The 57,671-nt window shown below is 69.4% G+C and carries 45 protein-coding genes, 3 tRNA genes and 1 riboswitch (2 of these 49 cut by a window edge); of the genes, 28 read left to right on the top strand and 20 right to left on the bottom strand.

The genetic code is table 11. The features are described from left to right. The 4 genes in view from LF262_RS09070 to LF262_RS09085 are tightly spaced (at most 1 nt apart) and all read left to right on the top strand, a layout consistent with a single transcriptional unit that may run on beyond the window. Nucleotides 1–186, top strand: the 3' portion of a protein-coding gene (locus LF262_RS09070) for a gluconate 2-dehydrogenase subunit 3 family protein (protein ID WP_235779983.1). 465 nt of this gene lie to the left of the window's left edge; 186 of the gene's 651 nt are visible here — the last part of the coding sequence; its start codon lies beyond the left edge, outside the window; its stop codon occupies nt 184–186. Continuing rightward, entirely contained in the window at nt 183–1,841 is a 1,659-nt protein-coding gene (locus LF262_RS09075; protein ID WP_235779984.1) for a GMC family oxidoreductase, read from the top strand. The genes LF262_RS09070 and LF262_RS09075 overlap by 4 nt, the downstream gene beginning before the upstream one ends. Nucleotide 1,842: 1 nt before the next feature. Next, nucleotides 1,843–3,630 (top strand): thiamine pyrophosphate-requiring protein, encoded by a 1,788-nt coding sequence (locus tag LF262_RS09080; protein ID WP_235779985.1) that lies wholly within the window; start codon nt 1,843–1,845, stop codon nt 3,628–3,630. Continuing rightward, complete coding sequence (locus tag LF262_RS09085; protein WP_235779986.1) at nt 3,627–4,730, top strand: enolase C-terminal domain-like protein; 1,104 nt, start codon at nt 3,627–3,629, stop codon at nt 4,728–4,730. The genes LF262_RS09080 and LF262_RS09085 overlap by 4 nt, the downstream gene beginning before the upstream one ends. 114 nt (nt 4,731–4,844) lie before the next feature. On the opposite strand, the gene LF262_RS09090 is transcribed toward LF262_RS09085, so the two are convergent. The 4 genes from LF262_RS09090 to LF262_RS09105 all read right to left on the bottom strand — a co-directional run bounded on the left by LF262_RS09090 (nt 4,845) and on the right by LF262_RS09105 (nt 8,001). After that, the gene (locus LF262_RS09090; protein WP_235779987.1) at nt 4,845–5,699 is read right to left on the bottom strand and encodes an aldo/keto reductase; all 855 of its coding nucleotides are present in this window, start codon (nt 5,697–5,699) and stop codon (nt 4,845–4,847) included. A 102-nt stretch (nt 5,700–5,801) separates the two neighbouring features. Next, entirely contained in the window at nt 5,802–6,242 is a 441-nt protein-coding gene (locus LF262_RS09095) for a hypothetical protein (protein ID WP_235779988.1), read from the bottom strand. Nucleotides 6,243–6,249: 7 nt separating this feature from the next. Next, nucleotides 6,250–6,939 (bottom strand): proteasome activator, encoded by a 690-nt coding sequence (locus LF262_RS09100; protein ID WP_235779989.1) that lies wholly within the window; start codon nt 6,937–6,939, stop codon nt 6,250–6,252. 78 nt (nt 6,940–7,017) lie between these two features. Continuing rightward, nucleotides 7,018–8,001, bottom strand: coding sequence for an NAD(P)H-quinone oxidoreductase (locus tag LF262_RS09105; protein WP_235779990.1), 984 nt, complete (start codon nt 7,999–8,001; stop codon nt 7,018–7,020). 74 nt (nt 8,002–8,075) lie between these two features. Between LF262_RS09105 and LF262_RS09110 the strand changes: the two genes are divergently transcribed. Together LF262_RS09110 and LF262_RS09115 are read left to right on the top strand one after the other, a co-directional pair. Further along, nucleotides 8,076–8,163, top strand: a tRNA-Ser gene (locus tag LF262_RS09110). 150 nt (nt 8,164–8,313) lie between these two features. Continuing rightward, a complete protein-coding gene (locus tag LF262_RS09115) occupies nt 8,314–9,114 on the top strand; it encodes a VOC family protein (RefSeq protein WP_235779991.1) in 801 nt (266 codons plus the stop codon). A 167-nt stretch (nt 9,115–9,281) separates the two neighbouring features. Here the strand turns inward: LF262_RS09115 and LF262_RS09120 are convergent, their stop codons facing one another. Continuing rightward, nucleotides 9,282–11,276 carry an FAD/NAD(P)-binding protein gene (locus LF262_RS09120; protein WP_235779992.1) on the bottom strand — a complete coding sequence of 665 codons (1,995 nt, stop codon included), beginning with the start codon at nt 11,274–11,276 and terminating at the stop codon, nt 9,282–9,284. Nucleotides 11,277–11,314: 38 nt separating this feature from the next. On the opposite strand from LF262_RS09120, the gene LF262_RS09125 reads away from it, so the two are divergent. From LF262_RS09125 to LF262_RS09135, 3 genes are all read left to right on the top strand, one after another. Next, on the top strand, nt 11,315–13,483 hold the full coding sequence (locus LF262_RS09125) for a prolyl oligopeptidase family serine peptidase (RefSeq protein WP_235779993.1): 2,169 nt from the start codon (nt 11,315–11,317) through the stop codon (nt 13,481–13,483). A 127-nt stretch (nt 13,484–13,610) separates the two neighbouring features. Next, nucleotides 13,611–15,167 carry an HNH endonuclease signature motif containing protein gene (locus LF262_RS09130; RefSeq protein ID WP_235779994.1) on the top strand — a complete coding sequence of 519 codons (1,557 nt, stop codon included), beginning with the start codon at nt 13,611–13,613 and terminating at the stop codon, nt 15,165–15,167. A gap of 132 nt (nt 15,168–15,299) precedes the next feature. Then, nucleotides 15,300–15,388 (top strand) — tRNA-Ser (locus LF262_RS09135). Nucleotides 15,389–15,459: 71 nt separating this feature from the next. Here LF262_RS09135 and LF262_RS09140 read toward each other — a convergent pair. Next, nucleotides 15,460–16,053, bottom strand: a complete 594-nt coding sequence (locus LF262_RS09140; protein WP_235779995.1) for a hypothetical protein — start codon at nt 16,051–16,053, stop codon at nt 15,460–15,462. A 487-nt stretch (nt 16,054–16,540) separates the two neighbouring features. Next, nucleotides 16,541–18,769 (bottom strand): RecQ family ATP-dependent DNA helicase, encoded by a 2,229-nt coding sequence (locus tag LF262_RS09145; protein WP_235779996.1) that lies wholly within the window; start codon nt 18,767–18,769, stop codon nt 16,541–16,543. A gap of 100 nt (nt 18,770–18,869) precedes the next feature. Here LF262_RS09145 and LF262_RS09150 point away from each other — a divergent pair, with 100 nt between their 5' ends. Continuing rightward, the gene (locus LF262_RS09150; RefSeq protein WP_235779997.1) at nt 18,870–20,576 is read left to right on the top strand and encodes a thiamine pyrophosphate-dependent enzyme; all 1,707 of its coding nucleotides are present in this window, start codon (nt 18,870–18,872) and stop codon (nt 20,574–20,576) included. Between the two features lie 83 nt (nt 20,577–20,659). Here LF262_RS09150 and LF262_RS09155 read toward each other — a convergent pair whose 3' ends face one another. Then, nucleotides 20,660–21,088: a VOC family protein gene (locus tag LF262_RS09155; protein ID WP_235779998.1), complete on the bottom strand. Its 429-nt coding sequence runs from the start codon at nt 21,086–21,088 to the stop codon at nt 20,660–20,662. Between the two features lie 81 nt (nt 21,089–21,169). Here LF262_RS09155 and LF262_RS09160 point away from each other — a divergent pair, with 81 nt between their 5' ends. From LF262_RS09160 to LF262_RS09175, 4 genes are all read left to right on the top strand, one after another. Beyond that, nucleotides 21,170–22,621: a phosphomannomutase/phosphoglucomutase gene (locus LF262_RS09160; protein ID WP_235779999.1), complete on the top strand. Its 1,452-nt coding sequence runs from the start codon at nt 21,170–21,172 to the stop codon at nt 22,619–22,621. Next, nucleotides 22,618–23,106: a hypothetical protein gene (locus LF262_RS09165; protein WP_235780000.1), complete on the top strand. Its 489-nt coding sequence runs from the start codon at nt 22,618–22,620 to the stop codon at nt 23,104–23,106. The genes LF262_RS09160 and LF262_RS09165 overlap by 4 nt, the downstream gene beginning before the upstream one ends. Before the next feature lie 10 nt (nt 23,107–23,116). Beyond that, nucleotides 23,117–23,569, top strand: coding sequence for an RrF2 family transcriptional regulator (locus tag LF262_RS09170; RefSeq protein WP_235780001.1), 453 nt, complete (start codon nt 23,117–23,119; stop codon nt 23,567–23,569). Between the two features lie 168 nt (nt 23,570–23,737). Then, nucleotides 23,738–24,958 carry a globin domain-containing protein gene (locus LF262_RS09175; protein ID WP_235780002.1) on the top strand — a complete coding sequence of 407 codons (1,221 nt, stop codon included), beginning with the start codon at nt 23,738–23,740 and terminating at the stop codon, nt 24,956–24,958. 92 nt (nt 24,959–25,050) lie between these two features. On the opposite strand, the gene LF262_RS09180 is transcribed toward LF262_RS09175, so the two are convergent. Continuing rightward, nucleotides 25,051–25,659 carry an NAD(P)-dependent oxidoreductase gene (locus tag LF262_RS09180; RefSeq protein ID WP_235780003.1) on the bottom strand — a complete coding sequence of 203 codons (609 nt, stop codon included), beginning with the start codon at nt 25,657–25,659 and terminating at the stop codon, nt 25,051–25,053. A 71-nt stretch (nt 25,660–25,730) separates the two neighbouring features. After that, nucleotides 25,731–27,455, bottom strand: a complete 1,725-nt coding sequence (gene poxB / locus LF262_RS09185) for a ubiquinone-dependent pyruvate dehydrogenase (RefSeq protein WP_235780004.1) — start codon at nt 27,453–27,455, stop codon at nt 25,731–25,733. 109 nt (nt 27,456–27,564) lie between these two features. Between poxB and LF262_RS09190 the strand changes: the two genes are divergently transcribed. Beyond that, a complete protein-coding gene (locus tag LF262_RS09190) occupies nt 27,565–30,282 on the top strand; it encodes an ATP-dependent Clp protease ATP-binding subunit (RefSeq protein WP_235780005.1) in 2,718 nt (905 codons plus the stop codon). Between the two features lie 193 nt (nt 30,283–30,475). Here the strand turns inward: LF262_RS09190 and LF262_RS09195 are convergent, their stop codons facing one another. Beyond that, nucleotides 30,476–32,926 carry a PEP/pyruvate-binding domain-containing protein gene (locus LF262_RS09195; RefSeq protein ID WP_235780006.1) on the bottom strand — a complete coding sequence of 817 codons (2,451 nt, stop codon included), beginning with the start codon at nt 32,924–32,926 and terminating at the stop codon, nt 30,476–30,478. A gap of 135 nt (nt 32,927–33,061) precedes the next feature. Continuing rightward, a complete protein-coding gene (locus LF262_RS09200; protein WP_235780007.1) occupies nt 33,062–34,885 on the bottom strand; it encodes a phosphoenolpyruvate carboxykinase (GTP) in 1,824 nt (607 codons plus the stop codon). 319 nt (nt 34,886–35,204) lie between these two features. Here LF262_RS09200 and LF262_RS09205 point away from each other — a divergent pair. The 3 genes from LF262_RS09205 to LF262_RS09215 all read left to right on the top strand — a co-directional run bounded on the left by LF262_RS09205 (nt 35,205) and on the right by LF262_RS09215 (nt 37,077). Continuing rightward, nucleotides 35,205–35,278: transfer RNA gene (locus LF262_RS09205), tRNA-Arg, on the top strand. A 119-nt stretch (nt 35,279–35,397) separates the two neighbouring features. Further along, nucleotides 35,398–36,810: a dihydrolipoyl dehydrogenase family protein gene (locus LF262_RS09210; protein WP_235780008.1), complete on the top strand. Its 1,413-nt coding sequence runs from the start codon at nt 35,398–35,400 to the stop codon at nt 36,808–36,810. An 81-nt stretch (nt 36,811–36,891) separates the two neighbouring features. Continuing rightward, on the top strand, nt 36,892–37,077 hold the full coding sequence (locus LF262_RS09215) for a hypothetical protein (protein WP_235780009.1): 186 nt from the start codon (nt 36,892–36,894) through the stop codon (nt 37,075–37,077). Nucleotides 37,078–37,420: 343 nt separating this feature from the next. On the opposite strand, the gene LF262_RS09220 is transcribed toward LF262_RS09215, so the two are convergent. Together LF262_RS09220 and LF262_RS09225 are read right to left on the bottom strand one after the other, a co-directional pair. Continuing rightward, nucleotides 37,421–37,957, bottom strand: a complete 537-nt coding sequence (locus LF262_RS09220; RefSeq protein ID WP_235780010.1) for a SixA phosphatase family protein — start codon at nt 37,955–37,957, stop codon at nt 37,421–37,423. A 73-nt stretch (nt 37,958–38,030) separates the two neighbouring features. Further along, on the bottom strand, nt 38,031–38,852 hold the full coding sequence (locus LF262_RS09225; protein ID WP_235780011.1) for a winged helix-turn-helix domain-containing protein: 822 nt from the start codon (nt 38,850–38,852) through the stop codon (nt 38,031–38,033). Between the two features lie 678 nt (nt 38,853–39,530). Beyond that, nucleotides 39,531–39,659: riboswitch (cyclic di-AMP (ydaO/yuaA leader) on the top strand. Nucleotides 39,660–39,749: 90 nt separating this feature from the next. Here LF262_RS09225 and LF262_RS09230 point away from each other — a divergent pair. Further along, entirely contained in the window at nt 39,750–40,400 is a 651-nt protein-coding gene (locus tag LF262_RS09230) for an aggregation-promoting factor C-terminal-like domain-containing protein (protein WP_235780012.1), read from the top strand. A 62-nt stretch (nt 40,401–40,462) separates the two neighbouring features. Here LF262_RS09230 and LF262_RS09235 read toward each other — a convergent pair whose 3' ends face one another. Beyond that, nucleotides 40,463–40,987, bottom strand: coding sequence for a hypothetical protein (locus LF262_RS09235; protein ID WP_235780013.1), 525 nt, complete (start codon nt 40,985–40,987; stop codon nt 40,463–40,465). A 517-nt stretch (nt 40,988–41,504) separates the two neighbouring features. On the opposite strand from LF262_RS09235, the gene LF262_RS09240 reads away from it, so the two are divergent. Together LF262_RS09240 and LF262_RS09245 are read left to right on the top strand one after the other, a co-directional pair. Then, nucleotides 41,505–42,245 (top strand): response regulator transcription factor, encoded by a 741-nt coding sequence (locus LF262_RS09240; RefSeq protein ID WP_235780014.1) that lies wholly within the window; start codon nt 41,505–41,507, stop codon nt 42,243–42,245. 26 nt (nt 42,246–42,271) lie between these two features. After that, nucleotides 42,272–43,804, top strand: a complete 1,533-nt coding sequence (locus LF262_RS09245; protein ID WP_235780015.1) for a sensor histidine kinase — start codon at nt 42,272–42,274, stop codon at nt 43,802–43,804. A gap of 76 nt (nt 43,805–43,880) precedes the next feature. Here the strand turns inward: LF262_RS09245 and LF262_RS09250 are convergent, their stop codons facing one another. Next, nucleotides 43,881–44,786: a DMT family transporter gene (locus tag LF262_RS09250; RefSeq protein WP_235780016.1), complete on the bottom strand. Its 906-nt coding sequence runs from the start codon at nt 44,784–44,786 to the stop codon at nt 43,881–43,883. Between the two features lie 212 nt (nt 44,787–44,998). Here LF262_RS09250 and LF262_RS09255 point away from each other — a divergent pair, with 212 nt between their 5' ends. From LF262_RS09255 to LF262_RS17100, 4 genes are read left to right on the top strand one after another with little or no spacing between them, the layout of a single operon-like run. Then, nucleotides 44,999–46,348: a bifunctional glycosyltransferase family 2/GtrA family protein gene (locus LF262_RS09255; RefSeq protein WP_235780017.1), complete on the top strand. Its 1,350-nt coding sequence runs from the start codon at nt 44,999–45,001 to the stop codon at nt 46,346–46,348. Between the two features lie 57 nt (nt 46,349–46,405). Next, a complete protein-coding gene (locus LF262_RS09260; protein WP_235780018.1) occupies nt 46,406–48,571 on the top strand; it encodes a glycosyltransferase family 39 protein in 2,166 nt (721 codons plus the stop codon). Further along, nucleotides 48,568–50,628: a mannosyltransferase YkcB-related protein gene (locus LF262_RS09265; RefSeq protein ID WP_235780019.1), complete on the top strand. Its 2,061-nt coding sequence runs from the start codon at nt 48,568–48,570 to the stop codon at nt 50,626–50,628. The genes LF262_RS09260 and LF262_RS09265 overlap by 4 nt, the downstream gene beginning before the upstream one ends. Nucleotides 50,629–50,673: 45 nt before the next feature. Beyond that, nucleotides 50,674–52,857, top strand: coding sequence for an ATP-dependent DNA ligase (locus LF262_RS17100; RefSeq protein ID WP_308190514.1), 2,184 nt, complete (start codon nt 50,674–50,676; stop codon nt 52,855–52,857). 4 nt (nt 52,858–52,861) lie between these two features. Here the strand turns inward: LF262_RS17100 and LF262_RS09280 are convergent, their stop codons facing one another. From LF262_RS09280 to LF262_RS09290, 3 genes are all read right to left on the bottom strand, one after another. Beyond that, complete coding sequence (locus LF262_RS09280) at nt 52,862–53,236, bottom strand: VOC family protein (protein ID WP_235780020.1); 375 nt, start codon at nt 53,234–53,236, stop codon at nt 52,862–52,864. Between the two features lie 62 nt (nt 53,237–53,298). After that, entirely contained in the window at nt 53,299–53,934 is a 636-nt protein-coding gene (gene upp / locus LF262_RS09285; protein ID WP_235780021.1) for a uracil phosphoribosyltransferase, read from the bottom strand. Between the two features lie 42 nt (nt 53,935–53,976). Next, nucleotides 53,977–54,771 (bottom strand): phosphatase PAP2 family protein, encoded by a 795-nt coding sequence (locus tag LF262_RS09290; RefSeq protein ID WP_235780022.1) that lies wholly within the window; start codon nt 54,769–54,771, stop codon nt 53,977–53,979. A 44-nt stretch (nt 54,772–54,815) separates the two neighbouring features. On the opposite strand from LF262_RS09290, the gene LF262_RS09295 reads away from it, so the two are divergent. After that, a complete protein-coding gene (locus tag LF262_RS09295; RefSeq protein ID WP_235780023.1) occupies nt 54,816–55,325 on the top strand; it encodes a nucleoside deaminase in 510 nt (169 codons plus the stop codon). Between the two features lie 9 nt (nt 55,326–55,334). On the opposite strand, the gene LF262_RS09300 is transcribed toward LF262_RS09295, so the two are convergent. After that, nucleotides 55,335–56,375: an NAD(P)-dependent alcohol dehydrogenase gene (locus LF262_RS09300; RefSeq protein WP_235780024.1), complete on the bottom strand. Its 1,041-nt coding sequence runs from the start codon at nt 56,373–56,375 to the stop codon at nt 55,335–55,337. A 188-nt stretch (nt 56,376–56,563) separates the two neighbouring features. On the opposite strand from LF262_RS09300, the gene LF262_RS09305 reads away from it, so the two are divergent. Continuing rightward, nucleotides 56,564–57,070: an RNA polymerase sigma factor gene (locus LF262_RS09305; RefSeq protein WP_235780025.1), complete on the top strand. Its 507-nt coding sequence runs from the start codon at nt 56,564–56,566 to the stop codon at nt 57,068–57,070. Next, nucleotides 57,057–57,671, top strand: the 5' portion of a protein-coding gene (locus tag LF262_RS09310) for a methylated-DNA--[protein]-cysteine S-methyltransferase (RefSeq protein WP_235780026.1). Its footprint extends 24 nt past the window's final position; the window shows 615 of its 639 coding nt (coding positions 1–615); its start codon is at nt 57,057–57,059; its stop codon lies off the right edge, out of view. The genes LF262_RS09305 and LF262_RS09310 overlap by 14 nt, the downstream gene beginning before the upstream one ends.

Below are 57,671 nucleotides of genomic sequence, written 5' to 3' on the forward strand. Positions count from 1 at the left end.
CTTCCTACGCGGCGGCTCTGGGACCTGTGGCTGCGGTATGCGTGCACGGCGTTCTACTCCCACCCCTCGCTGTGGGACGAGATCGGCTTCCCCGGCCCGGCCTATCCGCGCGGGTACGGGAATCTGGGGCTCGACCGCCGCGAACGATTTGAGGTGCCGGACGCCCGTCCGGGTGAGCAGGCGTGAGCTCCCTGAGTTCGGTTCGCGCCCGCAACGCCTCGGCGTGGCTCCTGTCCCCGGCGAGCCCCGACCTGACGGAAGGCATGCGGCGGTTCGCGGACGAGGACGTCGTGGACCTCGTGATCGTGGGCAGCGGCGCGGGCGGGTCCACCCTCGCACAGCGCCTCGCACGCGCGGGCTGGAGCGTCGTGGTGCTCGAAGCGGGCCCGTTCTGGAACCCCGACCGTGACTGGGTGAGCGACGAGGCCGGGTCCCACCGGCTCTATTGGACCGAGCCACGAGTGATCGACGGCGAGGACCCGGTACCGCTCGGCTCCAACAACTCCGGCCGTGGTGTGGGCGGATCCATGGTGCACTTCGCCGGCTACACACCACGGTTCCACCCAAGCGACTTCCAGACGCAGACCCTCGACCGCGTCGGGGCCGACTGGCCGGTGGCCTACGAGGACCTGCGCCCGTACTACGCGGACATCGAGGAGGAGCTCCCGGTGGCCGGGCAGGACTGGCCGTGGGGCGATCCACACCGCTACCCGCACTCGCCGCACCCGGTGGGCGGCAATGGAGAGGTGCTCCTGCGGGGGGCGCAAGCCTGCGGAATCGAGGCCCGTGTCGGCCCTGTGGCAATCTCCAACGGCCGTTTCGGCCACCGCCGGCACTGCATCTACCGTGGCTTCTGCCTCCAGGGCTGCAAAGTCGATGCGAAGGCCTCGCCCCTCGTGACCCACGTCCCGGATGCGATCGCGCACGGCGCGGAGATCCGGGCCGATTCGACGGTGACCCGGATCGAGGTCGACCCGCGCATCGGGCTGGCGACGGGAGCGCATTACGTGCACGGCGGCGTCGACCGCTTCCAGAAGGCCCGCAATGTGGCCATTGCGGCGTACTCGATCGAGACGCCGCGCCTCCTGCTGAACTCGGCGTCGACGCGCTTCCCCGACGGGCTGTGCAACGACCATGACCTCGTGGGCCGTTACCTCATGGTCCAGGGTGCACCGCAGACGGGCGGCCGCTTCGAAAAGGAGGTGCGCATGTACAAGGCGCCACCTCCCGAGGTGAGCACGGAGGAGTACTACGAGACGGACCCGTCCAAGCCCTACAAACGCGGCTACTCGATTCAGACCGTCTCCCCCCTTCCCATCACCTGGGCCGAGCACATCGCGGCACAGGGCCACTGGGGAAAGGAGCTGCGGCGGAGGATGACGGACTACCTGCACTGGGCCTGTCTGGGCGCGCTGTGCGAATTCCTCCCGCTGCCCGATAACCGGGTCACGCTCGACTCCGAGACTGACCGCCGTGGCATGCCCGTTGCCCGGTTCACCTACAGCCGCTGCGGCAATGACCGCCGACTCATGACCGCTGCACGAGAGACGATGGAGCAGATCCTCAAGGCAGCGGGCGCGAGTGATGTGGTCACGATCGAACGGTACGCGCACCTCGTCGGAGGAGCCCGCATGGCGCGGGATGAGCAGCACGGCGTGGTCGACGCCGACTCCCGCACTTTCGCCGTACCGAACCTTCTCATCACGGACGGCAGCATCCTTCCCACCCAGGGAAGCGCCAACCCCGCCCTGACCATCATGGCCCTCGCGGCGCGGACGGCCGCCCGGCTCGTTGCCGGCGCCCGGGTTGGCACGCGTCAACCAGTAAAGGAGAGCAGCTGACATGGCTCAGAATGTCGCGGAGTACCTCCTCGAGCGGCTCAAGGCGTGGGATGTCTCCACGGTCTTCGGCTACCCGGGCGACGGCATCAACGGAATCGTCACCGCCCTCGGCAAGGGGGACGGGCCCCGGTTCGTCCAGGCAAGGCACGAGGAGATGGCCGCCTTCGAAGCCGTGGGCTACGCCAAATTCACAGGACGGGTCGGCATCTGCATGGCCACGTCCGGCCCCGGCGCCATCCACCTCCTCAATGGCCTCTACGACGCCAAGCTCGACCATGTGCCCGTGGTGGCCATTGTGGGGCAGGCGGCCCGGAGCTCGATCGGCGGCTCCTACCAGCAGGAAGTGGACCTGCCCACGCTGTTCAAAGACGTCGCCTCGGACTACGTCCAGCTCGTCACCGTCCCCGAGCAGCTGCCGAACGTCATTGACCGCGCCATCAAAGTGGCCGCCGCGCGCCAGGCCCCTACGGCGGTGATCATCCCCTCCGACGTCCAGGACCTCGAGTACTCGGCACCAACGCACGAGATGAAGATGGTTCCCTCGAGCCTGGGCATCGAGTGGCCGGATATCCGGCCGGACATGGCGGCGGTCCGGCGTGCGGCCGAGGTGCTCAACAAGGGCGAGAAGGTCGCGATCCTCATCGGCCACGGAGCGCGCAATGCCGCCGCGGAAGTGCAGGAGGTCGCCGATCTTCTGGGCGCCGGCGTAGCCAAGGCACTGCTCGGTAAGGACTCCCTGCCGGACACCCTGCCCTTCGTCACCGGCTCGATCGGCCTGCTCGGCACGAGGCCGAGCTTCGAGATGATGCGCGACTGCGACACGGTCCTGACGGTCGGCTCGAACTTCCCCTATGTGCAGTTCATGCCCGAGCCGGGCCAGGCACGTGGGGTGCAGATCGATATCGATCCCACCATGATCGGCCTGCGCTTCCCGTATGAGGTCAATCTGGTGGCCGATGCGGGTGAGGCCCTGCGGGCGCTCATCCCCCTGCTCGTGCGCAAGGAAGACCGCAGTTGGCGCGAGCACATCGAGGACAAGGTCTCCCGGTGGTGGGAGACGATGCGCAGCGAGGCGATGGTCGAGGCGGACCCGGTCAATCCGCTCAGGGTCTTCTCCGAATGCTCGGACCGGCTGCCCGCGAGCGCCATGGTCACCTCCGATTCCGGGACCGCCGCGAACTGGTATGCGCGCCAGCTGAGATTCGCGGCCGGCGTTCGCGGGAGCCTCTCCGGGAACCTCGCGACCATGGGCGCCGCGGTCCCGTACGCCATCGGCGCCAAGTTCGGGCACCCGGACCGTCCCGCCATCGCCTTCGAGGGCGACGGTGCCATGCAGATGAACGGGCTCGCGGAGCTCATCACCGTTTCCCGGTACTGGCAGCAGTGGGAGGACCCCCGGCTCGTCGTCGTGGTGCTCCACAACAACGACCTCAACCAGGTCACATGGGAGCTGCGCGCCTTCAGCGGCTCCCCAACCGTGCCCATGACCCAGGAGTTGCCGGACGTCAGCTACGCGGATTTCGCCGCGAGCTTGGGCCTCGGTGCGATCTCCGTGGACAACCCAGAGGATCTCGGCTCGGCATGGGATGCCGCGCTCACGGCCACACGGCCCACGGTGCTCGACGTCCGGACCGATCCAAATGTGCCGCCCATCCCACCGCACGCAACGCTCAAGGAGGCCATGAACATGGCCAAGAGCGTGGTCCGCGGCGACGACAACGCCTGGGGCTTCATCAAGGAGGGCATCAAGACGAAAGTCCAGGAGATCCTGCCGGGGCACCATCAATGACCGGGACGCCCATCGCCTCGGTGGCGGCCGATGCGTACCGGATCCCCACCGACGCTCCGGAGGCCGATGGGACCTTCGCCTGGGATTCGACGACGATCGTGGTCGTCCAGGTCACCACCGGCGAGGCCACGGGCGTCGGCTATACGTACGGCCCCGCGGCGCTCGTGGGATTCATCACTGAACTGCTCGAGCCCGCGGTGCGCGGCATGGACGCCCTCGCCGTGCCCGCCTGTGCCGAAGCCATGGCGCGTGCCCTGCGGAACGCCGGGCAGTCCGGGGCCGGTGCATACGCGGCGTCGGCCGTGGACTGCGCCCTGTGGGACCTCGCCGCCCGACTGAACGGCATGCCCCTGCACACACTCCTCGGCGCCGCCCGCGCTGAGGTTCCCGTCTACGGAAGCGGTGGCTTCACGAGCTACTCGGACGAGCAGCTCACGGACCAGCTGACGGGCTGGACCCGTGAGGAGCGGATTCCTCGGGTGAAGATCAAGATTGGCGAGGACCGTGGGCAGGAGGAGGCCCGCGACATCGAACGCATGCTGCTCGCCCGGGATGCGATCGGCACCGACGCCGAGCTTTTCGTCGACGCGAACGGCGCCTATACCCCTAAGCAGGCGATGAGGGTGGCCCGCGCCGCGGGCGAGGCGGGCATCTCCTGGTTCGAGGAGCCGGTCTCGAGCGAGGACCTTTCCGGACTCAGGCAGGTGCGCGAGTCCGTCGGCGTGGACGTCGCCGCAGGCGAGTACCTCACCCGGCTCGCGGACGCGGAGCGGATGTGCGCCTCCCGTGCAGTCAACTGCCTGCAGGCGGACGTGACGCGCTGCGGCGGGATCACCATCTGGCTGCGCATCGCCGCCGTCGCGCAAGCGCACGGGCTGGGCTTCTCAGGCCACTGCGCGCCCGCCATCTCCGCAGCGCCTGCTGCGGCCGCCCCGGGCCTGCGGCATCTTGAGTGGTTCCACGACCACGTGCGGGTCGAGGAGATGCTCTTCGATGGAACCCTTGATCCCACCGGCGGCATGATCGCTCCGGACCCAGACATTCCGGGGAACGGGCTGGTCTTCCGCTCCGCCGACGCCGAGCAGTACCGGGTGGTATGACCAACGAGGGCGGCTTGGGACCGTCGTTCGTGAGACTGTCCCGGCCAGACCCACGACGCCGGTGGCCCGCCCACGGCGGGCGAGTCACCGGCGTCGTGCGCACCACGGTGCGGATCAGGCGAAGTCTGAGACCGCCGGGTCCGGTCCGATGCGGCCCGCCCCACCCTTGTCCAGGGCGCTGATGGCCGCGATCTCCTCCGCGTCCAGCTCGAGGGCGAGCGCCGTCCAGTTCTGCGCGAGGCGTTCCGGGTTGACGGACTTGGGGATCACGACGTTGCCGATGGCCAAGTGCCAGCCGAGCACCACGTTCGGGATGCTCACACCGTGGGCGTTCGCGATGCGGCCGAGCACCGGGTCCGCCAGGAGGTCCTTGCCTTGGCCGAGCGGCGACCACGCCTCATGCAGGATGCCCTTGGACTCCTCATACGCCCGCAGCTCGTCCTGCTGGAAGTACGGGTGTGTCTCGACCTGGTTGATCACCGGCAGGACGCCGGTCTCGCGCTCGACCTCGCCCAGCGCCTCGATCGTGAAGTTGGAGACCCCGATCGAGCGGACGCGACCGGACTCCTTGAGCTTGGCCAGCTCCTCCCACGTTTGGAGGTACAGGCCGCGCTTCGGCTGGAGCCAGTGGATAAGGTACAGGTCCACGTAGTCAAGGCCGAGGTTCTCCAGGGACGCCTCGAACGCGTCAGCCGTCGTCTCGCGGCCCTGATCCGCGTTCCAGAGCTTGGTGGTGATGAAGAGGTCCTCGCGCTCCAGATCGGAGGAGGCGATTGCGCGCCCCACGCCCTTCTCGTTGCGGTACGCGGCCGCCGTGTCGATGTGGCGGTAGCCCACACGGAACGCCTCGCCGACAACGTGCTCGGCGACCGCGTCCTCCACCTGCCACACCCCGTAGCCGAGCTGCGGGATGGTGTGGCCGTCGTGGAAGGTGAGCACAGGGGAAGTCAGTGTCTGCCCAGAAGTCATGCGGTCCATCCTGCCACCGGAAGCGGCGCAGACCACGGGTTCTGCACGAATTCCCAGCAGACTTCGCCCAGCGCGAACTCTGGAATATCTACGGGCCCGGCGTCAGCGGTGCATGAGCTCCTCGGCCTCTTGGACATGCTCGGACACGGTCGCGGCCCGGCGCTGCACCGACAACGCGCCCACGGGGACCGGGCCGACGGCTAGGCGCGCCATCGCGGCGGCCTCGGCCGTGGTGGCCAGGGCGTTGCCGGCACGGGACAGCGCGCGGTGCACCGCGGCGAACTCGCCCGGGATGTCGAGCCCCTCGCTGGGCGCGCGCTTCTGCGCCTCCATGCAGACCGCCCGCACACGCGGCAGGAGCTTGGCCAGGCCGTTGCCGATCACGAGCAGCTCACTGTAGAGCACGTCGTCGTCGATGCCCTCGAGGATCTGGTGGTACCGGTCGAGTCCGCGGCGGAAGCGGTCGTGCGCGCGTCGCCACAGGCCCTTGCCGAGTTCGGCGTCATCGCGCCGGTTCGCGAGTGCGGACTTGATGAACCCCATCGGGCGTTTAGAGGTACTGGCCCGGGCCGTGCTCCGGGCGATTCGGGTCGCCGGGGCGTTGGCCGGCGCCCTGAGCTGCCCGCTGCGGCTCGCCGTTCTCGCCGATGACCACGCCGGGGGCGATCATCGTCCCGGGCGGGAGCTGGCGAAGCTGCACCTGGGCGGCCGCGAGCTGGTGGGCGGCCTGCTGCGCCGCGATGGCCGTCTGGATGCCGTGGAACAGGCCCTCGAGCCAGCCGACGAGCTGTGCTTGGGCCACGCGGAGCTCGGGCTCCGAGGGGACCGACTCGTCGGAGAACGGCAGGGAGATGCGGTGCAGCTCGTCAACAAGCTCGGGTGCGAGACCGTCCTCGAGCTCGGCGATGGAGCGCTCGTGGATCTCGGCGAGGCGCTCGCGTGCTGCCTCGTCCAGCGGGGCGCCCTTCACCTCCTCGAGAAGCTGGCGGATCATCGTTCCGATCCGCATCACCTTGGCGGGCTGGTCCACGAGCTCCTGAAGGTTGGCCCGCTTGGCGGGCTGCTGGGCGGACGACGCCGCGTGGTCGGCGTCCGCACTCGGGGCGCCGTCGCGCGGGGCCTGGCCGGCGAACCCGTGGCCAGGAGCATGGTGCGCGGCGCCGTCAATGGGGGTTCCCTCAACCGGTTCCTCGGCGCGGTTGCCCGCTCCTGGCATGTGCTCGCTCCCCGCTGCAGTCATGTCGCCATACTCTCACGGGCGCCGGACAACCTCGACTGGGACGGGGCGCAAGGCCGGCCGCGCGCCGTCGTGCGCCGGTCAGATGGTGAGAAGGATCTTGCCCACGTGCTCGCCCGAGTCGAAGTACTCGTGTGCGGCCACGACGTTGGCGAGGGGGAAGGTCTTGTCGACGAGCGGCTTGATGCGACCGTCTGCGACGAGGGGCCAGACGTGCTCCTTGACGGCCGCCATGATCGCCCCCTTCTCCTCCACGGGGCGGGGACGGAGCGACGTCGCAATGACGGCGGCGCGCTTGTTCATGAGCATGCCGAGGTTGAGCTCGGCCTTCGCCCCGCCCTGGAGGCCGATGATGACGAGCCGGCCGTAGGTCGCGAGCGCCTCGACATTCCGCTCGAGGTACTTCGCACCCACCACATCGAGGATCACGTCCGCGCCGTGGCCGTCAGTCGCCTCGCGGAGTGCCTCGACGAAGTCCTGCTCCTTGTAGTTGATGGCAATGTCCACGCCCAGGAACGCGCGCGCCGCCGAGACTTTCTCCTCCGTGCCGGCCGTCGCCGCGACCCGAACCCCGTAGGCCCTGGCCATCTGGACCGCCATGGTCCCGATGCCGCCCGTGGCGCCGTGGACGAGAAGGAGTTCACCCGGCTGCAGCTGGGCCGTCATGAAGAGGTTGGAGTACACGGTGGCGGCCGTCTCGGCGAGGGCGGCTGCGGTCACCACGTCCACGCCCTGGGGGATGCGCACCACCTGTTCGGCCCGCACGGCGACCTTTTCGGCGTAACCGCCTCCTGCCAGGAGTGCCATGACCTTGTCCCCAACGGAGAAAGGCCGGGTCACGTCGGGCCCGAAGGCAGCGATGCGCCCTGAGACCTCGAGTCCGGGGATCTCGGACGCTCCGGGCGGCGGCGGGTAGAAGCCGCGGCGCTGCTGGACATCGGCCCGGTTGATGCCCGCGGCCACAACGTCGATGAGCACCTCCCCCGGACCGGGCACGGGAGCGTCGACCTCGCGGACCTGCAGGACCTCCGGCCCCCCTGGCTCAGTGATGAAAACGGCCTTCATACTTGTGCTGCTCCTCCCCCGCTGGGGCGTCGGTTTCACGAGGTCACTGCACTGTGAAACACTACTAGGCACAAGGAAGGTTGTCCGAGCGGCCGATGGAGCTGGTCTTGAAAACCAGTGTGCGGTAACCCCGTACCAAGGGTTCAAATCCCTTACCTTCCGCTGGAACAGGAACGGCGCCCCGCATCTGGGGCGCCGTTCCTGCGTAACGGGACCCTCGGCGTCGAGACCCCCTTGAAAAGTGTCGGAACCCCCACATAGCGTCGATCACGTTCGGCTAGACACCCTGACAGACCGACACGAGGAGCTTCCATGCCCACTCCCGATCTCACCCCTGGCGCACCCTGCTGGGTTGATCTGTTGACAACCGACCTCGAGAAGGCGAAGGAGTTCTACTCCGAGCTCTTCGGCTGGACCTACGAGACCGGCGACCAGGAGATGTACGGCGGCTACACGACGGCGTTCCGCGACGGGAGGATGGTGGCCGGCCTCATGGGCAAGATGGAGGAGCAGGCCGCCGCTCCGGATGCGTGGACCGTCTATTTCAAGACTGACGACATCAACGCGACGGCCAGCGCGGTCTCCGCCGCGGGCGGTCAGGTCTACATGCCTCCCATGGAGGTCCCCGAGCAGGGCCACATGGCCGTCTTCGGCGACTCTGACGGGGCGGCCTTCGGCTCGTGGCAGGCTGCTGAGCACACCGGATTCCTCGCTGTCGCCGAACCCGGCACCCCGGCATGGTTCGAGTTGCACGCGCGGGACTATGACAGCGCGGTCGCCTTCTACGCGAAGGCACTCGGCTGGGACCTCGCGGTCATGGGCGACACCACTGACTTCCGCTACTCGACGTACGGTGAGGGGCCGGAGTCCAAGGCCGGGATCTTCGACGCCGCCAATGACCTCCCCGACGGGGTGCCCCCGCACTGGCTGGTGTACTGGGCGGTCGAGGACGCGGACCAGACGGTCGAGAAGGCAACAGCGCTCGGTGCGGAGGTGGTCCTGCCCGCAGTCGACACGCCGTTCGGACGCATGGCGCAGCTCGCGGACCCGTGGGGAGCGCCATTCCGCATCACGCAGGACCTCGGCCAGGGCGGGGAGCAGGCCGGACAGTAGCCGCACACTCGGAGCGGGCCGTGGCGTCCCTGGCCAAGGACTGCGCGACGGTCTGCGGCAAGCGATCCCATCACTGACCGGGCAAGCGTGCAGTGACAGCCGGCGGCTTTCGTGAGGAGGTCGCCGGCCGTCGTCGTCCTCCCGCAAGGTCCGCCCCCCGCTGGGAGTCACCTTCCGGAGGGCATCGCCAGAATGTGCTGGGCGATGGCGTCCGCGTCACGGAGGGTGCGCTGAGCGCTCGGGTACGGGGCGCCCTCGCGCGCCTCGCCGGGCGCGGCGAAGGGGTGTGCCTCGGCGGCGATCGCCGTGCCCCACTGCACGGCGGACAGCTGCAGCCCTAGGACGTAGAGGCCCTCGACAGGTTGGCCGTTGACGTCGAGCGCGCGGTACGGCGGCAGCGTGACGTCCAGCCCCGACGCGGCCTGGGGGACTCCGTCGGCACCGGCGAGGAATCGGGGCCGCACGAGGCCGTCGGCGAGAAGCCCCTCGAGGAGCTGGGACTCCGCGCGTCCCACGATGTTCGCGGGCGCGAGCGCCTCCACGAACCATCGTGCACGCACCTCGGGGCCGCCCACCCAGGGCGAGGCCGCGGTGAACGCCGGGCCTCCCAGACCTAAACGGTCGATCGAGAAGCGCGGCTCGGGCCCCACGGTACTCACGACGCCGGCCCGCACGAGCGCTGCCAGCTGGCGGATCCGCTGGGCGGGCGGACCACTCGCGAGGCCCTCGATGAGGCCCTCGAACCAGCCGCGCAACCCCGAGACCCAGGAGGCCTCGGTGATCCCGCCGTCGGCGACGGCCTCCTTGAGAACCGCCCGGCCGCGGTGAAGGGCGGCGATGGCCATCTTGAGCGGGTTATCCTCGCCTGCCGCGGACCCGGCCGCGTCAGCGTCGAGGTGCTCGAGGACGCGTGCGTCCAGATCAGCACGGTCGTGGGCATGCCAGCCGGCCAGCGGCACGCCGAGCGCGCGGAGGTCCAACCGCCGCGCCGGGACCACGCCGTCGTGCACCACTTGGGACGCGCGGGTCTCCCAGCCAGGCCCCTCCACCTCGAGGGCGTCGTCAAGCCGGGCGAGGAACCCTTCGGACACCGTTCCCGGGTCAACGCGGGCGAGCGTCGTGTAGTACGCCCAGAGGGTGTCGCGGTGCAGGAGGGGCCAGAGGTCCTGGTCGAAGGAGGGCTGGATGCCGGCGCGCCTCGGCGCGAGCGCGGCCTCCCGCGTGAACCAGCGCAGCTGGACCGAGGGCGCATAGTAGGCGCCCAGCTCCGCTTTCCCCCGGTACGGGACCCCACGCCGGGAGGCCGCGACGATGTGGGGCTCACGGCCGGACGGCGTGTACGCGAGGCGGCCACCCGCGCCTTCCGAGAACCGCCCGCCGCGGCCCTCGGTCAGCGCAGCCATCACATCGAAGAAGTTCAGGCCCATCCCGCGGACCAGGATGGTCTGGCCGGCGGGGAGTGCGTCCCACTCGACGTCCGCCGGCGCCGCGGGCGGGAAGTAGTGCAGGCCGAGCCGTGCGGCGGCGTCAGCGAGCGCCTGCTGGTCGCCGCCGAGCCTGGCCGGCACATGGCCCAGCGCGAGCACGACGGCGTCCGCCTCCTGTGCACGAGCGTTGACGCACGTGACGGCGAACCCATGCGGGGTGCGGCCCACGCGCGCGACCTCGGCGGCGACATGCCGCACGCTGACGCCCTGCGGAGCCGCGGCGACGAGGGCCGCCCACGTCTCCTCGAGGTATCGGCCGTACAGAGCGCGCGGCGGGAAGTCGTTGGACTCAAGGCCCTTGAGCTCCGCCTGCTCCTCGGGGCCGAGGGCGCACGTCCCCGCCTCGATGGCCTCGCGCTGGCACGCACGCCACTCGTCGAAGGTGCTGCCGGCGAGCGGGGCCGCGAGTCCGGGCTCGCTCGGGATGAGCGTCGGGTAGAACGATGGCGTGTTCATGAGGAAGAGTCGCGGCTGATCCGTGCGCCACACCCTGCCCGGTCCTGGGCGGAACGGATCGTAGACCGTGACGTCGAGGCGCACGACCTGGTGGGCACGCGGCGAAAGCGCGGCGCTGCGCGTCTGCTGGGCATACACGGCAAAGAGCCGCTCGACTGCGGAAGCGCCGCGCGGGCCGCCGCCCACCACCGCCACGCGCAGAATCCCGCCCCGAACCATAGGGTTGAGCTTAACGCGCAGCGTGGAAGGATGGCTTCATGACTGCTCCGGCGCCAGACCCCACTGCAGACACCGCCACGCTTGCCCATGTCCCTGGCGAGCCGGTGGACGAGAACCTGTGGCTCGAGGACATCCACGGCGCGGACCAGCTCGCGTGGGTACGCGAGCAGAACGCCCGCACCGAGGAACTCCTCGAGACCGGCGACTACCCTGAGCTCGAGGCACGAATCCTCGAGGTCATGGACTCGACCGATCGCATCCCCATGGTCAGCAAGCGTGGGGACTGGTACTACAACTTCTGGCGCGACGCCGAGCACCCCAAGGGCCTGTGGCGCCGAACCCGCTGGGACTCCTATACAACGGAGACACCCGAGTGGGAGGCCGTGCTCGACCTCGATGCCCTCGCCGCGGAGGAGGGCGTCGAGTGGGTGTGGGGCGGCGCGAGCTTCCTCCGGCCAGCCGACGGGGTATCGTGGCGCCACTGCATGGTCCGCCTCTCCCCCGATGGCGGCGACGCGGCCGCCGTGCGGGAGTACGACGTCGAGCAGCGCGCCTTCGTGGCGACGGCGGACGGCGGCTTCTCCCTTCCGCCCGCGAAGGGCGGCGTGGACTGGCTCGATGCGGACACGCTCATTGTCTCCTCAACCCTGGGGAAGGACGCGGTGACCACGTCGTCCTACCCGCGGATCGTGCGGAAGCTCCCGCGCGGCGTCGACCTGGCCGACGCCGAGGTGATCTTCGAGGTCCCGGCTGGGCACATGATGGCCGCTGCTGGGTTCGACGACACCCCCGGGTTCGAGCGCCTCATCGCGAGTGACCGCATCAGCTTCTTCGACGTGACGCATTCGATCTGGTGGGAGGGCGCGTGGGCTCCGATCTCCGTGCCCACCGACGTGGACGTGGACCTGCACCGCGAGTGGATCCTGTTCAGGCCCCAGCGGGACTGGCACCTCGACGGCGACGCGGAAACCGATGGGCAGGTGTTCCCGGGCGGATCACTGCTCGTGGCTGATTTCGAGAAGTTCATGGCCGGCTCGCGGGACGTGACCGTGCTGTTCTCCCCGGACGGCCACACCTCGCTTCAGTCGTGGTCCTGGACCAAGAGCCACCTCATGCTCAACCTCCTGCGCGACGTCTCCTCGGAGATCCGCGTCCTGACCCCGCCGGAGGGGTCGAGTGCCGTCGAAACCCCCTCGCACGACGGCGCGTGGTCGCCCACCGTGCTCGACGCGTGCCCGCCGCTACACCTCGTCGAGAGCTACGCCGTGGACGACGAGGACCCCGGGGCCGGGGATGACTACTGGCTGGTCGCCACCGGTTTCCTGACCCCGACCACCTTGCTGCGCGGCACCCTCGGCGGGCGTCATGCGGAAGTGAAGCGGGCGCCGTCGTTCTTCGACGAGTCCCGGTTCACGGTGGAGCAGCACTTCGTGGTCTCTGCGGACGGGACGAAGGTGCCGTACTTCCAGATCGGGCCCAAGGACCTCGAACTGGACGGTACCGCACCCACACAGCTGTCCGGTTACGGCGGGTTCGAGATCGCGCGAACACCGTCCTACTCAGGCGCCGTGGGACGGGCCTGGCTTGAAAAGGGTGGCGTGTACGTCGTGGCGAACATCCGCGGGGGCGGTGAGTACGGCCCCTCCTGGCACCAAGCGGCGCTCAAGGCCAACCGCCACCGCGCCTACGAGGACTTCGCGGCCGTGGCCCGAGACCTCGTGCGCCGGGATGTGACCTCGCCGGAGAATCTGGGCTGCACGGGCGGGTCCAACGGCGGACTGCTCGTGGGGAACATGCTCGTGAGCTACCCGCAGCTGTTCGGTGCGGTCTCCTGCGGGGTGCCGCTGCTGGACATGCGCCGGTACGCCAAGCTCTCCGCTGGCTATTCGTGGATCGCCGAGTACGGAGATCCGGACAAGCCAGAGGAATGGGAGTACATCCGGACCTTCTCGCCGTACCATCTCCTGCGCGATGGCGTGGACTACCCTGACACGTTCATCTGGACCGCCACCTCCGACGACCGGGTGGGGCCCGTCCAAGCGCGCAAGATGGCCGCTCGCATGGAGGCCATGGGCATCCCCAACGTGTGGTTCCACGAGGCTCTGGAGGGCGGGCATGCCGGGGCGAGCGACAACCGGCAGGCCGCCGCCCTGCAAGCGAGGAGCCAGAGCTTCCTATGGCGGGCGCTCACGGGCACGCTCCGCTGACACCGACTCACGGTTCCCCTCCGAGTCGAAGATGGGCTTCCCTCGCCTGTGTGTCCTAGCCTTCCACGACGCACTCCTGTAGTATCGAATATATATTCGATATCTTAAGCGGGCGGGAGGGGTTGCTGTGAACATTTCCGCGCAGGCCATCGACCTGCCCATGTCTGCGCCGATCGCCTTCACCTCGCGGGATCCGGCTGCACTCCATGGTGCGTTGTGGGTTGATCCGGCCATCCTTGTCACGCCGGGCGGGGCAGCGCGGGCCCTGAGGGCGATCACGGATTTCGAGGCCTACGCGGCCGGAGCCAAGGCGTTCCTCGTGAACCTGATAGGGCAGCAGATTGCCGAGGAGCCGATCCAGGGCCGGGACGGGCAGCCAACCCGGCTCGGCGGGGAACTGGCCCACGCGGCGACCGTATCCGAGATCGCGCTGCTGACCAACACGTCCGAGGCCGCCGCCGCACGGACCGTGAGCTTTTCGAATGGGCTTGTGGACCGGCACCCCGCCGCGCACGAGGCTCTCCTGTCCGGGGACACGACCGAGGCCCACGTCAAGGTGATCCTGGACCAGGCCTCGACCCTGCCGGACGAGGCAGCTGAGGCCTTTGGAGTCGAGGCGCTGTCCCGGCTGTACACGCGCAAGGGCCATCCGCGCACGCCTGGCGAATTGCGCACAGTGATCAAGGCGCTGCGGGAACGGATGCATCCCGAGTCCATCACCCCGCGCAAGGCAAGGGCCTTAGCCGACCGTGACGTGTGGCTCCAGCCTGAGGACGACGGGATGTGCACGCTCACTGCGCTGCTGCCCGCCGAGGTCGGGCACGCGGCATATCGGCGGATCGACGCCATAGCCCAGACTGCCCACCGGGCGGACGGCGAGTACCGGACCAAGCCCCAGCTTCGCGCGGACGCCCTGGCCCAGGCCCTCCTCGGCGGCGAGGCTGCCCTGAACGGCGAGGCTCTCCTGACTGGCGGGAGCGCGGCCGTGGGCGACTCGAAGGGTCCTGAGCCGTCCGAGCCCAAGGCCGCGGAGCCGGTTCCTGTCCCCATTCCCGAGAACCTCACGGACCTGATTCGGGCCGAGATCGTGGTCCACCTTCCCGCTGCCGTGCTGGTGGGTTCCTCGGACGATGTTGCGGAACTCGAAGGGTACGGCGTCATCGACGCCCACACCGCACGGGAACTCGCAGCGGCCGAACCCACATGGCAGCGGATCTGGGACGACGAGGACTCCGTTCCTGTCAAACTCGGCCGCACCGCCTACCGGCCGCCCGAACCGCTCCGAAGGTTCATTCGCTACCGAGACGGCGTCTGCCTCGTGCCCGGCTGTACGTGCGCCGCCCGGCGAGCAGAGGTGGACCACACCATCGAGTGGCAGGACGGCGGCACCACGGACGCCGACAACCTCGCGCTCCTGTGTCCCAAGCACCATGCGCTCAAATCGCTTGCCCTCTGCACGCTCCACCGCGCGGCCGGACCGGACGCCGGCTCCCTGAACGGCGAGCTTGTCTGGACAACGCTCCTGGGCTTCGAACATCCCGCCGAACCCCTCGCCCGCGACCACATCCTCGCACCACGCACCGTCGACCCGCCTCCCTTCCCTTCAAGCCGCGACCCGGCCCCACGCGCCTCCGACCTACCCGCGGCATTCACGCAGCAGGCCAACTGGCCGCCTCCGTTCTAGACGGCTGCCGTGGTGGGCGTTAGCGCGATTCCTCTCGAGCCACACGGCTGCAGATCTCTGATCCTCGGACCACGCAGCCCTTTTGCGTCTCTGCCCTGGGTTTGGGTACGCTTGTCAGGCTGGCGACAGCGAGGAGACGTGCCAGAGCGGCCGAATGGACTTCACTGCTAATGAAGGGTCCGGGGAAACTTGGACCGGGGGTTCAAATCCCCCCGTCTCCGCCGCGTAGACCCCCGGAGCATCCGGGGGTCTTCTCGTTGTAGCTCCGCCCCACGCGTGCTTTTGCGAATGGTCAGTGGCGGGTTTTGAACCAGAACAGGATTCCGCCGGCCACGGCGACACCAATCATGATTCCCCAGGCGAGCGGACCCGGACCTCCCACCGAGGCCTGAACAACCCGGTCATCCCGGCGCGTCACCACGTCGTCGTGCTGCGGCGTCACGGTCTGCGCGGCATGAGCGGTACCCGCAGCCGTCGATCCTGGCTGCTCCGAGGACTTGCCTGCAGGAGCAGGAGCAGCGTGGCTCGGAGATTCCGCGTCCAATGGCTGCAACGACGGCGCCAGCGCCGCAGGCTCCGGCACCGTGGGGCAGGGGTCCGCCGTGAAGGTGTGCGTCCACTGGGACGGTTGGCTCAAGCTGTAGCCGGGCTGCGCGACCGCCTCGACCGTCACGGTGCCAATGGCGGCATTGGGGCCCGGTGCGAGCGTCGATCCGCCCACGAGGTAGTCCACCCCTATGATCCGCGGGACAATGACGGCGTCGCGCTCGGTGCCGCAGAGGTCATTGAACGCCGGCAGATCAGCGGCAACAGAGACGGGGCAGGGGTTCCGCAGGCCCACTGCGGCGGTGCTCGCAAGCGGCAGGCTGCTGGAAGTTTCACTCACGCTCGCCGTGTAGTCATGCCCCGAGGACAGCGAGAGCACGCGATCGGTCGACCCGTTGAAGGTACCGGAAGCCGCGACATTGCCGGACTCGTCGGCGACCCGGTACGAGAGTGTCGCGCTGGAGGCCGTTCGAGCAGACAGGCGCACTCCATCGCAAGCCTCGGGAACTAAGCTCACCTGCACACTGGGGGGCGCCGGGTTCGGAGACGGGGTTTTCGGAGAAGGTCTCGGACCCGGGGCGGGCGAGACAGCGTCCGATGCCTTGGCCGGGGCACCAGTCTGGACAAGTGCAAGGGCGAGCATGACCGAGAAGGCACCGAGGAGGACGGCGAGAGTCGCCAGACGCCGGATGGTGGGCGGGGCCAAACGGGTCACGGGGGCCGTTTCCTTCAGATCACAGTGCAACAGAACCACCCCCACCCTACCGAAACGTGATCATTTCGTAATCATCGCGTGACGTGTGGCGTGTCACAGTTCGCGCTCATGCCTAGCCTGCCCGCGCGAGGACGAGAGGCAGCACTGCCGCGGCTCCCTGCCTTTTGAGCAGCCGGCCGGCGACCGTGAGCGTCCACCGGCTGTCGACGAGGTCGTCGACCAGCAGCACCGGCCGCCCCGTGGCTCCTGCGAGAGCGTCGCTCAGGTCGGGGCCGACGTCGAACGCCTCCCAGACCCCGGCCAGCCGGAACGCGCTGTTGCCACCGCCCTGGCCGGACCTCGCTGCCTCCGTGCGCTCTAGCGCACCCAAGTATGGCAGCCGGCCCACCTGCGCAATCCCGCGTGCCAGCGACTCGACGAGACGAGGTCGCGTCGCCGAGGGAATGCTCACCACGGCGGCTGGCCGCCCGATGCCGCTCCACGCACCACCCGGCGAATCGTCCCGCGCCCACGCCGCCAGCAGCTCGACACAGGCCGTCGCGAGTGCAGCAGGGACCTCGGTGTCCGGCGCTCCGGCGGCGAAGAGCTCGCGCAGCGGCCCGCCATAGCCGAGATCGGTGAGGCGGGCCAAGGCCCTGCCCTCGGCGAGCTGCTCCTCCGCCGGGATCCGGCCCTTGACGGATATCCCAAGCTTGTCCATACCGGAGGGCCATTGGGCGCGGGGTTCGACCGGAATCCCCGCGTGGCGGAGCCGCGCCCCCGCGCTGTCGAGGAGGCTTGGGTCCACGTCATCCGGGAACCAGCGGCCCGCGCAGTTATCGCACCGGCCGCAGGGGGCAGCAGTCTCATCGTCGAGCACGCTTGTGATGTACTCCATGCGGCATCCGGCGGTCTCCTCGTAGACGAGCATCGAATCCTGCTCGGCGATCCGGGCCTCGGAGATGCGCGCGTACCGATCCGCGTCGTACTCCCATGGGAGCCCGGTGGCCTGCCATCCTCCGGCCACGCGCTCCACCACACCGTCCACGGCGAGGACCTTCAGCAGCAGGTCAAGCTGTGTGCGGCGCAGCTCGACGAGGGGCTCGAGGGCCACCGTGGACAACGGCCGCCCGGCCTCGACGAGCACGGCGATCACGGCCTGGGCCTTGGCCTCGTCCGGCATCGAGGCGGTCGCGAAGTAGCGCCAGATGTCCCTGTCCTCAGGCCCGGGCAGCAGGAGGACGTCCGCGTTCGCGGAGCCGCGGCCTGCTCGGCCCACCTGCTGGTAGTAGGCGACAGGGCTTGAGGGTGCGCCCAGATGGATGACGAACCCGAGGTCCGGCTTGTCGAAGCCCATTCCGAGGGCGCTCGTGGCCACGAGCGCCTTGACCGCGTTGTCCTTGAGGAGCTGCTCTGCCCGTTCGCGGTCCTCGGTGTCCGTCTTGCCGGTGTACGCGAGGACGCTGTGGCCGGCGTCGGAGAGGATGCGCGCTGTATCCTCGGCCGCCGAGACGGTCAGCGTGTAGATGATGCCGCTTCCCGGGAGCCCCTCAAGGTGCGCGAGGAGCCAGGCGAGCCGGTGCCCAGCATCCGGCAGCCGCAAGACGCCGAGGCGCAGCGACTCGCGGCCGAGTGGACCCCTTAGTGTCAGAACTCCGGCGCCGAGCTGCTCCTCGATATCGTGGACCACCCGCGCGTTCGCCGTCGCGGTGGTGGCGAGCACGGGCACCGTCGCAGGGAGCTCGTCGAGGAGCGCGGCGATCCGCCGGTAGTCGGGCCGGAAGTCGTGGCCCCAATCGGAGATGCAATGCGCCTCGTCCACCACGAGCAGGCCCGTGCGCGCTAGAAGCTCTGGCAGATGCTGCTCCCGGAAGCCCGGATTGGTCAGACGCTCAGGCGAGATGAGCACGACGTCGGCGGAGTCTGCCTCGAGCGCCGCATGCACCTCGTCCCACTCGAGTCGGTTCGCCGAGTTGATGGCGACAGCACGGACGCCGGCCCGGGCCGCCGCCGCCACCTGGTCGCGCATGAGGGCCAGGAGCGGGGAAACGATGAGCGTGGGACCAGCCCCTCGCGCCCGCAGGAGCAAGGACGCGACGAAGTACACCGCCGACTTCCCCCAGCCGGTGCGCTGGACCACGAGGGTGCGCCGACGGTGCTCCACGAGCGCGTCGATCGCCTCGAACTGGCCGGGGTGGAAGGCCGCGTCCTCCCGCCCCACGAGGGCGCGCAGGATGGCCAAGGCGTCAGCCCGGAGCCCTCCCGCACCCGAGGGCGGAAGGGCGGCTGCGCCGTCGTGCGCCACGTCACGTTCTGTCACATATTCCGCTGAATGGACGTTTCCACTGATGTTCCCAGCCATGGTTCAAGTATGGCGGTGACCTCTGACACTCTTCGCTCACCCAAGCGGTCGAACACCGATACCGTTGTGTTATCTCAGTGCCAAGAGAAGGAAACCTGACATGACGGCGACGGTGCCGCCCCTTTCTGATGCCCTCCACCCCGATTCGCCTGGCCAGCAGGCCGAGCAGACGCCGCCCCGGAAGAGCGCGGGCCACGTGATCGTGGACTCGCTCGCAGCCCACGGCGTGAAGCGGACCTACGTGGTCCCGGGCGAGTCGTTCCTGGACGTGCTCGACGGACTCCACGGCGCGGACATTGAGACGATCGTGTGCCGCCACGAGGGCGGCGCCGCCTATATGGCCGAGGCCGACGGCAAGATGAACCAGCTCCCCGGTGTGGCCATGGTCACGCGGGGCCCGGGCGCCGCGAATGCCCACGTGGGGCTCCACACTGCATGGCAGGACTCCACCCCATTGGTGTTGTTCGTGGGCCTCATCCCGTTCGCGCACCGCGGACGTGAGGCGTTCCAGGAGTTCGACATCAAGTCCTGGTTCGACACGGGCGCCAAACGCGTCATGGTCCTGGACGCCGCCGAGCGCGCCTCCGAGGTCGTGGCCGAGGCCATGTTCTCCGCCATGAGCGGCCGTCCCGGCCCCGTCGTGGTGGGCCTGCCCGAGGACATCATCCAGCGCCAGATCGATGCGACGATCCACCCAGTCATCCCGGTGGCCGAGGGCGGCATGACCGTCACCGACTGGAAGGCGCTCAAGTCCGCCCTGTCCGAGGCCGAGAAGCCGCTCTTCGTGGTCGGCGGCAACGACTGGAGCGAAGAGGGCGCCACCGCGCTGACCAACTGGCTCGAGGATCACCACATCCCCGCCGCGGCGGAGTGGCGCTGCGAGGGCACCATCCCGTTCGACTCCCCCTCCTACGTCGGTCCGATCGGCTATGGCCGGCCCAAGCCCACCTATAACCTCCTGGAGGAGACCGACCTCCTCGTGTTCGTGGGCACCGTCCCCGGGGATGTCATCACCGACGGCTTCCTCGTGCGCCAGGACTGGTCCAAGAAGAACTTCATCGTCACGATCGACCCGTCCCTGCGCGGCCGTTCCGGGCCCGTCTCGCACCAGATCGTGGCGAAGCCGGATTCGTTCGTGCGCGACCTCGCCCTGATGAACCTGCCCGTGCGCGAGGAGTGGAAGGCCTGGACCGAGCGGATGCGGGGCGAGCAGGAGAAGTTCGCCGCCCTGCCCCCGGCCACCCCGTCCGAGGGCCAGGCCCGTATGGACACCCTCATGGCCAACCTCGTCGCCGGCCTGCCGGAGGATGCGATGATCACCCTCGGCGCGGGCGAGCACACCAACTGGGCCCACCGCTACTTCCCCACCCAGCGCTACGCGTCGATGCTCTCCGCCCGCAACGGCTCCATGGGCTATTCCGTGCCGTCCGCCATCGCGGCCTCGCTCGCGAACCCGGGCCGTCGCGTCGTGACCATCGCCGGCGACGGCGAGTTCCTCATGAACGGGCAGGAGCTCGCGACCGCCGCCCAGTACGGTGCAACCCCGCTGGTAGTCGTCATGGACAACCAGGAGTACGGCACGATCCGTTCCCATCAGGAGCGCCAGTACCCCCACCGCATCTCCGGCACCCAGCTGAAGAACCCCGACTTCGCCCTCATGGCCCAGGCCTTCGGCGGCTTCGGCGTGCGGGTCGAGAAGGATGCCGACGTCCCCGCAGCCCTCGAGGCAGCACTCAAGGCGATCGACGAGGACGGGACGTTCGCGCTCATCCACCTCATCGTTCAGCAGCGGGTCAGAGCCTATTGAGCCTCACTTAGGCAAGCAGACGCACGACGGCGCGTCCCCACCTCAGGCGGGACGCGCCGTCGTGCGTGTAGGCAGGAACGGGGCTACGCGCCGAAGCTGCCGCGATGCTCGACCGGGATGAGCGGCTTGTCGGCACGGGCCCGGATCTGCTGCACGGCCCACGAGTTGCCGTCGGGATCGGCGAAGCCAAAAAACGTGCCGCCGTCGTCGGGTGAGAAGACCATGAGCTCGGAGCACTCGACCCCGCGGCCGGTGAGCTCGGCCCGGGCGGCCTCCGCGTCGGCGACCACGAGCTGAAGGCCCTTGAGCGAGCCGGGCTCCATCTCGCGCTGCGGCGGCAGGTCGCCGAACACGATCGAGCAGCCCGAGCCCTCGGGCGTGAGCTGCACCACGTGCATGTGCTCGTTCACCGTGTTGTGGTCGAGGTGGAAGCCCACCTTGTCCCGGTAGAACTCGATGGCGCGGTCAATGTCGGAAACGGGCAGGATGACTACTTCGAGGGTCCAGTCCATGGGCTCAACCTAGACGGGGTTGCGCGCGCGCTCAATCAACGGGACCGAAGGATTGTCGGACCCCATCGTAGAATCGAGCCCGTGACCAGCAACGTTAACGCCGCACCCGATTCCTCCGCCCAGGCCAGCAGCGCCTTTCCCGACCTCTCGGGCTCGTTCAAGGCGTATGACGTCCGCGGGATTGTCGGCGAGACCATCGATGCGACGGTCGTCGAAGCGGCCGGCGCTGCATTCGTCGATGTGCTTGGCCTGACTGGGAAGACCGTGCTCGTGGGCGGCGACATGCGCCCCTCCTCCCCCGAGTTCATCGACGCGTTCGCGAAGGGCGCCGCGGCCCGAGGCGGAAAGGTCGAGAAGCTCGGCCTCATCTCCACCGACGAGCTGTACTATGCGTGCGGCGCGCTCGACGCCGCGGGGGCCACGTTCACCGCGAGCCACAACCCGGCCCAGTACAACGGGATCAAGATGGCCAAGGCCGGCGCGCAGCCCGTCTCCTCCGAGACGGGATTGAAGGAGATCCAGGCTGCTACCGAGGCGTACCTCGCCGCGGGATTCGTGCCGGGCGTGGATGCGCCGGGCACCGTCGCCGAGCGGGAGATCCTCGCAGACTATGCCGCGTACCTGCGCAAGCTCGTGGACCTCTCCGGCATCCGTCCGCTCAAGGTCGTCGTGGACGCGGGCAACGGCATGGCCGGAATGACCACGCCTGCAGTACTCGGGGACCAGCTCCTCCCGGCCCTGCCGCTGGACATCGTCCCGCTGTACTTCGAGCTCGACGGCACCTTCCCCAACCACCCTGCCAACCCGCTCGAACCCGCAAACCTGCATGACCTGCAGAGGGCCGTCGTGGAGCACCGGGCGGACATCGGCCTCGCGTTCGATGGCGACGCCGACCGCTGCTTCGTGATCGACGAGAAGGGCGAGCCAGTCTCGCCATCGGCCATCACGGGTCTCGTGGCCCGGCGCGAGATTGCCCGCGCGAAGGCGGCCGGCGAGCACCATCCCGTGATCATCCACAACCTCATCACCTCGCGTGCCGTCCCTGAGCTCGTGGAGCACGACGGCGGGCGGCCAGTGCGCACCCGGGTGGGCCATTCATTCATCAAGGCCGTCATGGCCGAGAAAGGCGCGGTGTTCGGCGGCGAGCATTCGGCGCACTACTACTTCCGTGACTTCTGGAACGCGGACACGGGCATGCTTGCGGCCATGCACGTGCTCGCGGCCCTCGGCGGCCAGGACGCCCCGCTGTCCGAGCTGGCAGCTGAGTACGAGCCGTACGTGGCCTCAGGCGAGATCAATTCCGAGATCGAGGACAAGGCCGCCGCGGTGGCCCGTGTGCGCGAGGAGTACGAGGGCGATGACGTGGCGATCGACGAGCTCGACGGCACCACGTTCTCCGCGGCGGACGGCACCTGGTGGTTCAACCTCCGCCCCTCCAACACGGAGCCGTTCCTGCGGTTCAACGGTGAGGCCAAGGACCTCGCGACGCTCGAGTCCATGCGGGACAACGTGCTCGCAATCGTCAGAGCGTGAGCGATGACGCGGCACAGGGCCTGAGCATGGCGGAGATCCCGCAGAAGACCCAGCAGGCCCAGCTGCGCGAGGTCCTCGGCACCGCTCTCGGGCTCGCGCAGGAGCACCTCGAACAGAACGGCGGCTTCCTGCCTTTCGGCGTGATATTGGATCACGACGGCGAGCTGCGGCTGGTGATGGTAACCCCGCCGGAACCGGGGGCGGACGGGGACCTCGATGCCGAGGGCATGATGGCGGACATCCTCGAGCTCCTCCGGCAGGGCCGCGACGGCTCTCAGGCAGTCGCCTTCGCCTCCGACGTGCACCTCCCCGAATACGGCTCGGACGGCATCCATGGCGCCGCCGAGCACTCCGGCGGCGGGGTCATGGCCGCCGTCGTGCCCTACGAGCTCACCCCGGAGGGCTACGTGTTCGCCGCGCTCGAGCCGGATGCCCATGAGGCGGCGGTCTTCGGACCCGAGGGTGAGCGCGAACCGACAGCGTAGACTATTCGGCATGCGCATGACGGCCTTCGAGGATGTGAGTCTGCGCGCCCTCATGCTGCTCGCCGCGAATGACACGGGCGAGACGCTCCCCACCCGCACGATCGCCGAGGGTATCGGAACCCCGTACAACCACGTGAGCAAGGCGGTGCTCAAGCTCCGCGAACTCGGCTTCATCGAGGCCACGCGGGGCCGCTCAGGCGGTGTCCAGCTCAGCGACGCCGGCCGCGAGGCAACCGTGGGCGGCGTCCTCCGTGCGCTCGATACCCGCGCGGACCTCGCCGACTGCGAGACCCCGAACGGCGACTGTCCCCTGAACCTCCAATGCGGGCTGCGGGGTGCACTGCGGCGTGCGCGTGAGGCGTTCTACCGCGAGCTCGACGGCGTGCTGGTCGCCGCCCTGCCTCACGAGCGGCAGATGGGGCCGGTCCTGGTGCGGATTGGGCTCCGCCCGCCCGCGGCCTGAGCCGCCAGTCCACCTGGGTGACTGGCGATGACGTCATGTGACGATCGTCATGCCGCCGCAAATTGCCATTTTCTACACGTCGTAGAAGACTGGGCCTAATTCAGCATCGCGGATGCAGAATAACCGAAGACGCCCCTGAAGGGGCCAGTCCCAGTTTGAGGAGTCTCAATGCTCTCGGATACCGCGCGGCCTGTCATCGAAGCCACGCTGCCGCTCGTCGGCAGCCGGATCGGCGAAATCACGCCGCTGTTCTACCAGAAGATGTTCGCTGCGCATCCCGAGCTCCTCAACGGGATCTTCTCTCGCGCCAACCAGGCCAACGGCCAGCAGCGCCAGGCCCTCGCCGGCGCCATCGCCGCATTCGCGAGCCACCTCGTGAACCACCCCGGCACCCTTCCCGAGGCGGTCCTGAGCCGGATCGCCCACAAGCACACGTCCCTCGGCATCACCGAGGACCAGTACCCGATCGTCTACAAGTACCTCTTCGAGGCCATCGCCGAGGACCTCGCCGAGGTCATCACCCCGGAGATCGCCGAAGCCTGGACCGAGGTCTACTGGCTCATGGCAGACGCCCTGATCAAAATCGAGAAGGGCCTCTACGCCAAGCAGGCCAACGACAAGATGTGGATGCCGTGGAGGGTCGTCGAGAAGACTCCGGCGAGCCCGACCACGATGACGTTCGTCTTCGAGCCCGCCGACGAGACCCCGGTGACCCCGGGCGAGCCCGGCCAGTTCGTCTCGGTCCGCATCCCCGTTGCCGATGGCCTTCTCCAGGCCCGCCAGTACACACTCTCTGCGGACGCCGAGTCCACTGAGCGCCGCGTCATCACCACCAAGTTCAACGACGGCGGCGAGGTTTCGCCCATCATGCACGAAAAGATCCAGGTAGGGGACGTCGTCGAGCTCTCCAACCCGTACGGCGACGTGACGCTTGACGACGGCGACGGCCCGCTCGTGCTCGCCACCGCCGGCATCGGCTGCACCCCGGCTGCCTCGATCCTGCGCACGCTTGCCAACAACGGCTCGGGACGCGAGGTCCTCGCCCTCCACGCCGATCGCAGCCTCGACACGTGGGCACTCTCCGACCAGATGCTCGGCGATGTGCAGAAGATCGACGGCGCGAGCCTCAAGGTCTGGCTCGAACAGCCCCAGGCCGAGCTCGCCGCCGTGGGCGCGGGAGCTGGCGCTGGCGCTGGCGCCGCCGAGACACACGAGGGCTTCATGAACCTCGCCGACGTCGAGATCCCCGAGAACGCGAACGTCTACCTCTGCGGCCCGCTGCCCTTCATGCAGAAGGTCCGCTCCCAGGCGATCGCCAAGGGCATCCCGGCCACGAAGATCCACTACGAGGTCTTCGGGCCCGATCTCTGGCTCGCCTCACAGAACTAGATCACCGCATTCCAACGCCTGAGGGTCACCTCCTGAAGGTCACATCACGTGACTCTCAGGAGGTGACCCTCAGGCGTAGGCGCGGCTTGCCATCAGTTGGAGGCGGTGAAGAACGTCCCGCGGAACTGAGGCTGCTCAAGCTCATCGAGCGCGGCGACGGCGAAGTCCTGCGACGAGATCGTGTCACCGGCCGCGGGAACGCCGACGGCGGTGACGTACTTGCCCGTGCGCGCACCCGGCGCGATCACGGCCGCGGGAGCCTGGACCGTGAGGTCAGTGCCGGCGTCGCGCAGCGCCTCATAGGCGGCGAAGGCAGCATCCGACTCGCCCTTGTACATTGCCGGGAAGTCCGGGGTGTCCTTGATCGGCGTACCGTCTGGGGTTTTGAGCCCGCCAAAGCCGCCCACCATGTACAGACGTGCCGTGGTCGGCACCGTCGAGATCGCACGGTGCGCATCGAGGTAGGGCTCGCGCGAACCGCCGGTGCGGTCCGGAGACGTCGCCAGGACAACGGCGTCGTTCGCCTCCGCTACCTCACGGTACGTCTCGGCGTCGGCCAGATCCGCAGCACGCACGACGGCGGCACCCTCCACCGGGGTCCCCTTGCGGCTGATCGCGGTCACCTCGTGGCCGCGGCGCGCGGCCTCGGCGACGATCTGGCTTCCCACCATGCCGGTGGCTCCGTAGACGGCGATCTTCATGAGGGCTCCTAAAAGTTGAAGTGTAAACATTTCAACATCACCAATGCGCGCTCATATTCCTGCGACGGGGGTCAGAAGACCCGGCGCCAGTTGGCCCGAGCGAGGTCGAGCACCTCGTCCCCCCGGCCCGATAGCACCGTCCGCAGGGCGTACAGTGTGAAGCCGCCGGCCTGCTGAGCGGTGATGGTGGGCGGCATCGCGAGCTCCTCCCGCATCGTGGCCACGTCCACGAGCGCCGGGCCATCGTGCGCGAGCGCCTCCTTGAGCCCGGTCTCAAGCTCCGAGGAGTCGTTGACCCGCACGCCCTTGATACCCATCGCCTCGGCCACCGCGGCGAAGTTCGGATTGTCCAGCCCGGTGCCGAAGTTCACGAACCCCACGGACTTCATCTCGAGCTCGATGAAGTTCAGGGAGGAGTTGTTGAAGACCACGAGCCTGACCGGCAGCCGGTTCTGCACGATGGTCAGAAGCTCCCCCAGGAGCATGGAGAGGCCGCCGTCGCCTGCGAGGGCCACCACCTGCCGGCCCGGGAACGCTGCCTGGGCGCCCATCGCGTGGGGCAGCGCGTTCGCCATGGATCCGTGCGTGAACGAGCCGACCAGCCGGCGTCGTCCGTTCATCGTCAGGTAGCGGGCGGCCCAGATCACGGGCGTACCGACGTCCGCAGTGAAGACCGCGTCGTCTGCAGCGAGCCGATCGAGCGTGCGGGTGATGAACTGCGGGTGGAGCGGGTGCCCCTTCTTGGTCGGGGTTGCGAGGTCGTCGAGCTTTGACCGCGCCTTCGCGTAGTGCTTGAGCGACGAATCCAGATGCGTGCGGCGCCTCTTCCGCGACAGCAGCGGCATCAGCGCCGCGGCGGTGTCCCGCACGCCCCCGACCAGGCCGAGGTCGAGCGGCACGCGGCGGCCGAGCTGCTCCCCGCGGATATCGACTTGGATGACCTTGGCCTTCGCCGGGTAGAACTGCTGGTAGGGGAAGTCGGTTCCGAGCATGAGCAGCGCATCACAATCCTCCATGGCGCGGTAGCCCGAGCTGAATCCGAGGAGGCCGGTCATGCCGACGTCGAACGGATTGTCATACTCGATGAACTCTTTGCCGCGCATCGCGTGGACGATCGGCGCGCCAAGCACATCCGCGAGCGCCACCACCTCGTCGTGCGCGCCCTCGACCCCGGCGCCCGCCAGGATCGTGACTTTGCCGGCGGCGTTCAGGAGGTCCGCGGCCTCACGGAGCTCGGCATCGCTCGGCACTACGCGCGGCCGGGTCCGACGCACCACCGTGACCCGCTCCGAATTCATGGCCGTGAGGCCCACGTCGCCGGAGAGCACCACCACGGAGACGCCCCGCTTCTCAATGGCGGTGCGCATCGCGATCTCGAGGATGCGCGGCATCTGCGCAGGATCCGTGACCTCCTCGGCGTAGACGCTGCACTCGCGGAAGACCTCCTGCGGGTGCGTCTCCTGGAAGTAGTTCGAGCCGATCTCGGTGCTGGGGATGTGGGCGGCGACCGCGAGGACCGGCACGCGCGAGCGGTTGGCGTCGTAGAGGCCGTTGATGAGGTGCAGGTTCCCCGGCCCCGCCGATCCTGCGCAGACGGCGATCTCGCCGGTGAGCGCGGCCTCCGCTGCGGCCGCGAAAGCGCCGGCCTCCTCGTGCCGGACGTGCACCCACTCGATGCTCGGCTCAGTGCGGAGTGCGTCCGTGAATCCGTTGAGCGAGTCTCCAGGGAGGCCGTACACGCGGCGCACCCCATTGGCGGCAAGGGTCTCGACGATGTTGTGGGCGATGGTCGTCATGGGGTCAACCTAACGGTGTGACGGACCTCTCGGACACCCCCGGGGAATATCTCGTTGGACCCAGCGTTGAACCTGAGCGTAATCCGCTCAACTCTTTGGAGGACTTCGAATGCCACTGTTCTTCGGCCCCGCCGCCGGCAACGGCTCCTTCGACGAGTTCCTCGCCCGCTATCTGCAGGGCCAAGGTGCTCGCCAGCCAGGACGCCCCCTCGACATGACGCGGCTCGTGAGCCGCGGGACCCAGACGGTCCTCAATGCCGCCGGCCGCTACGCCAAGGACCACGGACACCGCGAGGTGGATGCCCTGCATCTGCTGCGCGCTCTCACGGACGCCGACTCCGTGGCCGGGCTCATCGAACGCGCCGGGGCCGACCCCGCCGCGATCGCCGCGGCCGCCGAGGAGCGACTCCCCGGCACCGTCGCCCACGACGCCGACGACGAGCGGATGCCTTCCCTGACCACGAGCGCGCAACACGCGTTCCTCGACGGGTACAAGGTGGCGCGCTCTGTCGGGTCCACGTACATCGACCCCGAACACCTCTTCCTCGCGCTCGTGCTCAACTCGGATGCCGCCGCCGGCCAGATCCTGGCCGCCGCTGGCGTCTCCCCGCAGACCATGCAGGACGGGGATGCCTCCGCGCGCGCTGACGGCGCGGACTCCGCGCACGACGCCGCCCAGTCGCCTCGCACGGGGCCCCGTCCCCTGCGCGCCACGGCGGACCAGAAGGGCCGGCGCGCCAAGAAGGGCTCCATGCTCGAGAAATTCGGCACCGACCTGACCGCCCTCGCGCGTGACGGCCAGCTGGACCCCGTGATCGGCCGCGCCGCCGAGATCGAACAGGCCATCGAGATCCTCGCCCGCCGCACCAAGAACAACCCGGTGCTCATCGGCGAGGCTGGCGTGGGCAAGACCGCGATCGTCGAAGGCCTCGCGCAGGCCATCGCCTCCGGCAGCGTGCCCGCACAGCTGGCCGGGAAGACGGTTGTGTCCCTCGACCTGCCCGCGATGCTCGCGGGCACCCGGTACCGGGGCGACTTCGAGGAACGCCTCACCAAGACCATGGATGAGATCGCCTCCGACGGCAGCGTCATCGCGTTCGTCGACGAGATCCACACCGTGGTCGGTGCCGGAGGCGGTGGCGAGGGCGGCATGGACGCAGGGAACATCCTCAAGCCGCGGCTGGCCCGGGGCGAGCTGCACCTGGTCGGCGCCACAACCCTCAACGAGTACCGCAAGATCGAGAAGGACCCCGCGCTCGAGCGGCGGTTCCAGCCGGTCACCGTGGGCGAGCCGAGCGTCGAGGACGCGGTGGCGATTCTGGATGGGCTCAAGTCCCGCTACGAGGAGCACCACGGCGTCACCTACGCCGAGGACGCAATCCGCGCCGCGGTGGAGCTCTCGCACCGCTACATCACCGACCGGTACCTACCCGACAAGGCCATCGACCTCATCGACCAGGCGGGTGCACGCCTGAGCCTCGCCCGCGGGCCGCGCGTTGACCTCGAGGCCCTGCGGGCGGAACTCGAAGCCCAAGCCGCTGAGCTCACGGCGCAGAAGGAGGCCGCGATCGCCAGGGAGGACTACGAGGAGGCCTCGCGGCTGCGCGATGCCATCGAGTCCATCGCCACGCAGATCAAGGCCGAATTCCCCGGAACCGCCACTCCCGCCGAGGCGGGCAACGCCGAGACCGGGGCCGAGAGCGCAAGCCGGCCGGACGCCGTCGTGCGTGATGTTGTCCGCGAGGCGGATATCGCGGCCGTCGTGGCGCGCGCCACCGGCATCCCGGCAGCCCGACTCACCGAGGGCGAGCGCGAACGGCTCGCGCGCCTCGAGGACGAGCTCCACGGGCGCGTGGTGGGCCAGGAGGACGCGGTGTCCGCGATCGCGAAGTCGGTGCGGCGCAACCGGACGGGCCTCGGTGACTCCGGGCGGCCCGTGGGCAGCTTCCTGTTCCTCGGCCCAACTGGCGTGGGCAAGACCGAACTCGCGAAGGCGCTTGCTGCCTCGCTATTCGGCGACGAGTCAGCGATGGTCCGGTTCGACATGAGCGAATTCTCCGAAAGGCACAACGCGGCGCGCCTTGTGGGCGCGCCTCCGGGGTACGTTGGCTACTCCGAGGCCGGCCAGCTGACCGAGCGCGTGCGGCGGCACCCCTACTCGGTGGTGCTGCTGGATGAGGTCGAGAAGGCGCACCCGGACGTGTTCAACCTGCTCCTGCAGGTGCTCGACGACGGGCGGCTCACCGACGGCCAGGGGCACACCGTGGACTTCCGGAACACCGTGGTGATCATGACCTCGAACCTCGGCTCCGAGTTCCTCGCGACGCGCGGTGCCTCGCTCGGCTTCACAGCTGGCGGTGCTGACGGCGGACCCTCTGAGGCCGAGCTGCGGGCGCGGGTCATGGGCCGGCTACGGGAGACGATGCGGCCGGAATTCCTCAACCGCATTGACGAGATCGTGCTGTTCCGGAAGCTCACGCGGGAGCAGCTGCATGACATCGTGCGGCTGCAGCTGCGCGGCACGGAGGCCCGGCTGGCGGCTCAGGGCATCGCCCTGTCCGTCGACGACGCCGCCGTGGACTGGATCGCCGAGCGCGGCTACGAGCCCGAGTTCGGTGCCCGTCCGCTGCGCCGTGTGATCCAGCGCGAGCTCGAGGACCGCGTGGCGGACCTGCTCGTCGCCGGCGAGGTCGTCGAGGGCGGCCGGGTCACCGTGGGCGTTTCCGGCAGCGCGGAGGGTGCCGTGGCAGGCGAGGCCGGGACGCACGACGGCGCCGAGCTCACCGTGAGCGCGCACGCCGCCGAGGCGGTCCCCGCCGCCCTCTGATGATGAGGGGTCATGTCCCTGCGATGAGGGGTCATGTCCCTGCCATGAGGGGTCAGGTCCCTGCGATGAGGGGTCAGGTCCCTGCGATGAGGGGTCAGGTCTCAATGAACTGCTCCCTCACCGCCATGTTCTGACCCGTCAGCGGCGGGCATCTGACTCCTCGACGGCAGGGACATGACCCCTCAACGACCGATCAGGCCGGATCGACCCTTCCGCGGGTCCCGTCGACGCGGACGCGCTGGCCCTCTCGCAGCACGGCCGTTCCATCCCCCGTCCCCATGACGGCCGGTACCCCGTACTCCCTCGCGACGATCGCCGCGTGCGAACCAAGGCCGCCCGTGTCCACGACCACGGCTGCAGCGCGCGCGAAGAGCGGCGTCCACGACGGGTTGGTATTAGGGCACACGAGCACCTCCCCCGCACGCAGCGTCGCGAAGCCCTCCGGCCCGCGCACCACTCGGACCGGTCCCTCGGCAACACCGGCACTCGCGGCCGTGCCGACGAGCAGCGCCCCCGCCGCGTCTGCAAGCCGCTCACCCTGGCCGAAGAGCCCGGGGTCGAGCATCGGGACGCCCGCATACTCCCGCCTCAGCCGTGCCCGACGGTCGGCGAGGTCGCGCACCGGGGTGGCGGCGCCGTCGTCCATCACCACGGGATCGGCCAGGGCGCGGAGCTCCTCGAGCCGCAGATGGAAGACGTCCTCAGCCTCCGCGAGGGCCCCCACCTCCTTAAGTCGCCCGCCCAATTCGACGAACGTGGCACGCAGCGGGGGCATCACGCGAGTGATGTGGAAATGGGTGTCCTCGCGGAAAGCAAGCCCGCGCCGGCAGGCCTCGACGAGGCGCCGCGCGAGCGCGGACGCCCGCGGGTCCCGAAGCATCGGATGCGCGAGCAGTTCGTCGAGTGCGGACGCGCCGGGATCTGCCCGCTGCGGTACGGGGGACCCAGCGGCAAGGGATTGGAGGATCGCGGCCACCGGGGTCGGATCATCCCGCCACGTGGGCGGCGTCGCCATGACCACGCTCACGGACTCGCGGTGCCCGTACTCCGCGAGGTAGGCCTCAAGCCTTGCCGCGAACGCGCCGAACTCGGGCTGCGTGCGGACCGCGGCGAGGAACTCCGCGGCATCGTGCTCGCGTGCCGCCCGGGCCAGTTCCGGATCTGCCCGCACGACGGCGGCGAGCGCCTCGAGCGCGTCGTTCCCCTCCCGTGTCCGGGTGCGACCGCCGGCGACCAGCGGAGACGCGAGACGGCCGAGCCCGAGGACCGCGAGCAGGAGCCGCAGCGGAGCGAAGGGCAGGAAGGAGGACGGAAGGTACCGCACGCGGACCTGCGCGAGGGGCACCATGGCCTCATTGCAGCGATCCACCCGCCGCACCAGGTCCCCCCAGGGGAGCGCCGCAAGCGCCTGGGCCTCGAGCGCGGCGACTCGGGTCTCAAACTCGGTGAAGAGCGGGTCCTTGGTCCAGCGGCGGACGTCGTAGGCGCGCACCCGCCGGGCCACAGACAGGGGCGCGCCGATAACGCGCGGGCCTGGACGCGGGCGTGGCGGGATGAGCTGGAGGGGCACGCCGTCGCGCTCCCGGAGGAGTTCAGGCAGCGGCGGGAAGCGGACCCCCACACTGTCGGCCATCATGTGGAGCATCCGCAGCACTCCGGGCCCAAGCCACCCGGTGACGTCCAGCGGATACGGCCTCACTGTGAACATTTCGAGGAAGAACGGGCCCACCACGCGCTGGACCGCATTAAGCCGGGGCGGCTCGAACGGCAGCGCCGTCATGGGCCGGGCTTGGATGAGGCTGATCCTCCCGTCCGCGAGGGCCCACTCGATGTCCTGCGGCCGTTCTTCCCCGGCAAGCCGGGAGAAATGCTCCTCAGCCGTGACCGCGAAGGCGGCGAGTTGGGCGGCGGCCCGGTCTTCGAGGACGCGCTGCGCACCCTCATGCTGGAGGACCACCGAGCGGACCCCTCCGTCCCGGCCCAACACGAGGTGCTCTGGGGTGACCTGCCCGGACACGACCGCCTCACCGAGGCCCGGTGCCGCGTCCACGACCAATTCCTCACGGCGCCCGGTGATGGGATTGGCCGTGAAGAGGACCCCTGCCGCCTCCGCGGGGACCATCCGCTGGACGACGACGGCGATCGCCACTGTTGCGGGATCGATCTCCTGCCGCTTGCGGTAGTCCACGGCCCGGTCGGTCCACAGCGAGGCCCAGCACCGCCGCACGGCGTCGATCACGGCATCGTTGCCAGAAACGTCGAGGAACGTGTCCTGCTGGCCCGCGAAGGCTGCGCCCGGGAGGTCCTCGGCGGTCGCGCTCGATCGCACGGCCACTGCGGTGCCCGCAGGGCCGAGTTCTGCGAGCGCGGCGGACACGGCGTGCGCGACGGCAGGGTCGAGGGGCGCGGAGGCCAGGAGCTCGCGGGCGCGAGCGGGGTCCCTGACGGCGGCCGCAGGATTGAGTCCGGCGGACGCCGCGTGGGCGCGGTAGGCGGCGGTCGTCACCACAAAGCCCGGCGGCACCGGGAGGCCTGCACTGATGAGCTCCCCCAGGTTCGCGGCCTTGCCGCCTACCACCGCACCATCCGCCGCGCCCACGGAGGCGAGGGTCAGGACCGGTGGCGAGGTTGTGCCGTCGTGCATCACCCCAACCTACCCGCCGGCGGTGATGGAGTCAGCCGTTGGGATGGGCGGGAAAAAGCGGGAGGGCCGCCCCGTGCAGCGGGGCAGCCCTCCCTGAGAACCGGCGCCGTCTAAACCGCCGGAATCCGTGGCGCGTCAGGAAAGGCGCGCCTTGAGGCCCTGGAGCTCGGCCGTGATGCTCTTCGGCAGCGAGCCGCCGAAGCGGTCGAACCACTCGGTGACGCCCGGGAGCTCCTTGAGCCACTCCTCGCGATCGAAGTGGGTGGCCTCCTCGACCTCCGCTTCGGACATGTCCAGGCCCTTGAGGTCCAGGCTGGAGGACGTCGGGATGAAGCCGATCGGGGTCTCGATGGCGTCAGCCTTGCCCTCGATGCGCTCGATGGCCCACTTGAGGACACGGCTGTTGTCGCCGAAGCCCGGCCAGGCGAAGCCACCGTCCTTGGTGCGGCGGAACCAGTTCACGAGGAAGATCTTGGGCAGCCTCTCGGGGTTGGCCTTGCCCGAGACCTTGACCCAGTGGCCGAGGTAGTCGCCCGCGTCGTACCCGATGAACGGCAGCATCGCCATCGGATCGCGGCGCACGACGCCGACTGCACCGGCAGCCGCCGCCGTCGTCTCCGAGGAGAGCGTGGCGCCCATGAAGATGCCGTTCGCCCAGCTGCGGGACTGGGTGACCAGCGGGATGGTGGTCTTGCGGCGGCCGCCGAAGAGGATCGCGTTGATCTCAACGCCCTCCGGGGCAAAGTACTCGGGGGCAAGCATGTCGATCTGGTCGATCGGGGTGCAGAACCGCGAGTTCGGGTGGGCGGCCGGCCGGCCGGCGTCCGGGGTCCAGTCGTTGCCCTTCCAGTCGGTGAGGTGGGCCGGGACCTCATCGGTCATGCCCTCCCACCACACGCCGCCCTCGTCCGTGAGGGCCACGTTGGTGAAGATGCTGTTGCCCTTGGCGATGGCGCGCATCGCGTTCGGGTTGGTGCCCCAGCCGGTGCCGGGGGCCACGCCGAACAGGCCTGCCTCCGGGTTAACCGCGCGGAGCTCGCCCTCCTTGCCGAAGCGCATCCACGTGATGTCGTCGCCGAGGGTCTCGACCTTCCAGCCCTCGATGGTGGGGTCGAGGAGCGCAAGGTTGGTCTTGCCACATGCCGACGGGAACGCGCCGGAGATGTGGTAAGCCTTGCCCTCCGGGCTGGTCAGCTTGAGGATGAGCATGTGCTCGGCGAGCCAGCCCTCGTCCCGGGCCATGACCGAGGCGATGCGCAGCGCGTAGCACTTCTTGCCGAGCAAGGCGTTGCCGCCGTAGCCCGAACCGTAGGACCAGATGGAGCGCTCCTCCGGGAAGTGCACGATCCACTTCTCCGGGTTGCACGGCCACGCGACGTCCTCCTGGCCCTCCTCGAGGGGGGCGCCGACCGAGTGGAGCGCGGGCACGAAGAACGCGCGGGTCTGCTCGATCTTCTTCAGGACATCGGTGCCGATGCGGGCCATGACGCGCATCGAGGCGACAACGTAGGCTGAGTCAGTGATCTCGACCCCGAACTTCGGGTCCTCGGCGTCGAGGTGGCCCATGACGAACGGGATGACGTACATGGTGCGGCCGCGCATGGAACCGTCGAAGAGGCTTGTCAGCTTCTCCTTCATGGCGTCCGGGTCCATCCAGTTGTTCGTGAAGCCGGCGTCGCGCTCGTTATTCGAGCAGATGAAGGTCTGCTCCTCCACGCGGGCCACGTCCGCAGGATCGGAGAACGCGGCGAAGGAGTTCGGGAACAGCTCGGGGTTGAGGCGCGTGAGGGCGCCCGCGGCGACGAGCTCGTCGGTCAGCTGGCGGTACTCCGCCTCGGAACCATCAACCCAGTGGATGCGGTCGGGCTTGGTGAGCTCAGCGACTTCTTCGACCCAGAGGAGCAGCGGCTCGTACGTGGTGGGGGCTTCCGCGATCAGCGGCAGACGAGTTTCGCCCATGTCGGTCTCCTTTGTTGGGGTCGGCGTGTCCTTCCATGCTAGGGAAGGTGGTCTGTACCACCGGACGCCGAAAGGGCGGAAAATGAGAGCCATACCTTCAAAACACCGCTTTTACCGGGATGAGAACGTGGGCAGCGACCCTTTTAAGTGACTAACGTCACGTAGACCGGTCTACCTTGTATGACCTCGGAGTGTAAGTTGTGTGACCTTCCAGGAACGTTCCGACGGCCATATTGGGGGGATTTGGCGTTGGGTAGCTGTTCGCGTAAAGTAATTCGAGCCGAACGGGAGCGGGAAGTGCTTCGCGAACGGCAGGTAAGCGCCCATAGCTCAGCTGGATAGAGCGTCTGTCTACGGAACAGAAGGCCGGGGGTTCGAATCCCTCTGGGCGCACAGCAGAAAATTGGCAAATGGACTCGGCCCCACGGCTGGGTCCATCTGCTTTTCGGGGTGCTTTTCGGCCGCACCGAATCGGCGAGTGCGCCTGCGCATCTCTCCCGTAGCATGCTGGGGTGGACAGCGAGTATGACGTCATCGTGATCGGCGGCGGCGCGGCCGGCGAGAACGCAGCGAACCGTGCGGTCAAGGGCGGCCTCACGGCAGCCATCGTGGAGAAGTCGCTGCTCGGCGGCGCCTGCTCGTACTGGGCCTGCGAGCCCTCCAAAGCCCTCCTCCGCCCGGGCACCGCACTCCATGCCGCGCGGCGTGTCCCCGGCGCCCGGGAGGCCGTCACCGGGGAGCTCGATGTCCCCGCCGCCCTCGCCCACCGCGACGAGGCCTCAAGCCACTGGGACGACGCCAGCCAAGTCGAGTGGGCCGAAGGCGCCGGCATCGCGGTGATCCGCGGCACCGCCCGCCTCACGGGCGCGAAACGCCTCTGGGTGACCGACGACGGCGGCAACCACTTCACGCTCACGGCGCTCCACGCCGTCGTACTCGCCACCGGCTCGCAGCCGGTGATCCCCAAGGTCTCGGGCCTGCACAACGTCCCCCTGTGGACCACCGCCGACGCCACGAGCACGCAGGAGGTGCCCGAAAGCCTGGCGGTCATCGGCGCGGGCGTGGCGGGCGCCGAGCTCGCCCAGGCGTTCGCCCGGTTGGGATCGAAGGTGACGGTACTGGCGCGCGGGACATTCCTAAGCGCATTCCCCGAGGACGCGCGCACCCTCGTCGCGGAGGGCCTGCGCGCGGACGGGGTGGAAATCCTCGAGGGGGTCACCCCGGAGCGCGCCGAGGCCGGGGACGACGGCGCCGTGCGGCTCGCGCTTCCCGGGGACCGCACGCTCGAGGTAGCCCGCCTTCTCGTCGCCGCGGGGCGCCGCGCCGCACTGGACGGCCTCGGGCTCCCCGCCTTCGGAGTCGAGCCCCACGCACTGCGGGTGGACGACACGGGACAGGTGCAGGGCCTCGCGTGGCTCTACGCCGTGGGCGACTGCTCGGGCGGACCGAAGCTCACCCATCAGGGCAAGTACCAGGCGCGCATCACCGGGGACGCGATCGTGGCCCGCGCGCAAGGAGAGATCTCCACCGCGCCCCCGCCATGGAGCCGCTACGCCCGTACCGCCGATGTCCTCGCGGTCCCCCACGTGGTCTTCACGGATCCAGAGCTCGCCTCCGTGGGCCTGACCGAGGAGGACGCGTGGGAAGCCGGTATCCGAGTTCGGAGCGTGGAGCTCCCGATCTCCGTGGCGGGCGCGTGGCAGCACGCAGAGGACTACGAGGGCTGGGCGCAGTTTCTCGTCGACGAGGATGCGCGGACGGTCATCGGTGCCTGCTTTGCGGGGCCCGACGTCGCCGAACTCCTGCATGCAGCGACGATCGCGATCGTCGGCGAGGTTCCCCTCGACCGTCTGTGGCACGCGACCCCAGCGTTCCCGACCATTTCCGAGGTATGGCTGCGGTTCCTCGAGGCGTACGGACTGTAGCGGTTTTGCGCTTGGCCGCCGGATTGCACACGCCCTATAGATAACACCAGCAACAGGAAAAACTCCTGTCACACTGTACACATGCCTCTGCGCTTCCGACCTCTGCGCACCAGTGCCAGGGCCACGCTCTGGACGGCGGGCACCACGGTGGCCCTCAGCCTCATCGCCGGCGCGACGCTCGATGGCGTTGCCGTGTCACTCGCGCTCGTCTCGCTGGGCGCATTCGTGGCCTGTGCGCTCTATGCGGTGCTGGGCATGTCCCGCTAAGCGGTCGCGGCCTGTGCGGCAGCCAGCTCGGCACTCGCCATCGGCTCGGCCCTCGCGTTCCTGCGACTCCTCGGCCTCGCGTGGGATCAGGACCCGGACGCCATCACGAACGTCTCGGGCCGCGACGCGGACCCCCTCTTCTTCACCGCAGTCGCCTCCGCGGGTGTGACGCTCGCGCTACTTCTCGCGGGTGCCGCGTGGCCAGAGGTGCCGCCCGCCTCCAAGAGGCGCCATCCAGCCGCTGGCGCCGCAGCGCGCCGCCCCGTCCACCCGGCGTCGTCCGCTCCACGGAAGGTGGCACCGACCGTCCCCCGCGCCACGATCCGGCGTGCTGCGGGCCGCGTCAGTGCTTCTTCGGTGCGCGGGGCGCGGCGAACCTGACCAGCCGGGCATCCTGGCCGTCAAGCTCGGCCCACGGCGTCTCGGTCTCGAAGACGGCGAGACCCGTGGTCGGGAAGTGGCTCGCGGCGTCCATGTACGCATCCTGATCCGAATCCCGGGAGGCTAGGCGCAGCGCGAGGTCCTGGACCCCGGGCATGTGCGCAACGATCATGAGCGAGCGGACCGTCTCCGGGACATGGTTCACCACAGCCAGCATCCGGGCCGCGCTTGCGGCGTAGAGGCCTGACTCGAGCTTGGGCGTTGGAGCCTTCTCGCCGAGCACGTCGCAGACCCATGTAGTGGTCTGGCGCGTGCGCAGAGCGGTCGAGGTGAGGATGAAGTCAGGGATGACGCCGTTCCTCACGAGCCATTTGCCGGCCTCCGGGGCGTCTGCGTGCCCCCGCTCGGCGAGCGGCCTGTCAGCATCAGCCACCCCTTGGGGCCACGCCGCCTTGGAATGGCGCAGGATGATGAGCCGCTTGAGGTGATGCCTTGCCACAGCACTAGCCTACGGGGCACCCACAACGCGATCTTGGCGGCCCGGGTGACCGGCCGGCCTGGACGCCGCGGAGCTAGATCGAGTACTCGGGCGCAGCCCAGACGATGACCTCGGGGTGCTCGTAGAAGCGGTAGCCCTGGCCGCGAACGGTGCGGACGGTGTTGGCGAGGCGGCCCAGCTTGGAGCGGAGCCGGCGGATGTGCACATCGATCGTGCGCTCGTTCGGCACCTCCTCGGCATTCTTCCAGAGGCTCTCGAGCAGCTCATCGCGGCTCACAGTGCGGGCCCCGTTCTCGACGAGGTAGTTGAGGAGCTCGAACTCCTTGAAGGTCAGGTTCAGGGTCTCGCCATCAAGGTGGACCTCCCGACGGGCGAGGTCGATGAGGACCCCGGCCGGGCGGGTCTCAGAGGAGGCAGCGGGCCGCGGCTCGGGGCGCGGTTGCTGACGGGAGGCGATGGTCGGATCGCCGAAGGTCGAACGGACCACATCGAGCGAGGTGCCGGGGGCATCCCCGGGTGCCACGGCCACGGCCGCATAGCTCTCGATGCCGTCGACGAGCGTCTGCGCGTAGGCGCGGATCTCCTGGGCGATCCGGGCGATCGACGTCCCAGCAGTTGCAGCCTGCTGCTCGGAGAGGCCGACGTAGACGACGAAGCCGTGGGCAACGTTGTCCGCGGCCACGGCGCGAACGGACTCGGCCCCGGGCTGGACCACTGGGGTCGGCGCCGTCATCGGCGCCCCATCCCCCACCGGCCGCAGCTGCGCTGCGGACCCTTGCTGATAGGCCTCCGCCGGGGCGCCGAAGCGGGAGCCGAACTGCTGGCGGCGTGCGGGCTTCTGGGCCTTCTGGGCGTTTCGGACTGAGATGTGGACGTAGCCGGATGCAATAGACATGGATTGAACCTCAAAGAACTAGCCGTAATGGCTTCGAATGCGGAGCGTTAGCGCCCGCGGAGCGGATGTGCCCGACGCTGGGCGGCGACAAGACTGGGGCTGATTGCTGGGGTGGTGCAGTTAGCTCGACATTCGACAGCAGCACATGGATCGACTGGCGGGTGTGCCAGTGGGCTGTTCTGCGGCTGCAGGTGCTGCTGAGTCATTGTTCACACTGAGAGTGTGGCCCGTAACAATGGCTACAGGCAAGTAACAATGTTGCCTTTGTCTCACCATGCGAGACGATCACCGCTTGATGTGACGAGCATCACTATTCGGTTAACCGCCGATATGAACGCATATTTTCACAGTTTCGACGAGAACTTTCCCTTGGGTCGAAGATTATTCGGTCTGTGTTCGCTTGGCGTTCATGCGAGGGAGCGGTGAGTCACTTCTCACTATCCGGACGTCGTTGGACAGGCCGGTCTGGGACGCTCTTCCCGGTGGACACACACCCCTCAAAAGAGCTAAACGGCCGCAGCCCGCGGGGCCCCTTGGCCGTTACCCAAATGTGACAATGGCGCGGTCGTCCCGTAGGGTAGATGGGTGCCGCCGGATGGCGAGCATCCTCCGAGCATGTCCGCCGAGCTCTGCCGACGCCTTGGACGGACACGTGAAGGCAGAGACGGAGGACCCACTCAGCCGGCTGCGCCCCCTCGTGACGAGCGTGCGGTGCGGCCTCGGGGGTGAAGCCCGGGCCATTGGCCGGGCCGGATGGCTCTCATCCGAACCCGACAGCTAACTTCGCAGGCGCAAACGAGAGGCCCTACAGCTTTGAGCAAGACCCCGAACAGCGCTGCCGCACGCCCTCATGGCCGACGCCGCGCTGAAGCCCCCACCCGTTCCGCCCTTGCCCGGGTGGCTGCGAAGTCCGGGCTCAAGCCCGGCTCCGAGCGCTTCGGGCACCGCAGCGCCGTCGTGGCCCTCTCCCTCGGGCTCCTCGCCGTTGCCGGCGGAGGGGCAGCCGCGACCGCCAACGCCACAGACTTGGCGAACGTCGCGGCCGTCACGAAGACCGCTGCCTCCTCGGCTCCCAACGCCGAACAGACCGAGTCGAGCGTCCTCGCCAAGGCCGCGGCTGATGCCCGATCTGCCGCGGCAGACAAGGCAGCGGCAGACAAGGCAGCTGCCGAGAAGGCTTCTGTGGAGAAGGCAGCCGCTGACAAGGCCGCAGCCGACAAGGCCGCAGCCACACCCGTCAACGACCCATCCGGCGCCCAGGCCTACGCCGCCAGTCGCCTCGCCGCATTCGGCTGGGGTCAGGACCAGATGAGAGCGCTGGTCACGCTGTGGAACAAGGAGTCCGACTGGACTACCACAGCCACCAATCCCTCGAGCGGCGCCTACGGCATCGCGCAGTCGCTGCCCGGAGACAAGATGGCCAACGCCGGCGGTGACTGGCAGACCAACTACAAGACCCAGATCGAGTGGGGGCTGGGCTACATCAAGGAGCGCTACGGCTCGCCCGCGGGAGCGCTCGGCTGGCACCTCGCGCACAACTGGTACTGACCGTCGCTGGTACTGAGCGTCGCTGGTACTGAGCGTCGGCCGCTCTTGGGGCGCCGGGGGCGTCAGTTGGTGCCGGCGATCAGCACCATCTGGGCGGCCAGCCCGTCCTTGAGGGCGGTGACGCTCACCGTCTGGCCTTGCGCCAGGGATGTCGAGGAGCTCGTCCCCGAGCTGCCCGTGTTCCCCTGGCCACGCAAGCCGCGAGCACCGATCTGCGTCTCGGACGACATCGCGTAGGTCTGCGTAAACCCGTCAGCGCTCTTCACGGTCACCGACTGACCCGACACTGCCGTGACGGAGCCGGTCTGCGCGACCATGGCCACGTTGGCGTTGTCCCGGACCACCACGAACTCGCCGTGCAGCACCTCGCCGAGCATGCCCATGCCGAGGCCACCAGCGCCGAAACTCTGGCCGCGCGCGCCTCCTTGGGCGCCGAAGCCCTGCCCGTTCTGCGTCCCGTTCTGGCCAGCCTGCCCCCCGAACCCTTGGCCCGGTCCCCCTTGGGCGCCGAGCGCATTCCCGTTCGTGCCGGCGTTGGCCGAGGTTGCGGCCCACACGGCCGCCCCCGCGCCCCCTGCAATGGACAACAGCCGCGGCTCCGGCGGCGAGACCCTTCTGCGCACTGGTGAGGCGGTGCCACCGCACGCTTCCGGGTCGCGGTGACCCCGGGGCGGGGGCGCCCCACCCGCCGGGCCCCTGAAGGTGCAGCTGCTCGGGCGCGCCCCAGCCTGGGGCGGGCTGCCCTTGGTCCTGCTGGGATGAGCCCCACCCCGGGGAAGGCTGCTGCGGCTGCCGCCGCGCGCCGTCGTACGGCCCCGCCTGCTGCGGCGCACCCCAGCCCGCTGAGTGGTCCGCGTGCGCGGCCGCCTCCCGCGCCGACGGCTTGGTCGGCTCGGGAACCAGGGGCTCTTCGGGGCGCGGGGGCTGCTGCTGGTCCATCTGTCCTCCTGGTGTGAGAGCTTCTGTTCCCAGCGTTGGCACGGAGGCTGTGTCACGGCTGTGCCACCCTGCTGTGGCGACTGTGACCGGCGCTAGGCTTGCCTCCACAGGCGCATCACAGCTGCCGCTCAGGCTCAGGCTATTTCTCACAGGGAGTCTCGAACCATGGCAAGCCCCTTCTCGACGAACAACCTTCCGGCCCTGACCCACCCGGACGGCACACCGATCCGTGCCCTCGTGGTCGACGACGAGCCCAGCCTGTCCGAACTCATGAGCATGGGCCTGCGGATGACCGGCTGGAGCGTCCAGATCGCCTCGGACGGCCCGTCCGCGGTCAAGGCCGCGCGGGAGTTCCGGCCGGACGTGCTCGTGCTCGATGTCATGATGCCCGGGTACGACGGCGTCGAGGCGCTGACGCGCATCCGCCAGTTCATGCCCGAGGTCCCGGCCCTGTTCCTCACCGCCAAGGACGCCGTTGAGGACCGCATCACGGGTCTCGCCGCGGGCGGCGACGACTACGTGACGAAGCCGTTCAGCATGGAGGAGGTCATGCTGCGCCTCCACCGGCTAGTACAGCGCTCCGGCGTGGCCGCGCAGGACGACGCCGAGCTGGTGGTCGGTGATCTCGTCCTGAACACCGACACTCGCGAGGTCACCCGCAGGGGCGAAGACATCCAGCTGACGGCCACCCAGTTCGAGCTCCTGCGCTACCTCATGGAGAACCCCAAGCGCGTGGTCAGCAAGGCCCAGATCCTGGACCGCGTGTGGCAGTACGACTTCGGCGGGCAGGCGAACATCGTGGAGCTGTACATCTCCTACCTGCGCAAGAAGATCGATGTGGACCGCGCGCCAATGATCCACACGGTCCGCGGCGCGGGCTATGTCATCAAGCCTGCTGAGACGTGAGCGCCGGCACGGAAGGAAGGTTGACCTTGGGAAAGCTCTCGGGCGCGGAGCCGCGTTCGGGGCACAGCTGGCTCCACCTCGACACATGGCACCTGCGGACCAAGCTCGTCGCCGTAACGACACTGCTGCTCGTGGGGATCTGCACCGTCGTGGGCATACTCCTGTACGCGGCCATGGACCGGGTGCTCACGCAGCAGCTCGACGGTCAGCTCGCCCAGGCCAGCCGCCGCGCCGTCGAGTTCGGCTCGCCTTCGGGCGGCCTCCGCCGCGACCCTCTGGATGCCCCGGGCCAGGGCGCCGGGACCCTCAACGCCCGGGTCAGCAACGGGGTCCTCCTCACGAGCGGTCTGCGGAACGGTGAGGGAAAGATTGTGTCCATCACCCAGTCCGACGCCGAGGCGCTCGCGTCGCTCCCCGTCGTGAGCCAGACGCCCGGTGCGCCACCGAGCAGCGAACTGCCCAACGCGGTCGACCGCCGGCTCAGCGCGGGATCGTTCAGGCTTGTCGCGGTCCAGGTCGCCAACGGCGATGTGGTGGTGACGGGCCTCCCGCTCGCAGCAGTGCAGGCAACGCTGGGATCGCTCGTGCTGACCACTGTGATCGTCTCGCTCGGCGGACTCGTGCTCGTCGGGCTGCTCGGCACGATCATCATCCGCCGCACCATGAAGCCCCTCGATCAGCTCTCGCAGGTGGCGGGCCAGGTGGCCCAGCTTCCGCTCGACGCCGGCGAGGTGGCCCTCGCGGTGCGCGTTCCGGAGGCGGCCGCGAACCCGGGAACCGAGGTGGGGCAGGTGGGGAATGCGCTCAACCGAATGCTGGACAACGTGGCCGGCGCGCTCGAGGCGCGGCAGGCCTCGGAGATGAAGGTGCGCCAGTTCGTCGCAGACGCCTCCCACGAACTGCGCACGCCGCTCACCGCCATCCGCGGCTACACGGACATGCTGCGCCTCACGGAGAGGCTCTCGGAGCAGGGCGCCGAGTCGCTGGGGCGTGTTGAGACGCAGTCCCTGCGCATGTCGCGGCTCGTCGAGGATCTCCTCACGCTGGCCCGGCTCGATGAGGGGCAGCCGCTCAAGCGCCAGCCGGTTGACCTCACGCAGCTCCTCGTGGAGACCGTGACGGACCAGAAGGTGATCGCCCCGGACCACGTCTGGCGGCTCGACCTCCCCGAGGAGCCGTTGGAGATCACCGCGGACGGCGCGAAGCTGCACCAGGTGCTGGTGAACCTGCTGAGCAACGCGCGCAAGCACACCCCTGCCGGTACCACGGTGACTGCCTCAGCGGGCAGATCTGCGCGGGGCGACGCCGTGCTGACCGTGACCGACGACGGGCCGGGCATCCCCGCAGACCTCCAGGGCGCCGTGTTCGCCCGGTTCACCCGCGCCGACAAGGCACGCACGGCCGGCGGTGAGGGCTCCGCGGGACTCGGGCTCTCGATCGTGGACGCGATCGTCAAAGCGCACGGCGGGACGATCGACCTCAGCTCGCGGCCCGGCCGGACCGAGTTCGCGGTGTACCTGCCGGCCGCCGCAGCACAGGCGCCCGCGCCGGCCGGGTAGTGGACGCTCGGCACGTCAGGCGCCGCCGAGGTTCTGGGGCACGTCAGTGCTCGTCATGCTGTGACATCGTTCTCCTTCAGGTCGGCGTTGCCGACCGGGTCCGCTCGAGGCCACTCGGCGCCGGCTCCGCCTCGGACGCACTCCGGCGCGTGGCCATGAACACGCCCGCGAGAACGAGGACCGCGCCGAGGCCGATGAGCGGCGTGAGCGGGTCGCCGTGGAGGGTGACCCCGAGCGCGAGGGCCACCACCGGGTTGACGTATGCGATCGCCGTGGCCCGTGCGGGACCGGCATCGGCGATGAGGCGGAAGAACAGCAGGAACGCGAGAGCCGTGCACAGCAGGCCGAGGAGCGCGAGTGAGCCGGTGGCCAGGGCCGAGGGCGGCTCGGACGGCCACGTCGTGATTGCGAACGGCAGCGAGACGAGCGCGGCCACGCTCAGGCATACCGCTGTCAGGGGCAGAGCGGGCACGTCCCGCAGCCTGGTGGCGGCGACCTGCGGCGCGACCGCATAGCCGACGGCCACGAGCATCATCTCAATCACCGGCCAGGGGCCCGAGGCCTCCATCCCGCCCCCACCCAGGGCAGCCACTCCCCCGACAGCGACCACCAAACCCACGATCCTCCCGCGCCCGATCCGCTTCTCGAGCCCGATGATCCGCGCGACCACGAGCGCGAGCACAGGTGCGAACGCGATGAGAAGCCCCGCCAAGGAACTCGTGATGAACCGCTCGGCGTCGCTGAGCAGGAACCACGGCCCCACCATCTCGAGCAGCGCGAACGCGAGCACGGGCCAGCGGTGCTCCCACACGATGCGCATACCCCGGCGGGCGAAGGGGAGAAGCACGATGGCGCCGATCGCCGTCCGCGCGAACACGACCACCGCGGGGCTCACCTCGGCGACGGCCTGGCTGATCAGCAGGTACGGAACGCCCCAGATGAGGCTCATGGCCACGAAGAGGATCCAGGCCCGGCGGCTCATCGCGTCAGGCCCCTCCCTGCAGTGCTGCGCATCACAGGGAAACTCTAAGCCTGCCCTCCGACGGCCCTGAAAGGATTCGTGCTCGGCCGAATCCTGGCGCCGAGGCCAGGGTGCCGCGGCCGGGAGGTCGGGCCTGCACCTCGGAAGCAGCTCACAGCCCGAGCACAGCATCTCGCAATGAGCATCCAAAGCTGGCCCGGGAGAGTCAGTGCATGACGCTCACCGACCCGGCCCTCACGGGCACAGCCGCTACGGCCCCGACCACCGGCTCCGGTGAGCCTGCCGCACAGCCGGCGGCCGCCGTCGTCCCTCAGCGTTCCCTCCCCCGGCTCCGCCCGGGCATCGAGATCGATGCGTCCGCACACGACGCCGCCAGCATCCCGGTTCTGGACATCACCATCCCGGTGTACAACGAGGAGGAGGACCTCGAGGAGTGCGTGCGCGGACTCCACGCCCACCTGAGCCGCACATTCGAGCACGGCTTCCGCATCACGGTCGCAGACAACGCCTCAACCGACGCGACGCTGCGCGTGGCCGAGCGCCTGGCCCGCGAACTGCCCGAGGTCCGCGCAGTGCACCTGGAGCAGAAGGGACGTGGCAACGCGCTGCGGCGCGTGTGGCTCGCCTCGGACGCGCCAGTCCTGGCGTACATGGACGTGGACCTCTCCACTGACCTGGCCGCGATCGGCCCGCTCGTGGCCCCGCTGCTCTCAGGCCACTCGGACCTCGCGATCGGCACGCGCCTCGCCCGCACATCCCGCGTGATCCGCGGCCCCAAGCGCGAGTTCGTCTCGCGCTCGTACAACTTCCTGCTGCACTCCCTGATGGGCGCCGGGTTCTCGGACGCACAGTGCGGTTTCAAGGCCCTCCGCGCCGACGTCGCGCAGCAGCTTCTCCCCCACACTCTGGACACCGCGTGGTTCTTCGACACCGAGCTCCTCATCCTGGCCGAGCGTTGCGGCCTGCGCTGCCACGAGGTCCCCGTCGACTGGACCGAAGACCCCAACTCCACGGTGGACGTGGTCCGCACGGCCCTCGACGACCTGCGCGGCATGTACCGGCTCACCACGGACCTGACCCGCGGCCGCATCCCACTCGCCGAGCTCGGCGCGACCGTTGCCCGCGGACCGCTGCCAGCGCGCGAGCGCACCGGGGAGACGGGCCGGCGGCAGGGCCTTTTCGGCCAGCTCGCGCGCTTCGGCGCGATCGGCGTCGCCTCGACACTGGCCTATGCGGCCCTGTACGTGCTCGGCCGGGAGTTCATGGACGCGCAGGCCGCGAACGTGGTCGCCCTGCTCATCACGGCCGTGGCGAACACGGCCGCGAACCGGCGCTTCACCTTCGGCGTCCTCGGCGTCCAGGGGCTCGGGCGGCACCACGTCGAGGGGCTCGCCGTCTTCGGCATGGGCTGGGCCCTCACGGCCGGTGCGCTCGCGTGGATACACACGATTGCCACCCCGGCGACAGGGCTCGAGCTCGGGGTCCTCATCCTCGCGAACCTCGCCGCGACCGCCGTCAGGTTCCACCTCTTCCGGCGCTGGGTATTCCGCCGGCGCCCGTGACGCGCGTGAGGCGGACCCAGAAGCTGACCCAGAACGTGACCCCAGAAAGGGCTTCCGATGACCACCTCCCTCAGCTCCGACTCCGGTGCGAGCGTCGACACGCCACCTCCCCGCACTCTCCCTCCCGGCACGAGCGGTGAGCGCACGACGGCGGCCGCCTCCCGCCGTCGTGCGCTCACCACCGGCGCTGGCAGCCTCGGATGGCGCCGCCTGGCCTTCGGCACCGGCCAGCCGCGCTGGGCCCGACCGTCCGCAGTCGGGCTGGTCGTCGCCTCGGCGTTCCTGTACCTGTGGAACCTGACGAACTCCGGCTGGGCCAACGAGTTCTACGCCGCGGCCATCCAGGCCGGCAGCAAGGACTGGACGGCATGGTTCTTCGGCTCCCTCGACGCTGGCAACGCGATCACCGTGGACAAGCCCCCGGCCGCATTCTGGATCCCCGGACTCCTGGGCCGAATCTTCGGGTTCAACTCCTTCACGATGCTCCTGCCCGAGGCCCTCATGGGTGTGGCCTCGGTGGCCCTGGTGTACGCGGCCCTCAAGCGGGTCAGCGGGCCCGCCGCAGGCCTCGTCGCTGGAGCCACGCTCGCGGCAACCCCGGTCGCGGCGCTCATGTTCCGGTTCAACAACCCCGACGCCATGCTCACGTTCTGCCTCGTCCTCGCGGCCTACATGACCGTGCGGGCGATCGAGAAGGCGGGCTGGCCGTGGCTCGTGGGAGTGGGTGCCGTCCTTGGCATCGCGTTCCTCACGAAGATGCTCGCTGGGCTCATCATCGTCCCCGCTCTCGGCCTCGCCTACCTGTGGGCGGCGCCCACCACGCTGCGCCGGCGGATCGTGCACCTGTTCGGCGCGGTGGCCGGCCTCGTCGCCGTCGCTGGAGCCTACATCGCCGCGTTCACGCTCACCCCCACGAACGTGCGGCCCTATATGGCCGGGTCGCAGGCCAACAGCTTCCTCGAGCTCACCTTCGGGTACAACGGGCTCGCGCGCATCTTCGGCAACCGGGGCGGTGCTGGCTCCGGCGGCGCAGCGCGGGACGGCGCGTCCGACGCCGCTGCTGCCGCCGGCGATGCTGCCACAGGCGGCTTCCCGGCAGGCGGATTCACCGGCGGCGCACCCGGCGGAGGAGGCCCGGGCGGAGGCTTCGGCGGAGCGGCGGGGATCACGCGCATGTTCGGCACAACCTTCGGCACCGAGATCTCCTGGCTCCTGCCCGCCGCGCTCATCCTCCTCGTGGCCGGTTTCTGGTTCACCCGGCGGGCGGTGCGCACAGACCGCGTCCGCGCGTCTCTGGTGATCTGGGGCGGCTGGACCATTTTCACCGCCCTCGTCTTCTCATTCATGACGGGGACGGTGCACAACTACTACGCGATCGCGCTCGCTCCCGGAATCGCCGGGGTCGTGGGCATCGGCGCCGCAGAGCTATGGCGCGGGCGGGCGTACTGGCCTTCGCGGATCGTGCTCGCCGTCGTGGTGCTCGGTACAAGCATCTGGACCGCCGTGCTGCTCGGCGGCGATTCCTCCTGGCTCCCGTGGCTGCGCGTGGCTGTCGTGGTCCTCGGTGTCCTTGCCGCTCTCGGCTTCCTCGCACGGCTCGACCGCGTCGGCGCGGGCAGGTTCCGCGCGGGGGCGGTGGCCCTCGCTGTCACTGCCCTCCTCGCCGGCGGGCTCGGCACGACGGCGTTCACCGTCGCCACGGCCTCAGTAGGCCACAGCGGCGCGATCCCCACCTCGGGCCCGTCCGGCGGCGATGGGTTCGGGGCCCGCGCAGGGTTCGGGCAGGTCCGCGACCGCACCAGCGCAGACCGCAGTGACGCCTCCCCGGATGCCCCCGGCGGCCTCCCCGGAGACGCCCCAGGGCAGCCTGGCGGAGGGTTCGGCGGCGGCGCTTCCGCCTCGAGCGAGCTCGTGGCGCTCCTGCAGCAGACCACCACAAAGTGGTCTGCGGCGACCAACGGCTCCAACACCGCCGCGGCGCTCGAGCTCGCCTCCTCCACGAATGTGATCGCTATGGGCGGCTTCACGGGCAGCGACCCGTACCCGAGCCTCGACGAGTTCACGGCGATGGTGGCCAAGGGCGAGGTGACGTACTACGTCGCGGGCGGCGGCTTCGGCGGGCGCGGCGGCAGCGACACCTCAGCGATCAGCCAGTGGGTCCAGGCGAACTTCCAGGCGCAGACCGTAGGCTCGTCAACCGTGTACAGGCTGGTGGGACGATGACGGGCACCCTCGAATACGAGTCCTCGTCTGCGCCTGCGGCTCGGCGCCAGTCCCGTCTCCCCCGCCTGAGAGCCAAACTGGGAGCCACCGTCTGGAGGCCGCGGCCTGCGGTCACGGCCTCCGTCCCGGGTGCCTTGCGCCGGCGGGCCGAGCTCGTGGCGGTGCTCGCGGCGATCGCGATCCTGTACCTGTGGAACCTGTCCGCAAACGGGTGGGCCAATGCGTTCTACTCCGCGGCGGCGCAGGCCGGCAGCCAAAACTGGGAGGCATTCTTCTTCGGCTCCTCGGACGCGGGCAACTCCATCACGGTGGACAAGCCGCCCGCCTCGCTGTGGGTCACCGACGTGAGCGTGCGGGTCTTCGGCCTGAGCACGTGGTCGATCCTCGTCCCCGAAGTACTGATGGGCGTGGCCACGGCCTGGCTCCTGTACCTCGCGGTGCGCAGGGCCGTCTGCCCGGCGACCGGGAGCGAGGCCGCCGCCCACCGCGCGGGACTCGTCGCCGCCGTCGTGCTCGCCCTGACCCCCGTAGCCGCCCTCATGTTCCGGTTCAACAATCCCGATGCGCTGCTGGTGCTGCTGATGACCGGGGCGGGATACGGCGTGGTGCGCTCGGTCCAGGAGGGAAAGGCTCGCTGGCTCGTCGCCGCCGGGGCGCTCCTTGGCTTCGGGTTCCTCACCAAACAGCTCCAGGTGCTGCTCGTGGTGCCGGGGTTCGGCCTCGCATATCTGTGGGCGGCCCCGCATTCGCTCGGGCGCCGGCTCGCGCACCTCGCGGCGGGACTCGCCGCGATGGTGGCCGCCGCGGGGTGGTGGATCCTCGCGGTCGAGCTCACCCCCTCCAGCGCGCGCCCGTTCATCGGCGGTTCCCAGACCAACTCGATCCTCGAGCTCACGTTCGGGTACAACGGCCTCGGGCGAATCGACGGCAACGAGGTCGGCTCGGTGGGAGGCCGCACCGGCTGGGGACAGCCGGGACTGGCTCGCCTGTTCTCCGACTCGTTCGGCGGCCAGATCGCGTGGCTCCTCACCGGGGCTCTCATCCTGGGTGCGGCAGTGCTGTGGGCGGGCCGGCGGGCGCCCCGGACCGATGCTGTGCGCGCCTCCGTTCTGGTGTGGGGCGGGTGGGTCCTCGTCACGGGGCTGACGTTCAGCCTCATGGCGGGGATCATCCATGAGTACTATTCGGTGGCCCTGGCACCCGGAATCGCGGCGCTCGTTGGACTCGGCGGCGGGATTCTGTGGCATCGCCGCCGCGCGCGCTTCGATGCGGTGGCGCTTGGCCTTGCAGTCCTCGCCGGGGGCCTGACGGGGGCCGCCCTGCTTGGCCGCCCCGCAGGATTCGCGCCGTGGCTCGCCCCGGTGGTCGCGGTGGCGGGGGTACTCGCGGCCCTCGCCGTCGGCGCCTACGGCTTTGGTGTGCGGCTCGCACCCCGCTGGGACGGCTGGGCCTCACGCACGACGGCGGCACTCTCCATCGTCGCGGGCCTCGCCGGGCCCTTCGCATTCACCGCCCAAACCGTGTCCACCGCGCACACCGGTGCGATAGTGAGCGCCGGGCCCTCCTCGGGGTTCGGGCGAGGCGGATTCCAGAACCAACGGCAGTTCATCCAGGGACAGCTCGGCCAGGGGACCAGTGGTCCCGGGGCCGGGGGCTTCGGGCAGGGCGGCTTCGCCGGCGGTACGGGTGGCCGCGGAGGTGTGGGCGGCCTCCTGGGTGCCAGCGCGCCGTCGTCCGAGGTCGTCGCGGCCCTCGCGGCGGACGCCTCGAAGTACACGTGGGCCGCCGCGGTGGTGGGGTCCAACAACGCCGCGGGCTACCAGCTCGCGTCGGGCCTGCCCGTGATGGCCCTCGGCGGGTTCAACGGAACCGACCCGTCGCCCACGCTCGCCCAGTTCCAAGACCTTGTGGCCCAGGGGAAGGTCCACTGGTTCATCGCCGCGACCCTCATGCAGGGCAGTTCCGGCTCGGATGCGGCGCGGCAGATTGCAGCGTGGATCGAGGCGAACTACACGGCCCAGAGCATCGGAGGCGCCACGGTCTACAGGCTCGGGTGAGCAATGGGTGCCGCAACGGCGGGTGCGGCAGCTACGGTTGGCCCCATGGCGGATTCTGAAATCCTGCAGGTGGACGGCCCCAACGGTGTGCGGGAGGTCAAGCTGACCAGCCCCGACAAAGTGCTGTGGCCCGCTGTCGAGGGCAATGAACCGCTGACCAAGCGCGATCTCGCCCACTACTTGGTCTCGGCGGCATCCCCCTTCCTGCAGCTCAACGGCGATCGGCCCATGACGCTGCAGCGCTTTCCCGAGGGGATCGACGGCGAGGAGTTCTTCTCGAAGCGGCCGCCGAGGGGCGCGCCCCCCTACCTCAGGACGGTGACCTGCACCTACCCCTCGCGCCGGCGTCACGACCAACTCGTGTTCGACGAGCCCGCAGCGCTCGCGTGGGCGGCGCAGATGGGAACCATCACATTCCACCCGTGGCCGGTGCGGACGGCCAATCTGGACAATCCCGACGAGCTGCGGATCGACCTCGATCCCCAGCCCGGGCGCGTCTTCCGCGACGCCGTCACCGCTGCGCACGCCCTCCGGGAAGTCATGGCCGAGGCGGGCCTCACGGCCTTCGCGAAGACCTCGGGAAACCGGGGCGTTCACGTGTACGCGCGCATCCGGCCCACGCACGAATTCCAGGATGTGCGGCATGCCGTCATCGGAATCGCCCGCGAGTTGGAGCGGCGCCTGCCGGAGCTGGTCACCACCTCGTGGTGGAAGGAGGAGCGCGGCGAGCGGGTCTTCGTGGACTTCAACCAGGCCAACAGGGACAGGACGATCGCTGCCGCCTATTCTCCGCGGCCCCTGCCGCACGCCCCCGTCTCGACTCCGTTGACGTGGGACGAGCTGGACGACGCCGATCCGCGCGACTTCACCGTCCGCACAGTCCCCGCGCTCCTGGCCACGCGGGGCTGCCCCTGGGCCGACATCGACGCCACGGCGGCCGACGTCCGCGGCGCGCTGGCCCTGTGGGAGCAGGACCTCGAGCGCGGGCTGGGAGAGCTCAACTTCCCGCCCGACTACCCCAAGATGCCGGGCGAGCCCCCGCGCGTGCCCCCCAGCAAGCGCAAGGCCGACCGCGCGGACGAGGAATACATGGCCCCAAAGGCGGAGCGGGACGCCGAGTGGGGCACTGCGATCGCGCCCCCCTACGGGCCGATGCTGGCCAAGCCGGTCAAGAAGCTCCCGGTCGGCGACTTCCTGTATGAGCCCAAGTGGGACGGCTTCCGCTCGATCGTGTGGCGCTCCGGAGAGCGGGTCGAGATCGGATCGCGCAACGCCCTGCCCATGACGCGCTACTTCCCAGAGCTCGTCGACGCCATCGTGGCGAACTTCCCGGACCATTCGGTCATCGACGGCGAGATCGTGCTCGTGGACGCGGTCACTGGCGACCGGCTCGACTTCGACGCCCTCCAGCAGCGCATCCATCCGGCGGCCTCGCGCATCGCGAAGCTGAGCGCGGCGACGCCGGCGAGCTTCGTGGCGTTCGACCTCCTCGCGCTGGGCCAGACCAACTTCGTGGAGCGGCCGTTCCGCGAGCGGCGCGCGGCCCTCGAAGAGGCCCTCAAGGACGCCAGGCCTCCGGTCTACCTCACTCAGGCAACCGGCGATCCCGAGCTCGCGATGGAGTGGTTCAGCAGATTCGAGGGCGCGGGACTCGACGGCGTGGTCGCCAAGCCGCTCGATGAGCCGTACGCCGAGGACAAACGGGTCATGTCCAAGCTCAAGCACGAGCGGACGGCGGACTGCGTCGTGGCCGGCTACCGACTGTACAAGGACGAGCCCGACGCGATCGGCTCGCTGCTTCTGGGCTTGTACAACGACGCGGGCCAGCTCAATTCGGTGGGGGTCATCGGGGCGTTCCCGATGGGCCGCCGGCGGGAACTGTTCGCGGAGCTCCAGCCACTCGTCACCACATTCGAGGGCCACCCGTGGGCGTGGGCGCAGCCGGCCGAGACGACGCCGGACAACCGCGACCAGTCGACGCCGCGCACGCCGACCGCTGCCGCGCACTCGCGCTGGAACGCGAAGAAGGACCTCTCGTTCGTCCCGCTGCGACCGGAGCGGGTGGTCGAGGTCAGATACGACCATATGGAGGGCGAGCGATTCCGCCACACCGCCCAGTGGGCCCGGTGGCGCGAGGACCGGACACCGGAGTCATGTACATATGACCAGCTTGAGGAACCGGTCAGCTACGACCTCTCCTCGGTCCTGAGCCCGAAGGGCAGCGCTTAGCGCTTCAGCCGTTGGGGCGGTTCGGCAGGTACTGGATAGCCCAGCGGTTGCCGTCCGGGTCCTCGAAGTTCACGAAGTGGCCCCAGTCCAGGATCTGGACGTCGCTGACCGGGACCCCGCGGGAGGCGAGCTCGTCATGGGCTTGGGTGATGTCCCCCACCACGATCTGCAGGGCCGAGGTGCCCGGGGGGTTCGGAGACAACCCCTCGCCGAATGCGATCGAGCAGGCCGAGCCCGGCGGGGTGATCTGCACGAAACGCAGATGCTCGTTGACCCGCTGGTCGTAGTCGAGGTGGAAACCCACCTTGTTGACATAGAAGTCGATCGCGCGGTCGACGTCGCTGACGGGGATGAAGGCCAGTTCGAGTTTCCAATCCATGCCTCCACGCTAGGGGCAGAGGACGCCGCGCGGCACCTTCCGCTGACGGGCGTCGGCGGCGGCTACTTCGCGAGGCCGTAGAGGCGATCGCCGGCGTCACCGAGGCCGGGCACGATGTAGGCCTTCTCGTTGAGCCGCTCATCGATCGAGGCGAGCACGATCTTCACGTTCGCGTCCCCAAGGCCCTCCTCGAGCCGGGCCAGTCCCTCCGGTGCCGCGAGCAGGCAGATGCACGTCACGTCGCTCGCACCGCGGCGGAACAGGAACGTGATGGCCTCCCTCAGGGTCCCGCCGGTGGCAAGCATCGGGTCGAGCACGAACACCTGGCGCCCCGTCAGGTCCTCGGGAAGGCGCTCGGCGTACGTGACGATGTCCAGGGTCTCCTCGTCGCGGGCCATGCCGAGGAACCCGACCTCGGCGGTGGGGACGAGCTTGACCATGCCCTCGAGCATCCCCAGGCCGGCCCGCAGGATCGGCACGACGAGCGGGGTCGGCTTCGTGAAGGCCGTTCCCACGGTCTTGGCGATCGGGGTCTCGATCGTAACCGGCACGGTGCGCACCTCACGGGTGGCCTCGTAGGCCAGGAGGGTCACGAGCTCCTCGGCCAGCTGCCGGAAGACGGGGCTGGGCGTGTTCTTGTCCCGCAGGACGGTCAGCTTGTGGGCGACCAAGGGGTGCTCGACGACGAGAGTTCGCATGGCAGAGAACCTACCAGCCGTGCGTTCACGGCTCACCCCAGCTCACCCCGGCCGGGAGGAGGACGACGGCGGCAGCTCCCCGCCGCCGTCGTGCGCGCCCTTCGCGGAACCCGGTGTGGACCGCGAATGCCGCACGAGATGGAAGACCTGATGGGCCACGATGACCACTGTCAGCCACGCGCATCCCAGGAGCCACCCGGCAATGACGTCCGTGAGCCAGTGGTGGCCGAGGAACACGCGCGAGAAGCCCACCGCAGACGCGTACAGCCCGCCCACCGTGATCGTCACCGCCCGCGCCCACGCGCGGCGGAGCCTGAGGCAGATGAGGTACACGACCACGCCGGCGATTACGGTCGCGTTGAGCGTGTGGCCGCTGGGGAAGGAGGCCGAGTACTCGTACGGCGGGACGGCGAGGTCCAGCGGCGGTCGGGCACGGCCGGCGAGCTGCTTGCCGAACAGGGTCATGAGGAGGGATCCGACGCCCGCGGCCGGAACGAGGACGAGAGGCCGCCAGTGCCGCATCCAGACCGCCAGGACCACCATCGCCACCACCGCGATGATCGGGGCGGCCACCCCGCCCGCGAGGTTCGTAAAGGCCGTGACGGCGGCGTCCAGGGACGGGCTGCGCAGGGCAACGGCCTCGGCGAGGACCGGCTGGTCCATGGCTGCGAGAGAGCCCTTCTCGACCACGGATTCGTACACCTCCCCGCCCGCCCACGAGAAGCCGAGGGAGAGCGCGAGCCCCAGGGCAAGGAGCGTCCACATGGAGGCGTGCGGGCCCAGCCAGCGCGCCAGACCCTCGACGACGCGCTGCAGCGGCCTTCTCTTCCCCTGCACGGCGGGCCCACCTCCTCGTCAGGGGCGAACCTATCATTGGAGCCATGCCCGCCCCCGGAGAACCGCTCGACCCGCTTGCTCAGGACGACCTCTATGAAGCGTGGATGCGACTCGCCCTCGAGCAGGCCGAAGGTGCCCGCAGGACGGGAGATGTGCCCATCGGCGCGGTTGTGGTCGGGCCGGCCGGGGAGCTGCTCGCCGCTGGCCGCAACGAGCGGGAAGCACTCGGCGACCCGACCGCGCACGCCGAGCTCCAGGCAATCCGCGCCGCGGCGGCAGCCCTGGCGCACGACGGCGCCGGCGAGGGCTGGCGGCTGGCCGACTGCACGCTCGTGGTCACGCTCGAGCCGTGCGCAATGTGCGCGGGGGCGATCGTGCTTGCTCGGATCCCGCGGGTTGTGTTCGGCGCGTGGGACGAGAAGGCGGGGGCCGCGGGGAGCGTGTTCGACATCCTCCGCGAGCGCCGGCTCAACCACTGGGTCGAGGTGTACCCGGGCGTGCTCGAGGACGAGTGCGGGGCAATCCTGCGGGAATTCTTCGCCGGGCACCGTTAGCCCGGGCCGTCACGCGTGGGGCACCACCACTGCCCGCCCGCTGACCTCACCGGCCTCGAGCTTCCGGTACGCGTCCAGGGCCTGATCGAGGGAGAACCGCTGGACTTGCGGGGCGATCTGGCCAGCACGGTACATGGCCACGACCTCGTGGAGGTCCTCGATGGTGCCCCAGTAGGTGTTGGTGATGGTCGACTCGTACGGCGTCGTGAAGAAGCTCCACTCGTGGGAGCCGTTGGCGATGCCCACTACAGTGAGCCGTGAGCGCTTCGCCATCACCGAGGCGGCAAGGTTGATCGTGGGGCCCGCGCCGACAAAGTCGAAGGCCGCATCCACGCCCTTCCCGCCGGTGAGCTCGAGGATGCGTTCCGATTGCCCCTCGGTGCCCGGAATGGTGATCGCCCCGTTGGCCTCGGCCATCCGCATCGCGTCCTCCTTCATGTCCGTCGCGATCACGGTGGCCCCTGTGAGGGCCTTGAGGATCTGCACGGCGATCTGGCCGAGTCCGCCGAGTCCTATGACGAGGGCGTGGCGTCCGCCGCCGTTGAGATGGGGCAGCGCCAGCTTGATGGCGTGGTACGGGGTCAGGCCAGCATCCGCCAACGGCGCGGCATCGACAGGGTCGGCGTCCCCGAGCGGCACGAGATTGCGGACGGGGACGGTCACATACTCGGCCATGCCCCCGTCCCTGCCGAGCCCGATGCCGAGGTAGGGCATCTCGGCCACATTCTCGCAGTAGGTGTCCTGGCCTCGCGAGCAGGCCTTGCAGTGCCCACAGCCGATGGGCCCGTAGACGAGGAACGCGTCTCCGACCGTGATGCCGGAGACGCCGGGGCCGAGTTCCTCGACCCAGCCGGAGTTCTCATGGCCGAGCGTGAAGGCGGGCTTGACGGAGCCTGGAGCGCCCTCCTGGAAGTTGTAGACGGCCACGTCAGAGTGACAGGCACCGGCACCGGCCACCTTCAGCAGGACCTCGCCGGGTCCCGGCGTAGGCCTGTTCACCTCCTTGAGGACCGGGAATGTCTGCCAGTTCTCGAAGACGACGGCGCGCATGGAGCCTCCTCGACAGTGGGTGATTTCGGGCCCTAGGCAGGCCGCGGGCCCCAGTCTTTCCCCGCGCATGAGGAGCGTCAAGGGTTGCCCCACCGTCGTGTACGCCAGCGTGGGCCCTTCGGTGGAATGATGGTCGGGATCATGCCGTCCGACCTCACACTTCCGGCCCCTGCAGCGTCTGCATAGTGATGGACACCAAACAGCCCTTCGAGAAGATCGTCGATCTCCATGGACCGACGGTTCTGCGGGTGTGCCGCGCCGTCGTCGGCCCGCTGGACGCCGACGACGTGTGGCAGGAGACCTTCATCTCCGCGCTCCGCGCGTATCCAGACCTGCCCGTCGACGCCAACGTCGAGGCTTGGCTCGTCACGATTGCGCACCGGCGATCGTTGGACTCAGTCCGCGCGGAAGTCCGCCGGCCCGTTCCCGTTGACAGAGTTCCCGACAGCACATCTCCGCTGGGGAATCCGTCACCGCCAGCAGACGGCGTCTGGGCTCACGTGGCCCGGCTGCCCGACAAGCAGCGCAGGGTCATCGCGTACCGTTATCTGGCGGATCTCCCCTTCGGGGAGATTGCCGGGATCGTCGGCGGCACGCCCGCTGCCGCCCGTCGCGCGGCAGCGGACGGGCTCAAGAAGCTTCGTATCCTCGTCACGGCTGACCAGCCGGAAGGAGACCGCCATGAACACCCCTGAGATGCCAGAGCGAGGCCCCGGGGCCGTCGATCTTGCCTTCTCTCCCCATCTGGCCGCCATCGCGCCGGAGGTTCTCGCCAAGCTCCGCGGCTCGCTGGCCGCGGAAGCGAGCCGTGAGGGCCTGCTTGATGTGGCCTACCGGATCATCGATTCGCCCGTGGGGCGCCTTCTCATTGCGGCGACAGAACGGGGACTGGTCCGGGTGGCCTACGAGCGGGAGGGCCTCGACACGGTCCTGCAGGTGCTCTCCGACAGGCTGAGCCCCCGGATCCTCGAGGCACCCGAGCGGCTGGGGTCCGCCGCCCGTGAGATGGAGGAATATTTCGCCGGCACTCGCACACAGTTCGACCTCCCGCTCGATCTCAGCCTCTCCGGCGGGTTCCGGCGAACGGTCCTGGCCCATCTCGAGATCATCCCGTTCGGTGCGACGGAGAGCTACACGGAGGTTGCGCGCGCGGTAGGCAACCCCAAGGCCGTCCGGGCGGTCGGCACCGCCTGCGCCACGAATCCCCTGCCGGTGGTGGTGCCGTGTCACCGTGTGCTCCGCTCCGACGGGAGCCTGGGCGGGTACATCGGAGGCCTTGAGGCGAAGACCGCGCTC

The organism is Sinomonas notoginsengisoli (assembly GCF_021554725.1).
Classification (GTDB): domain Bacteria; phylum Actinomycetota; class Actinomycetes; order Actinomycetales; family Micrococcaceae; genus Sinomonas; species Sinomonas notoginsengisoli.

Coding starts and splice junctions, on each gene's coding strand:
- LF262_RS09080 (WP_235779985.1), top strand. CDS start 1,843: ATGGCTCAGAATGTCGCGGAGTACCTCCTCGAGCGGCTCAAGGCGTGG.
- LF262_RS09085 (WP_235779986.1), top strand. CDS start 3,627: ATGACCGGGACGCCCATCGCCTCGGTGGCGGCCGATGCGTACCGGATC.
- LF262_RS09090 (WP_235779987.1), bottom strand. CDS start 5,699: ATGACTTCTGGGCAGACACTGACTTCCCCTGTGCTCACCTTCCACGAC.
- LF262_RS09095 (WP_235779988.1), bottom strand. CDS start 6,242: ATGGGGTTCATCAAGTCCGCACTCGCGAACCGGCGCGATGACGCCGAA.
- LF262_RS09100 (WP_235779989.1), bottom strand. CDS start 6,939: ATGACTGCAGCGGGGAGCGAGCACATGCCAGGAGCGGGCAACCGCGCC.
- LF262_RS09105 (WP_235779990.1), bottom strand. CDS start 8,001: ATGAAGGCCGTTTTCATCACTGAGCCAGGGGGGCCGGAGGTCCTGCAG.
- LF262_RS09115 (WP_235779991.1), top strand. CDS start 8,314: ATGCCCACTCCCGATCTCACCCCTGGCGCACCCTGCTGGGTTGATCTG.
- LF262_RS09120 (WP_235779992.1), bottom strand. CDS start 11,276: ATGGTTCGGGGCGGGATTCTGCGCGTGGCGGTGGTGGGCGGCGGCCCG.
- LF262_RS09125 (WP_235779993.1), top strand. CDS start 11,315: ATGACTGCTCCGGCGCCAGACCCCACTGCAGACACCGCCACGCTTGCC.
- LF262_RS09145 (WP_235779996.1), bottom strand. CDS start 18,769: ATGGCTGGGAACATCAGTGGAAACGTCCATTCAGCGGAATATGTGACA.
- LF262_RS09150 (WP_235779997.1), top strand. CDS start 18,870: ATGACGGCGACGGTGCCGCCCCTTTCTGATGCCCTCCACCCCGATTCG.
- LF262_RS09155 (WP_235779998.1), bottom strand. CDS start 21,088: ATGGACTGGACCCTCGAAGTAGTCATCCTGCCCGTTTCCGACATTGAC.
- LF262_RS09170 (WP_235780001.1), top strand. CDS start 23,117: ATGCGCATGACGGCCTTCGAGGATGTGAGTCTGCGCGCCCTCATGCTG.
- LF262_RS09175 (WP_235780002.1), top strand. CDS start 23,738: ATGCTCTCGGATACCGCGCGGCCTGTCATCGAAGCCACGCTGCCGCTC.
- LF262_RS09180 (WP_235780003.1), bottom strand. CDS start 25,659: ATGAAGATCGCCGTCTACGGAGCCACCGGCATGGTGGGAAGCCAGATC.
- poxB (WP_235780004.1), bottom strand. CDS start 27,455: ATGACGACCATCGCCCACAACATCGTCGAGACCCTTGCCGCCAATGGG.
- LF262_RS09190 (WP_235780005.1), top strand. CDS start 27,565: ATGCCACTGTTCTTCGGCCCCGCCGCCGGCAACGGCTCCTTCGACGAG.
- LF262_RS09195 (WP_235780006.1), bottom strand. CDS start 32,926: ATGCACGACGGCACAACCTCGCCACCGGTCCTGACCCTCGCCTCCGTG.
- LF262_RS09200 (WP_235780007.1), bottom strand. CDS start 34,885: ATGGGCGAAACTCGTCTGCCGCTGATCGCGGAAGCCCCCACCACGTAC.
- LF262_RS09215 (WP_235780009.1), top strand. CDS start 36,892: ATGCCTCTGCGCTTCCGACCTCTGCGCACCAGTGCCAGGGCCACGCTC.
- LF262_RS09225 (WP_235780011.1), bottom strand. CDS start 38,852: ATGTCTATTGCATCCGGCTACGTCCACATCTCAGTCCGAAACGCCCAG.
- LF262_RS09240 (WP_235780014.1), top strand. CDS start 41,505: ATGGCAAGCCCCTTCTCGACGAACAACCTTCCGGCCCTGACCCACCCG.
- LF262_RS09250 (WP_235780016.1), bottom strand. CDS start 44,786: ATGAGCCGCCGGGCCTGGATCCTCTTCGTGGCCATGAGCCTCATCTGG.
- LF262_RS09255 (WP_235780017.1), top strand. CDS start 44,999: ATGACGCTCACCGACCCGGCCCTCACGGGCACAGCCGCTACGGCCCCG.
- LF262_RS09260 (WP_235780018.1), top strand. CDS start 46,406: ATGACCACCTCCCTCAGCTCCGACTCCGGTGCGAGCGTCGACACGCCA.
- LF262_RS09265 (WP_235780019.1), top strand. CDS start 48,568: ATGACGGGCACCCTCGAATACGAGTCCTCGTCTGCGCCTGCGGCTCGG.
- LF262_RS17100 (WP_308190514.1), top strand. CDS start 50,674: ATGGCGGATTCTGAAATCCTGCAGGTGGACGGCCCCAACGGTGTGCGG.
- LF262_RS09280 (WP_235780020.1), bottom strand. CDS start 53,236: ATGGATTGGAAACTCGAACTGGCCTTCATCCCCGTCAGCGACGTCGAC.
- upp (WP_235780021.1), bottom strand. CDS start 53,934: ATGCGAACTCTCGTCGTCGAGCACCCCTTGGTCGCCCACAAGCTGACC.
- LF262_RS09295 (WP_235780023.1), top strand. CDS start 54,816: ATGCCCGCCCCCGGAGAACCGCTCGACCCGCTTGCTCAGGACGACCTC.
- LF262_RS09300 (WP_235780024.1), bottom strand. CDS start 56,375: ATGCGCGCCGTCGTCTTCGAGAACTGGCAGACATTCCCGGTCCTCAAG.
- LF262_RS09305 (WP_235780025.1), top strand. CDS start 56,564: ATGGACACCAAACAGCCCTTCGAGAAGATCGTCGATCTCCATGGACCG.